Origin of the sequence: Vibrio sp. S234-5 (assembly GCF_000960595.1) — a bacterium.
In the GTDB taxonomy this organism is placed as follows: Bacteria; Pseudomonadota; Gammaproteobacteria; order Enterobacterales; family Vibrionaceae; genus Vibrio.
Map to the genome: position 1 here is coordinate 1 of NZ_JZAM01000195.1, position 57257 is coordinate 57257.

Consider the following 57257-nt stretch of genomic DNA (forward strand, 5'->3'; position numbering starts at 1 on the left):
CTGTCATTGCTGCTACGTTGGTATTTACATTCACTGCCATGATGAATTCTCCAATTGATTTTCCGATATTACGGTTTCCGACGTCTCGGAAAACCAAGTAGTTCTCTCAAAGTTACTTTTATTAACGGCTCAGTTGGAAAATCCTTTAGCAAAAAAAGACGATTTTTTTGAAAAAAGATTCTTTAGCGAGGAATACGTGATGGAAAGGGTAAAAGTGATAAAAAAGTTCAAAAAAGGGCTAAAGGTTTATTTTTTTCCGTCGATAAGAGCGGTTATTTTTCTTTAGCCGTGCTCTTACATGGTTATCCCAGCAAGGTGAGCGCTAAGTTGGGGCCGTTTTTAGCCTGTGCCAAAATAGAAGCGCTCACTTGCTGCAAGATCTGCTGCTTGACCATCTGTGTGGTCTCTTTGGCGTAATCCGTATCCTTGATTCGGCTATTGGATGCAGCCAAGTTCTCATTGATGTTGTCGAGATTGTTGATCGCGTGGCCAAAGCGGTTTTGGTAAGCACCAAGCTGAGCACGGCTACTGTCCACGTATTTTAGGGCCGTGTCGAGTGCCGCGACTGCGCTTTGCGCCCCGCCCACGGTAGTGATGTCCAACTCGTCAACCATTTGACTTCCCCCAGCCACCATTTGCAGGCTATCCGCCAGCCCTCCGGAGAATATCGGCTGACCATGAATGGGGTCAATCTGCGAGTAGGCCATGTAAAGCTGCAGTTGACCATGTTCATTGACCGAGGCAGAAACATGGTCCGTTTGGCCATTGATGTACGTAGCGATCTCTTCGATGTTATCGCCCACTTTGGCCTCAATATCGATGCTTTCCGTTTCCCCATAAGCGTTCACGTAGCTGATATTAAGATCGTTTTGCCCTGGAGCCACTTGCCAATCACCACCCGCTGCTAAGTTGGCGACATATTTAAAACCGCCCATCTGCGCCACGTCGCTGCGCATGTTGTTAAGCTGAACCTGAACCGCCTCGCCCGAATCCGCGCCAATCTGAAAGGATGAAGAACCAAAAGTACCATTGAGCAGCTTTCGTCCACCGAAAGAGGTGGTTTCGGCAATACGATTCAGCTCATCATTCAAAGCGGACATCTCTTCTTGCAAAGCAATGCGCTCAGCATGGCTGTTGGAACCGTTAGAGGATTGCAGTGAGAGATCACGCATGCGTTGCAAAATATTGGTGGTCTCATTCATCGCCCCTTCGGCAGTCTGCATAATAGAGATTCCATCGTTGGCATTACGCACCGCCATATCCAAGCCATTCATTTGCGCGCGCAAGCGATTAGAGATTTGTAAGCCAGCGGCATCATCCTTGGCACTATTAATGCGAGAGCCTGACGACAGTCGCTCCAAGGATTGATTGAGCATTTCGCTTGCGCTACTCAGGTGCCTTTGTGCCACCAGAGCAGAAACGTTGGTATTGACGGTAATGGCCATGAGTTCTCACAGACGGATTGAGGGATTAGCTTCCTATCGACCAATCCATCCACATCTTGAGCAAAAAATGGATAAAAAATGGGGAGCCGATGCTCCCCGCGATGCCGTTTGAGGTTTGCGCTTATTTTACTGACAGTTCACTTAACATCGAAAGCGAAGGGGCAAAGAAGTAAGCACCAGTGACCGCTTTGGTAAAGCGCAGCAACTGGTCAGTTTTTCCATCGCTCACACCATACATGCTCTCTAGCATCACTTTAAAGTTATGCAGCGTGTGGCAATAAGCAATAAACAGCAGACCATGGGCACCAGTCACGCTACCGTAAGGCAAGCTATGACGAACAATTTTCAAGCCTTTGCCTTCTTCTTTGATGTCCACACGGCCAACATGAGAAGCGGCGGGAACCTTATCTAGCTCTATCGAATCGGGCTTCGTCCGGCCAATCACTTTCTCCTGCGCCACAATATTGAGACGATCCCAAGCAGGCAGATTGTGTTCAAAACGTTGCACCATCACATAACTGCCACCAGCGAATTCGCCATCCGGCACAAGCGCGACTTGAGCACGTTGCTCGTCTTTCGGATTCTCGGTGCCGTCAATAAACATGGTCATATCCCGCGCGTCGAGGTAACGGTAAGCGTATGTTTCATCAACCACCGTCACATCGTCGGCCATTTCTGTCAGTAATGTTCTGAGTAAATAGAAGTGCAAGTCATGGCGCTGCGAATGAAAATGCAGCAGAACATCAACCTCGGTTGAAGGTGCCACAATGTCACCTTCGCCAAGCAGAGGAAAATCGATGAGCTCTTCGGGCATTGAGACGTCTAGCTGTTGCCAAAACGCTTTACTGAAGGCGATCGATACGGTGAGATTGGCGCCGGGTTGCGATTGATTGAGCGTTTCCACCTTTTGCGGTAAAGATTGCAGTTCAGCCAGCACCTTAGCGGCATTGCGCTTCACTTTGAGTAAGGTGTATAGGGCAAAGGGCCCAGCTTCTGGCAAGATCGCGGATTGAGCAAGTGACATATAAACTCCTCTTTTTCGCCCCAGTGTAGAGCTAAATGGCGATAGATATTTTGATGATTATCAGTGATTTTCGCCCTGGTTTGGCAGTTTGGGCACACTAAAGCAATCTTTGACCCATTTACTGTTCAAAAGATAAATGCCAAACCACAGCAGTAGTAGCAAAGTTAATGCATTGGCCCAATGAAACTGGCCATGCTCTAAATATACGTGATAGAGAGTTTGCAGCAGTTGCACGGCGATAAGCGCCAGCGTCGCCGCTCGTCCTTTCTGAGTAATTTTGTCTACCCAGTGGCGATCCGGTTTCCTCAACCCCATCATCCACATTAAACCGACACTGGGAATGCCGATCAGCAACCCAAGGTAGAGCGTGTGGTTATCCGGATACACCCACTGCAAAATACGTGAACCGCTCTCTCGGCTCACGCCAGCTACCGCAAACACCACCCAGGCACGGGCTAAAAAAAACCATCCCAACCAAAGCATTAGCGGTGCTTTCAGGTATCCGTGGCTATCGTAATGGTCGAATGAGTATCGCAAAGCAAAGTACTGAATCAATGAAACAGCAGACACTTTAACGCAAAAGATTCAATTAGTAACCCGAGAAGGTTAGACTGCCTTAAGGAATTGACATGATTTAGACAAAGATGAAAAGAAATACCCTAACGCCTTCACCCGAGTCGCAACAAGAAGCGCTCAAGATAGCCCGAGCCACGCAAAAGCCGGGGCAGACCAAAGAGCAAACCAAACTCATCGCCCAAGGCATCGAAAAAGGCATCGCTCTGTATAAAAAGCAGCAGAAAGAGCGCCATCGCCAAGCAGACAAAGCGAGAAAAAAGCAGCTCAGGCTCAAAAGTGACAATCACACCGATTCAGCGCCAGAAGACAACGTTGAGATGGTTGATACTCCTAAGCCAACAACGCAAAAGCTGCCTTGGGTACTGCTCGCTCTCAGTTGGCTTGGCTTTGCCGTTTATCACTGGATAGGAAATTAAGATGTTAAAACGTTCAGTAGTCCAGTAGTCGCCTTAGCCAGTTTGGGCCTAGTAAGCGCCTGTAGCACGCCACTCAATCAAGCAACGGCTGAGTCTCAAAGCTTAGAGATCCGCCTTGATGGGCAGTTCAATCCCGATAGCTGTCACTATCTTGGGACGGTGACTGGCAGTGAAGGTCATTGGTACAGCTACCTGTTTTTTGGTAATGACGTCTTGATCCAGGGCGCCGTCAATCAGCTAAAGAATAATGCTCACCGGCTCGGTGCCAACACCATTTATGTTATCACCACGCAAAATTTCATTACTTCTATGAGCCTGCTTGGCACAGCTTATTACTGCGACGCGCAAGAGAGTGGCAAAGATTAAAGCAAGATGAAGAACAAGAAAAAAGCCAGCAAACGCTGGCTTAAGCACGAAATCCAAGGCTAGTAGCGATGTCTTTCTCACGCTCCATCACCCACTGACTATCAAACGGCCCCCAATCTGAGAGTTGATAATAGCCATCATTGTGACGTCGCCCATCTTGAACAAACATCAGCTCAATGCCGATCCCCGGCAGTGCCTTCAGTACATCTTGAATCGTACGACGAGGCCAACCCGTTTGCTCGATCAACTTAGGCACATTTGGCCTTTCTAGGTTCTCCACCAACAAGGCGAGATATAATCGCCTTGCAAAAACAGGACTCAATTCCATTGACACCTCCTAAATTTGTGCTGATTCATTATTTCCTTTTTCCTCTGCCTTTTGTTGAGGCGGATCAATAACCTTCCATTCACACTCAATAAAGTGCGATTTTTTTTCAGCAACAAAATATTCTTGCGCAAGTTTTGAGTGTTCTACGGCTTCTTGATAGGATGCAGAATCAAAATAATAAATCAGCTCGAAGGAAGAACTCATGACCATCATCATGTATGGCATCTCCAATTGTGACACGATAAAGAAAGCAAAAAAGTGGCTGGACGAGGCAAACCTTAGCTATGAATTTCACGATTTTCGCAAGCAAGGCATTAGCTCAGAGATGGTCGCGGAATTTTGTCAGCAGCTCGATTGGGAACAAGTACTGAACAAACGCGGCACCACGTTCCGACAACTGACCGCTGAACAAAAAGAGAACCTATGTGAAGCAAGCGCGATTGCCCTGCTCGTCGAACAGCCAGCGATGATCAAACGTCCTATTCTTCGTGTTGACGACCAATTACATATCGGCTTTAAGGCCGAACAATATCAGCAAATTTTTCACTGATTAAGGATTATCAAGGATGACAGACAGTCCCGTACTGGCTTTAACCAAAGACCTCATTAGCCGCCAATCCGTTACGCCTGAAGACGCAGGCTGCCAAGACGTTATGATTAAGCGTTTGCAAGCGCTTGGCTTTGAAATCGAAAGAATGGTGTTTGAAGACACCACCAATTTCTGGGCACGTCGTGGCAGTGAAGCGCCTCTGTTTGCGTTTGCCGGCCACACCGACGTGGTTCCGGCAGGCAAGTTGGATCAATGGCACACTCCTCCCTTTGAGCCAACAGAAAAAGACGGCTACTTATACGGCCGTGGCGCGGCCGATATGAAAGGGTCTCTGGCCGCCATGGTGGTCGCGACCGAACGTTTTATTGCGCAGTACCCAGACCACAAGGGTTCGATCGGTTTTCTCATCACCTCTGATGAAGAAGGACCGTTTATCAACGGTACGGTGCGCGTGGTGGAAACCTTGATGGCACGCGATGAAAACATTGATATGAGTATTGTCGGTGAGCCCTCAAGCACCGCCATCGTCGGTGATGTGGTAAAAAACGGCCGTCGTGGTTCCATTACTGGCGATCTCACCGTTAAAGGCACACAAGGTCATGTCGCTTACCCGCACCTTGCTGACAACCCAGTCCACAAATCATTGCTGGCGATTCACGAGTTGGCCACCACCGAGTGGGATCAGGGTAATGAGTTCTTCCCACCGACCAGCTTCCAGATCCCTAACGTCCAAGCGGGCACCGGGGCATCTAACGTGATTCCGGGCGAGTTTCATGTCCAGTTCAACCTGCGTTTTAGCACCGAGCTGAATAATGACAGCATCATTGAGCGCGTCACCTCGACCCTCAACCGCTACGATCTAAACTATGACCTGAAATGGACATTCAATGGCGACCCGTTTTTAACCGACACTGGCGCGTTGCTAGACGCTGTGGTTGCCGCTGTGGATGAGGTTAACCAAACCCAGCCTGCACTATTGACCACAGGTGGCACCTCTGACGGACGCTTTATCGCACGCATGGGTGGACAAGTGGTGGAGCTTGGCCCAGTGAATGCCACCATTCATAAAGTCAATGAGTGCGTCAAGATCGAAGATCTGGAAAAACTGACCGACATGTACCAGAAAACGCTGGAGCATCTATTGGCATGATGACACCTGAGCAGCTCACCGGTTATGTGGACACTCACTTGATCGACGCACAAGTGGGCACCCAATCCATTTTGCTTCACCCTCAAGTCGAGCGCGATCTGCAAACCTTGGTGCAAGCGGCTCAGTGTGCTGGTTTCCAGATGGAAATTGCCAGTGGCTTTCGTGATTTTGCTCGGCAAAAATCCATTTGGAACGGTAAGTTTTCCGGTACAAAGGCCATCTTAGACCAAAATTCGCAGCCTTTGGACAAAGCGTCTTTGAGTGAGCAGGAGAAAATGCTGGCCATTTTGCGCTGGTCTGCTTTGCCTGGCGCCAGCCGTCATCACTGGGGCTGCGATTTTGATGTCTATGCCCGTGATCGGCGACCAAACGGCGTTTCATTACAGCTTGAACCTTGGGAGTATACTCGTGGCCACCAACGAGAGTTTTCGCACTGGCTCACCCACAACGTTTCTCAATATGGCTTTTTCCTGCCCTATCGGCGAGATCGCGGTGGCGTGGCCAGCGAGCCTTGGCACATCAGCCATATTGCAACGGCCGCAAGCTGTTTAGCCCAGTTCTCCATCAACGATTTGCAGCGGCAATTAAACGCGCATCCAATTGATGGAATGGAGTGTGTACTGGAAAACCTCACGCTCATCTACCATCAATTTATCGCCAATATTTGTCCGCCGGAGGCGACATGAAAGAGATTTTAACCAATCCTTGGGTCATCAGTTTTATTGTGCTAAGCGTTATCGTCGGCAATATTGCGGCGCTAAAGTACACGGCCAAAATGAAAATTGGTCAGTTCGATAAACAGCGCGATAAAAGCGACTTAGACAAACTCAACGAGCTGGACAAAAAAGCTCACCAGCTTAATGACGAGAAACGCAATCACTGACCTTAGCCGCTAAGGCCAGTGGCTGTGCTTTAACGGTGGTGAATCGTTAATCTGCGCTCACTGAGAGTTCTACCGCACTCTCTTCGCTGCGCAGTTGCGTTTTACTGTCAAGCAGAAAAACCCTTTCTGGCGCCAATTGAGCCTCATCCACCAAAAACGCTTTGACAGCTTTAGCGCGTGCTTCGGCCAGATTGCTCAATTGATTTTTGCCGATCTCAATGGAATTAAGCAGCTGATTATAAAGACCGATCATGAGTGTGGTTTCCACTTGTTCCGCTAACACCGCCTCCTCACCCTCTTTTTCTGCCAACTGTGCGGCGACTTTGCTGCGCTCTTGATTGATATCCAAGGATAACCAAGTTTCAGCCAGAGCAATTACCGCTTGATACAGGGGCTTAGATTCAGAGAGTCGACTGGCACTAAAATCACTCGGCAGCGTCTCTAAGCCACTTTTTTGCAATAACGTCTGCTGCAACTGCTGCTCGGCTAGCGCTTTACTGTCTTCGGCAAATGCCACTGAAGCGGCCACGCTAATTTTTAGTTTGGGACGCGATGACAAGGCTTGGGCGAGTGTACTGAGGCGCTCTTGCTCCTTCGCATTTAACGTCGATGAGCCAAAGTCAAAGGCAATGAGATTAAGCTCCTCATCGGCGCCAACTAAGTCCGCTAGCAGTGAAAAAGGCGCGCTGACGGCTTTGACAATCACATTGCTGATCGCTTGCAAAATAATACCGCCGACACTGAAGTCTGGATCGTTGACATCGCCAGACACTTGCAACCCCAGATCGATGACCCCGTCTTTGTCTTGCAACAAGGCAATCGCCAAACTGATCGGCAGACTGGTCGCAAGATCCGACTCGCTGGGTTTGCCCAGTTGCAGTTGATCAATCACCAAATGATTGCTCCCGAGCAACTGGTCCTCTTGCAATTGATAATTGAGTGCCAGCGTCAGTTGTCCCTTGTCGATGTAATAGCCCGCATAAGTGCCCGAATAGGGATTCACCGAGGTTAATTCAACGCTTTTGAACAGTAAATCAAGATCCAGATAAGGCTTTTCAATCAAGGGGTTGATTTCCCCCTTGAGTGTCACTGGCGCATATCTATCGATTTTTCCGCTAATATCGACCTGTGCTTTGGTGCCGGGCGTCGAAGAGAGATGGCGCACACTTCCTTGTAAGGCCTCAATGCCAGATGCAAAATTTGGCGTCAGCGATTCATCAGCAAAATAGGCGGCTCCATTGGCAATGGTGATGGCTTGAATGTCGATCGCCAGCGGCTTGGACGCCACAGAGGCTTCATCGCCCTGCACACTAATGGTCGTTCCTTCTTGCGTATCGCTCTGCTGGACCAGAAAATGACCAATGTTGGTCTGCTTATCTTGCGCAATCATCACTTTGGCGTAAGGCGCGTTAAAGTGGATGGTCTGAATGTCCAACACATGCTTTTGCGCATCGAAATGGAGCGAATCTATCGCCATCTTCTGCCATTTCACCAACGGCTGATGGTGCATGCCATCTTTAAGCAGCAGTTGATCAATCGCCAATGTGCCTTGATAACTGGCTTGTCCGTTTGCATCAGCCTGATAACGGCCTTGGCTGGAAAGTTTGCCTTGAGAGAAATCGATATTCACGTACGGCGTCAGATACGGCTGCAATTGAGTGAGATCGAGCCCTTCAACTGCCATCTCACCTAGCACGCTCCGCGCTTTCGCATCAAAACTTCCTCGGGTGGTTACCTCTCCGCGCGCCGTTTTTGGCGGCGCTGCCGTACTAGAACTCAACCCCAGTGACAACTCGTAATCAATCGCAGCACTGAGGTCGCTGCTTACTGGTCCAGTAACAAGCGACAGCGGATAAACACGCCAGAATACCCCTGAGCTTTGCACTTGTTCCTTGAGATTGAGGTCCGTTTCACTTAGTGAGAATTGCTCAAGTCGAACCAACCAAGCACTATCAGCGTCGCTGCTCTCATCGACAGCGACGGCTTCTGTCTTGGCGGAGGGCTGATTCTTTAAGCGAAACAAACGTTGCAGATCAAGCCCTTGCGCGGAGAACTCGGCGTCAACCCAAAGCCCTTGTAGATCAATCGCAGCAATATCAATATCCTTCGTTTGGCTACTGAGCCGGATATCCTGCACAGCCAAACGAGGCAACTTGATTTTGGCCTGCTGCTCGGCGCTGACCGTCAAGTCGCTCAACTGAAATTGCCCATCACTGACTGCAAACTGAAAATCTTCTCCTGCTTGTTGCGCTAGGTAGTGGGCAGAAAAGTTAACCACACCATCGGTGACCACCGCATCCATCTGATCTTTGGCAAATGGCCAAAATGGTGGCAACGTTAACCCTTGCAGCTTAACCGTCCCTTCGACGAACAAAGGTTGCAATTGAAAATGGCCACTGAGTTGCAACTCACTCTTATCTGCTCCCTGAATAGCAAAAGCGTACTGATTGGCCTGCGTTTGGCTTGTCGACACCGACGGATTTTCCGCTGGCACAAGATGCATCGATTGAGTGTCGAACTGCTGCAAACGCAAGTTGAGCCCTTGATAGTTCAATTGCGCCCCGGTTAACTGGTCTTGAAAATGGAACTGCCCACTGGCGATTTCTATTTTTTCAATACGTAACGCGGGAAGGGAGGATTCTGTGCTTTGCGGCGATGATGATTGAGTTGGCTGCGTTTGCTGAGCCAAAGTGTCCAAGATGTCACTGAAGTTAAAGCGCACTTGGTTATCTTGTGGCAGACGCTGTATGCGTACTTGAGGGCCCGAGAGCGTGACGTATTCTAGCGTCGGCGTCAGCGTGAACAGGCTGCGCCAAAAACTCAATTGCAGCTCTAAGCGTTCAAACTGACTGAACGCTTGCGCGCCATCGGCTTCTTGCAACGCAAAACCGTCAATACGAACCCGCAACAAAAATGGGTTGATAGCGACTTGGCTGAGTTTCACTTCACGACCTAGCTGCTCAGTCAGCGTCGGCGGCACTTTACTCTCTATCACCGCAGGTAAGATGACGCCCAAACTCAGCGCGTACAAGGCATAAGCTAAGAGCAGGTAAGTAGTATAACGGATAGGTTTTGCAACGCGGGTGAAGCGCTGAACTAACGGCGTGAGTTTGCTAGGCATGGCGAAGTCGGTGCTCTTGTGGCAATTCGGTCTGAACTTTAATTCTACACAAAATTGCTTTTATGAGCGGGATTGCAAACCGGGCTTCATCACACTTTTGTCTTTCATCACCGTATCGATCCTATTGCTAACAGACTGTGACAGCCATTTGTCAGCAATCGCAAAAAGTCAAAAGTAAAAAGTAAAAAGTAAAAAAGCCGAATGTCTTTCGACACTCGGCTTTTCAATCTTCACGTCAACAAAAGGTCTCGTTCGCTGACGGCTACTCTTGCTTAGCAACGGCGGCCAACACTGGTGCAAGAGATTTTAGTAACTCTTCCTCCACAGGTTTACCCGATGAGTTGGTCACGTTGATGGACGTTCGGTTACCCAAATCCCCAAACAAAAACGTGTAGGTTCCTGATTTGAGTTCCATCGGTTTCACGCCAATCTCATTCCAAAACTCATCATCAGGTGACGCATACTTGGCTTTTAACGTCCCTTGAGACTGGTTGCGCTCCTCGATATTAAAACCGATACGCGGCAAAATCGTCGGCAAACGCTGCCATAACACATTGTATGGCGTACGCGCGATAATTACAGGGAATCCGCTGCGGTCACTGCCCATAGTAATGGGAATCTGCTTAACCAACGCTTGCGCTTTGCGCTGTGCTTCGTCCCGCTTGTTTTGATCATATTGCGAGGTGACGAGGTTGGTCATAAAGACGTTATAGCGCTCTTTATTAGTTAAGGTGACCGGTTTTATTTGCGTACCTTCCCGCCAATCAATCAAACTGATGCGAAAACCGTAACGATTGTTGGCTTCAAAACGGTCAACTGAGTAACGGCTGCCGATATCGGTCTCTTCATCTTCTGATTTCCAAACCAGCCAACCCGTTTCAACATGCGTCTCTGAGCTGGTTTGGATGGGGATTTGACGCTCCGCCAGCATGTTCAGCACCGTCTGCCAAACCTCTTCCGCTTCTTCTTGCTTGATAAGCCATAGCGTGATCTCACCTTGATTGCGTTCATAGCGCGCGCCAGGAATCAACTCCAAAATCTGCTGTGGTGGACGAATGTCGACCTCTTGGCCTATCCCGCCGGTAAAATTCCCCTGTGGAATATCGAAATTGGGATAAAACTGCGCTGTCGCGTCATCGGGGAGATTCCACGTTTGTAAATCAGCGGTTTCCAGATAGGTAAAATCGTCTTTGGCTTGGCGACGTTGAGTTGGACTACTTGAACAAGCAGTGAGCACTAAAACAGCCAGCGAGCTAAGCACTAACTGACGAGAAAACTTCATTGAAACTCCTAAAGCGCCGGAGAATGCTCCGGCGTTACTACATCTATCTTAGAAAATACCAGCGTCGGTCATTGCTTTGGCAACAATGGGCTGCGCTTTTTCTGACAATTCAGTCAGTGGTAAACGAAGGTGACCACACTCAATTAAGCCAAGCTGTTGCGCGGCCCATTTGACTGGAATTGGGCTTGATTCGACAAACAGGTTCTTGTGCAGTGGCATTAAACGTTGGTTGATGATTTCCGCTTCTTCAAAGCGACCTTCTCTTGCTAAACGGAACATGTCTGCCATGTCTTTCGCCGCAATATTATTGGTTACAGAAATCACCCCTTGACCACCGAGCTTAACAAAATCCAGCCCAGTCGCGTCGTCACCACTGAGTAAGATAAAATCTTCGCCACAAAGTTCACGGTGAAGTGCAACTCGTTTTAAATCGCCAGTCGCATCTTTAAGCGCGATGATGTTATCGATCTCAGCCAAACGCGCCACGGTTTCTGGCAGTAGGTCAACTGCCGTGCGGCCCGGCACATTATACAGAATTTGTGGTACCGTGCTGACTTCAGCAATGGCTTTATAGTGCAGATACAAACCTTCTTGAGTCGGTTTGTTGTAATAAGGAGTAACACTTAGGCAGGCATCGATGCCTGAATCATTCAGCAAACGGCTAAAAGTGACCGATTCATGGGTTGCATTCGCGCCCGTACCGGCAATGACAGGGATTCGACCATTGACGAATTCGACCGTTTTGTTGACTACTTTAACGTGCTCTTCCACGGTCAAAGTAGAAGACTCGCCTGTGGTCCCAACAGCCACAATACCGTTTGTGCCAGCCGCAATATGATATTCAACTAACTTTTGTAGACCATCAAAATCTACTTCGCCATCTGGCTTGAACGGCGTGAGTAACGCAACGATACTTCCTGATAACATGTCTTTCTCCCTCATTTGATTCTTCATGCATGGTACTGTAAGGCGATTGAAAAAAACAAGAGCGCAAACTCGCTTCCTGAGTACAAGTGGATGAATATTTGAATTGATATGGCTTTCTGTGACTTTCCCTTCGGGGAGAGGGCTCTCGCGCTCGACTATAGTTACTTGAGATGAGCCTCTTGTCAGCGCTTGGTGAAGAGTGGTCGATGTTTCTGCTTTGCATAAAAAAACGAACTTACTCGACATTTTGTGCAAACGGATATGCTACCATCCTGCGAAAAATGAAAATGAACAAATAAGAGCAACGCTATGACTCAACATCTGGTAATTACTGCCATGGGTACCGACAGACCGGGGATTTGCAACCAAGTCGTGCATCTGGTCACTCAGGCAGGGTGCAATATTATTGACAGCCGCATTGCCATGTTTGGCAATGAGTTCACCTTGATCATGCTGCTCTCTGGCAGCAGTAACGGCATTGCCAGAGTCGAAACCACCCTGCCGTTACTCGGCCAGGAGCAAGACCTCATTACCATCATGAAACGCACCTCGCCGCACAACCCCTTGAGTAACTGCTACACGCTGGAGGTGTTTATTGAGTCGGATGATCGCGTCGGCCTCACCGAACAGTTCACCCAGTTTTTTGCTGACAAACAAATTGGGCTGTCGATGCTCAGTGCTCAAACCATTGATAAATCTCTGGTGCAGCTGGAGAAAGATCAGTTCCACATTGCGATTACTGCGTCGGTCAACAGCGAATGCAACTTAATGCAGCTACAAGAAGACTTTAATGATCTTTGTACCAAGCTCAGCGTACAAGGCTCACTCAACTTCATTAAAAACACACTATAAAAAGGAAGCCCGATAATGAATACGCTGACAGCAGGCGTGCCAGCTCCCGCCTTCTCTTTGCTCGATCAAAATGGAAATACTGTCTCTTTGGCCGATTTCAAAGGCAAGAAAGTCCTGTTTTACTTTTACCCCAAAGCCATGACACCAGGCTGCACAGTGCAGGCGCAGGGGCTGAGAGATGTAAAAGCCGAACTTGACGCGCACAACGTGGTGGTTTTAGGTGTCAGCACCGATCCAGTGAAACGTCTCGGTAAATTTATTGAGCGCGACAACCTCAACTTTACGCTCCTGTCGGACGAAGACCACCAGGTCGCTGAACAGTTTGGCGTGTGGGGATTGAAGAAATTCATGGGAAAAACCTACGATGGTTTGCACCGCATCAGTTTCTTGATCAACGAGCAAGGGGTTATCGAGCAGGTGTTTGATAAGTTCAAAACCAAGGATCACCACCAAGTGGTTCTCAACTACCTTAACGCGCAAGGCTAGCATCAAGGTATTGCAAACTAGAAAGAGTAAGCCCGGACATTAACCGGGCTTACTTTTATTCCATCGCTTCTTGTCCTTCTTGGCTTGGCAACGCTTTCCACACCGCTTTGACTAATGTCGCCAGCGGAATAGCGAAAAAGACACCCCAAAAACCCCAAAGCCCACCAAACACCAACACTGCGACGATAATCGCCACCGGATGCAGGTTCACCGCTTCAGAAAAGAGCACAGGCACCAACACGTTACCATCCAGTGCCTGAATAATAGCGTAGGCAATCAGTAAAGTATAAAACTCACTAGAGATCCCCCACTGAAACAGCGCCACAATCGCAACAGGCACAGTGACAGCCGCAGCGCCGATATAAGGGATGAGTACCGACAGGCCGACCGCGACAGCAAGCAGCGCCGAGTATCTCAGATTAAGTACTGCAAAAGTGACGTAACTGACACCACCAACAATCAAAATCTCCAGAACTTTGCCACGAATGTAGTTGGAGATCTGCTCGTTCATCTCATGCCACACTTTGTTGGCCAAACGGCGGTTCTTCGGCAGCAACCCGCTGGCCATGCTCATCATTTCATCTTTATCTTTGAGCAGGAAGAAAACCAGTAACGGCACCAAGATCAGATACACCGCAAGCGTCGCGATGCTGATCAAAGAGGCGAGCGAGCCTTTGACCACGCTTTCTCCCATACCCAACACTTTGTTTTTCGCGTTGGTAGCAATCGACTCCACAATCTGTAAATTGGCCAACTCCGGGTAACGCTCTGGCAAGGTAGCGATAAACTTTTGCAAGCCGGTGTACATGCTAGGAATGTCATTAATCAAGTTGCCGACCTGAGTCCAGATAGTTGGAATGAGGCCAAACAACGCCACCAGCATGATACCGACAAACAGCAAGATCACTGTCACGACCGCGATGGTACGAGGCACACCGAGACGACGCATTTGTGCCACTGGCCATTCAAGCAAATACGCAAGCACGATGGCGACCAACAGCGGAGCAATGAGATGCCCAAAAAAGTAGATGGTGATGAAACCGAACAGCAAAATGGCGACTAAGCTGGCAGCATGAGGATCTGAAAAACGTCGCTTATACCAGCGGCTTATCATTTCAAACATCTGACGACACATCCTTTTTGAAAATACGTAGGAGATAAAAGTCGTACTTTACCTGAGTTTCAACCTCAAAGCGCTGGGCTTGCAAATATCTGACAATATCTTGCAGGGAACTTTGATCTGATATCAGAATAACTGATTGACTTCCTTTAACTAACTCTGCACTGTGGCGCTTAGCCAACAACAAGGCCATTGGGCAACGATGCGCTCGGAGATCCAATTGTGTGGGTTCCATTATTTTGTCCGTTGCTTATCATAGGCGTGTTATTGTAAAGCGTTTTTTTGCCGGTGCCAGCTTTTCTCCAAGTTTACTCCGGCGTTTTGTCACTTCGTGTGTGCTTTCTTTACTGATTATTTACGAAACCAATTTTATGCCCACGGGTCTTAATGTTGCAGCCATATGGAGACTCAATGATTACTATGTTAAAACGCGCTCGCAGCTTGCTAAGCCTCTCTATCGCCATGAGTCTGGTGACCCCGGCACCGCTTTTTGCCAACACGTTAGACCTACCGGACATCGGCACTGCCGCAGGTGCCACGTTGTCGATTGACCAAGAACTCATTTATGGTGACGCTTATATGCGCATGCTGCGCAGCAGTCAGCCGATCATCAACGATCCGGTCCTCAATCAGTACATCGATACGCTCGGTCATCGCTTGGTTGCCAATGCCAATGACGTCAAAACTCCTTTCCGCTTTTTTATGATTCGCGATCGCAATATCAACGCATTCGCTTTCTTCGGCGGCTATGTGGCACTGCATTCTGGGCTGTTTTTACATGCTCGCACCGAAAGCGAACTCGCCTCCGTGATTGCCCATGAAATTGCCCACGTGACTCAGAGGCATCTTGCGCGAAGTATGGAGGAACAAGCTCGACGTTCCCCAGCAACATTAGCGGCCTTGGCTGGAGCTTTATTACTGGCGATCGCCGCACCAGAGGCAGGGATTGCAGCCATCACCGCCACCACGGCGGGAACGATGCAAAGCCAAATCAACTACACCCGCAGCAATGAGAAAGAGGCAGACCGTTTTGGCATCAACACGCTGGTCAAAGCGGGCTATAATGCCCAAGCAATGCCGCGATTTTTCTCTCGTCTTGCCGATGAGTATCGCTACGCCAGCACGCCTCCTCCCATGCTTCTGACGCACCCATTGCCAGAAGATCGCATCACCGACAGCCGAGCCAGAGCGCAAAGCTATCCTCCGCTGCGCGAGATGCCTTCGTTAGATTACCATTTAGCTCGAGCGCGCATCGTCGCGCGATACGCAGGCATCGATTCCGACGCGGCAATGGACTGGTTTGCACGCACAGAAAAGAAGGCCGATCCTGCGCTCAAAACCGCTTTTGAATATGGAAGAGCCTTGGTTCATCTCGACAAAAAGGAGCTCAAAGAAGCGCAAGAGATTTTGCTTAAGTTAAGCGCTGCCGAGCCCAACAACGTCTTTTATTCGGACGCGCTTGCAGACCTCTACATCGAGCAGAAACAAGCGCTGAAAGCGGCAACTATGCTTAAAAGTGCGCTCGAACGCATTCCCAACAACCCGGTCCTGACGATAAACTACGCCAACGCTTTGCTTGAGGCGGAAAAAACTGCCGACGCTGTCCGTCTACTTCAGCGCTACACCCATGATAATCCTGACGATACCAATGGATGGCATTTGCTTTCGCGCGCCAACATCAGCCAAGGTAACAGCGGTGAAGATTTGGCGGCGCGAGCAGAGATCTTGGCGCTGCAAGCCAACTGGAACAAAGCAATTCAGTACTACACCCAAGCCAGCCAACTGGCCACTTTGGGTAGCTTAGAACAAGCGAGGTATGATGCGCGCATTGATCAACTGATGGTGCAGCGCGATCGCTTCCTCGCCTTACAATAATGAAATGGAGAATGTCATGTCAGTCGTTATCTACCATAATCCTCGCTGCTCAAAGAGCCGCCAAACGCTGGAATTACTGGAGCAAAATGGGGTAACTCCCGAAGTGGTGAAATATCTGCAAACGCCTTTGGACATCGAGCAGTTACAAACCCTTTTCGCACAGCTTGGCCTCGATTCCGTGCGAGACATGATGCGCACCAAAGACGACCTCTACAAAGAGCTGCAATTGGCCGAAGCCAGTGATGAACAACTGTTTGCCGCCATGGCCGAGCACCCTGCGCTCTTCGAACGCCCAGTGGTGGTTGCAAATGGTCAAGCGCGCATCGGCCGCCCGCCTGAAGCGGTTCTGGAGATTCTATAACTGCCAATGAGTACGCATATTCTCATTCTCTATTATAGCCGCCACGGTAAAACCAAACTGTTGGCGCGACAAATCGCCCGTGGCGCCGGCTCCGTGAACGGATGTGAAGTGATTTTACGCACCGTGGCTGAACTGACCGCGAGCTCACAGCAGGCGAGCGATCCTGTTGTTACTCTGGACGAGTTGAAACAGTGTGACGGACTGGCGATGGGTAGCCCGGTGTGGTTTGGCAACATGGCGGCACCATTGAAACATTTTTGGGACCAAACCAGCCGCTTATGGCTCAATGGCGATCTGATTGACAAGCCTGCCTGCGTGTTTACCTCTTCCTCCACCATGCACGGTGGGCAGGAAACCACGTTACAGAGCATGATGACACCCCTTCTGCATCACGGCATGTTGATCTTGGGCATTCCCTACTCTGAACCACTGTTGCATCAAACTCGCTCTGGCGGAACACCTTACGGTGCGAGCAGTGTCGGCCACGAAGCCACCTTGACCACAGAAGAGAGCCAACTGGCACAGCAACTAGGAAAACGTCTGGCACAGATCGCCAGTAAGCAAAAGGAGTCGTAAATGTCCTCACTCTCTATGGGCGCCAAGACGCGTCGCTTTCGCTATTTGGCGCTGTTTGGCAATTTGGCGTTGCTGGCGTGGGTCGCCCTGTGGCAACTGGCTCTTTCTCCTCATCCACACTTGAGCAGCACGGCGTTAGCGATCGCTTGGTGTATTCCTTTACTGTTGCCGCTTCCCGGTATTATTGCGGGGAAACCTTACACGCACGCTTGGGCTAACTTTGTGTTAATGCTCTACTTTCTGCATGCGTTGACCATCTTGTATGTGGATGGCGGTGAAAGGTGGCTGGCTTTGGTTGAACTGCTGCTCACCGCCCTTGGCTTTGCGGGCAATATCCTGTATGCACGCACGCGCGGTCAAGAACTGGGATTGAAACTGCAAAAACTGTCGCAGATCGAAAAAGAAGAGAAAGCCAAGTTTGGCAACGAGAAAATGGGTAAGCAGTAATTTTTCTCACTGCTTAACTTAAATGCAAAAACGCCAACTAAGTTGGCGTTTTTTATTCCAAAATATCGCATTAGGATTCTAAGAGCGACCTTGCCACTCATACACCAAGGGATCGCCATTGGATAGAGGCTCAGCGACAGTTTCTGTAACGCTGATATCTTGTGCTGGCAGGGGGATTTGCGTTGACGGAGCCGCACCCTCTTCAGGAGAAAGGGCTGCCGGATCTGAATCCAATGTCTCCTCCTCTACCGGGCTCGATAGCGGGTCGTCAAACTTCACCACACGCGGCAACTGTTCCGCTTCTTTTTCAAATGCAGCTTGCGAGGCGAGCAAGTGAACACGCAGAGTCAGCTCATTACCTTTGATTTTAAGAATGTCGAGGCTTGCCACAGAATTGAGCGCAGTTAACGCTTTCTCTAAACTAAAGAAGTCGATGGCATTATTGATATTGAGAAATTTCACCACAACTGATTGCGAGGATTCACCGGATACCAGCACAGCGCTACGTTTGGCATAGAAGTCCGCAATGGTATTGATGAGAGTTGCACTCGCATCCTCACCGTTTGCTGAACCTGTCATCGGCACTTGGTTTGCCGTTTCCATCACTTCTGGCGGTTGATCGTATAAGCTCCAGCGTAACTGATTGCCTTGCGCGCGAATCACCAACACGCCATCAACCGGATAGCGTTGACTGGCGCGACTGATGGGTTGCACAAAGCCGCCCCACAGATCTGAAATGGCAATGCCAGTAATATCATCAAAATCACCGATCGGCATCGTGAGTGGTAAACCGCGCTCGCGAGCCGCAGACTTTAGCCCATCAACGACACTGCCGCCGGAATGCTCCCAGACGATCGCGCGGTCATAATTTTGCTCTTCCACCAACCAAACCAGCAAGTTATTGCGATTTTCCGACCAAAAAGGCAATTGCGCCTGAGTCAGTAAGGCTCGGATCTGCGCGCTATTAAAGAGCAGCTTCACTGACGTCTGCTCACCAAGTTTGCCGTAGCTAAGCTGGGAGATATAACGTGCGCTTGCTTGCAGCGCCTTGCTCACCACCGGGTTGTTTACCGAATCGACCGAACCCGACGCCCTAACAATCACTTGCTGCATCGCTTGCTGACGAGCCAGCTCTTCACCATTGCTTTTTTCAGCATCAATAGCCACTTCAGCACGATAAATATCAACCTGGGTCAACGCGTAGACCGGCAAAGCCAACCAGCCGATCATCAATAAAGCTAAATAGCGCATACTTTTCCTAACTTACTGCGTGGGAAGTAAGATGATAAGCAACTATCAAACCATGAGCAAGAAAACCGCAGAGATTGGCTCTATTTCTTTGTTTAATGAAAAATCGCCACACGGTTGCATAAGATCTCAGCAAACAGCACCATTATTGGAAAAAATTGATCAAAACTAGTTAGCAATCGTTTGCAAAGTGATAGAATCCCGCGAATTTATCTGCATATTTGTTAATAGGGAACCTTTATGAAAAACGCGATACAGGGCGCGCAAATGTTGTTTGTCGCCTTTGGTGCCTTGGTGCTTGTGCCTTTGCTGACCGGACTTGACCCAAACGTAGCTCTGTTTGGTGCTGGTGTCGGCACATTACTATTCCAACTGATCACCCGCCAAAGCGTGCCTATTTTCCTTGCCTCTTCTTTCGCTTTTATCGCTCCCATCATGTTCGGTATCCAAACTTGGGGTATCGGGGCAACCATGGGTGGCCTGATGGCAGCAGGGTTTGTTTACATCATTCTTGGCGCTTTCATCAAGATTCGTGGCGTGGCGTTCATTCACAAACTGCTGCCACCTGTGGTGGTGGGTCCGGTGATCATTGTTATCGGTCTCGGCCTAGCGCCTGTTGCCGTTAATATGGCACTCGGTAAAACCGGCGATGGTGCAGTACAACTGGTCGATGGCAATGCCGCGCTGTGGATCTCTTCCATTTCTCTGCTGGTGACCATCGCCATGAGCGTGTTTGCCAAAGGCTTCCTGAAACTTCTGCCTATTTGTGGTGGCATCGCCGCAGGCTACGCGGTCAGCCTAGGTTTTGGCGTGGTTGATTTCACTCCCGTCGCTCAAGCGGCGTGGCTCGCTATGCCAAACTTCACAGCGCCAGAGTTCAATATCAACGCGATTCTGTTCATGATCCCAGTGGCTATCGCTCCAGCCGTAGAACATGTCGGCGATATGTTGGCGATTTCCAACGTGACAGGCAAGAATTACCTGAAAAAACCCGGTCTACACCGCACGATTGCGGGTGATGGAATTGCGACCATCGCCGCTTCTATGGTCGGTGCGCCGCCAAATACCACCTACAGTGAAGTGACTGGCGCCGTTATGCTGACCAAAGCGTTCAATCCGGTCATCATGACTTGGGCTGCAATCACCGCCATCGTTCTCGCTCTGGTTGGTAAACTCGGTGCTCTCCTACTTACCATTCCAGTGCCGGTGATGGGCGGCATCATGATTTTGCTGTTTGGCTCAATTGCGACTGTCGGTCTCAATACGCTGATCAAAAACCACGTTGACCTGCACAAATCACGCAACCTAGTGATTGTTGCCGTCACACTGGTGTTCGGTATTGGTGGCATGGCCTTTGGTATTGGTGAGTTCAGCCTACAAGGCGTTAGCCTCTGCGGCATCGTTGCCATCGCACTCAACCTGATCCTGCCACAAGATTTGGGCGAGAATCACGTGGTGGATAACGCACAAATGGAAGAAGAGGTCGAAGTGAAAGGCTAAGCTTTTCTTTCATCTCAGATAATAAAAACGCCTGACATTGCTGCCAGGCGTTTTTATTTGCAATCGAGTTTTACTTTGGCTTACTTGGTACCAAAGATTTTGTCACCCGCATCACCCAGACCTGGGACAATGTAGCCTTTGTCATTCAGTTTTTCGTCGATTGCCGCACAATACAGTTCAACATCTGGATGCGCTTTTTCCAGCGCGGCGATCCCTTCAGGAGCCGCGACAAGAACCAGCACTTTAATTTGCTGACACCCTTTCTCTTTCAAAAGGTCGATGGTTGCGATCATCGAGCCGCCAGTCGCCAACATAGGATCGACCACCAACGCGATACGCTCTTCCATGTTAGAAGCAAGCTTGTTGAAATAGGGGATTGGCTCAAGTGTCTCTTCATCGCGGTAGATACCCACAACACTGATACGTGCGCTTGGCATGTGCTCCAAAACGCCATCCATCATTCCCAAACCCGCACGTAAAATTGGCACAACCGTGACTTTTTTACCCTTGATTTGATCGACAGCAACTGGGCCATTCCAACCTTCAATAGTCACTTTTTCCGTTTCAAAATCGGAAGTGGCTTCGTAGGTTAAAAGACTGCCAACTTCCGTTGCCAATTCGCGAAAACGCTTAGTGCTGATATCACCTTCTCTCATCAAACCAATCTTATGTTTTACAAGAGGATGTTTTACTTCAACAACTTTCATGTCTATCTCCGGCAATATAGATAAATTTTAAACAAACTGGCCGATTATAAACGATTTCGTCACGAATTTCTCGTCACAAAGCGCAAGAAAAAAACTCGCGCAAACGTTTGCTCTTTATATTCGAGCACTGGTAGAATAGCGCCGTTTTCATATCCAACTTAAAACGAGGACTTCCCCGTGAGTGGTAATAACTCTTCTCTGAGCTATAAAGATGCTGGTGTAGACATCGATGCAGGCAACGCCCTAGTCGAACGTATTAAAGGTGCGGTTAAGCGCACACGTCGTCCTGAAGTCATGGGCGGCCTTGGCGGATTCGGCGCACTGTGCGAACTGCCAACTAAATACAAGCAGCCAGTTTTGGTGTCGGGCACCGACGGTGTAGGAACCAAACTGCGTCTCGCTCTGGATATGAACAAACACGACACCATCGGCATCGACTTAGTGGCGATGTGCGTCAACGATCTGATTGTGCAAGGTGCTGAACCCTTGTTTTTCCTTGATTACTACGCGACAGGTAAGCTGGATGTTGATACCGCCGCTGCGGTGGTTTCTGGCATTGCGGATGGTTGCGTACAGGCTGGCTGCGCTTTGATCGGTGGTGAAACCGCGGAAATGCCAGGGATGTATGAAGGCGAAGACTATGATGTCGCCGGGTTCTGCGTTGGCGTGGTCGAAAAAGAAGAGATCATTGATGGCAGCAAAGTGGCGGTTGGCGATGCACTGATTGCCGTCGGTTCAAGCGGCCCACACTCAAACGGCTACTCTCTTATCCGCAAAATTCTTGAAGTGTCTGGCGCAGACAAGAATGAGGAGTTGGCTGGACGTACCATTGGCGAGCACCTACTAGAACCCACCAAGATCTATATTAAGTCAGGTCTAAAACTGATTGCTGAACACGACATTCATGCGATTTCACACATCACTGGCGGTGGTTTCTGGGAAAACATTCCGCGCGTATTGCCTGAAGGTACCAAAGCGGTGATTGATGGCAAGAGCTGGCAATGGCCCGTGATCTTCCAATGGCTGCAAGAGAAAGGCAACGTAGACACGCATGAAATGTACCGCACCTTCAACTGTGGCGTTGGTCTGATTATCGCTCTACCACAAGCGCAAGCAGAAGCCGCAGTGAAACTGCTGCAAGAGGAAGGCGAAAACGCTTGGGTTATCGGCGCGATCGCGAAAGCGGAGAGCGGCGAAGAACAGGTCGAGATTCACTGATCCTTCAGTCAACGACAAACAAACAGAATGAGGACTTATGTCCTCATTCTGCTATTTACGCCACTAAAAACCCTGAAAGAGTTAGGTATTCTGCCACTCTTTAGCGCAATAAACAGACTCACCAGGACATTGACACCCAGATGAAAAATATCGTGGTACTTATCTCCGGTAGCGGTAGCAACCTTCAGGCGATCCTTGAAGCCTGCCAATCTTCCATCACTAACGCCCAAGTTCGCGCGGTGTTTTCTAACAAAGCAGAGGCTTACGGCCTTGAACGCGCGCGGCAATTTGATGTGGCGACCCATTTTGTTGATCCGACACCTTTTGCTAATCGAGCGGATTTCGACCAAGTGTTGATGGAGAAAATCGACACTTATCAGCCAGATATCATCGTCCTTGCCGGCTACATGCGAATTCTTAGTGGCGAGTTTGTGCGCCACTATGTAGGTAAAATGATCAATATTCATCCGTCGTTATTACCGAAATACCCCGGATTACACACTCACCAACGCGCCATTGACGCGGGTGAGTGTGAACACGGAGCCAGCGTGCACTTTGTGACAGAAGAACTCGATGGCGGCCCCGTCATTTTACAAGCCAAAGTTCCGGTGTTTTCTGATGACGATGCCGCGACGCTCGCCGCACGCGTGCAAACTCAGGAACATAACATTTACCCTTTGGTAGTCAAATGGCTGGCTGACGAACGCTTGATCATGCAAGATGGGACGGCCTATCTCGATAGCGTGCAGCTTGGCGCATCGGGTTACGCAGCAGACGAATAGTGCAAGTGATTCATTAGCAAGAAAAAAGGTTGCTTTGTGCAACCTTTTTATCTTGATTATTCCAGTGGCTCTGTCGGCGCTTGGCAACTGGGCTTTGGCGCAGCAAACGGCACATCCTTAAGTTGTGGCGCATTGGTGATAATCCGTTCACCAAAGTGAAACAGACCATATTCACTGGGCTTCATCCGTTGCCATGCTTCATTGCACGTCAATGGCTGGGTGGCAATCACCGAAACGACATCGTTAGGAGTGGTCTCTTCTTGAAAGTTGATCTCCACGTCCTCATCCAGCAAAGCCGCTTTGCCAAACGGGGCGCGACGCGTGATCCAGTACAGATGATTGGTGCAATAGGTCATCACATATTCCCCATCGCTCATCAGCATGTTAAACACTCCTTTTTCCTTCAGCACTTCGCAGCATGAGGCCAAATAGGTGAAAACACTTTCCATATCTTGTGGAATTTCAGGATAACGTTGCTCTAACTGGTTGAGCAGCCAACAAAATGCTTTTTCACTGTCGGTTTGTCCAACAGGGCGATGCCGCCCTGAATCGAGCGTGTGGTAGTCACTCAACTGACCGTTGTGGGCAAATGTCCAGTAACGTCCCCAAAGCTCACGGGTAAATGGGTGGGTATTTTCCAGCGAAACACCGCCACGGTTAGCTTGACGAATATGGCTGATCACCGAACAGCTTTTGATAGGATAACTTTGCACCAGTTCGGCGATTTTGGACTCACAGCTCGGTTTGGGATCTTTAAAGGTGCGAAAGCCCTTTCCTTCATAAAAGGTAATCCCCCAGCCATCGCGATGTGGCCCAGTTTTCCCGCCCCGTTGCATCAACCCCGTAAAACTGAAACAGATGTCGGTGGGGACATTCGCGCTCATGCCGAGCAATTCGCACATGCTAAAACAACTCCCTGCAAAAAAGAGGCAAAGCCTCTGTTATTCCATCTCTTTTTCAATCAACTGAATGATGATGTGGATGATCTTGATATGCACTTCTTGAATACGATCGGCGTAACCAAAGTGTGGGACACGGATCTCAACGTCTGCCAGACCAGCCATTTTGCCGCCATCTTTGCCGGTTAGCGCGATGGTTTTCATCCCTTTCGCTTTAGCCGCTTCAATCGCTTTAAGAATGTTGCCAGAGTTGCCTGAAGTGGACAGACCAAACAACACGTCACCTTGGCGCCCGACCGCTTCAACGTAACGTGAGAAGACGTATTCGTAACCAAAATCGTTGCTGACACAAGACAAGTGGCTCGGATCAGAAATAGCAATGCCGGCATAACCCGGGCGGTTTTCACGGTAACGACCGGTTAACTCTTCGGCAAAATGCATCGCATCACAATGGGAACCACCATTACCACAAGAGAGGACCTTGCCATCTTGTTTGAATGAATCAGCAATCATTTTTGCTGCCGCTTCAATTTGGGCAAGATTATGCTCGTCGCTGAGGAACTTATTCAGAACTTCAGCCGCTTCCGTCAACTCATTTCTAATCAGATCTTGGTACATAAGATGTTCTCTTTTTTGTTGTCATGTCACGCAATGCGCTCACGTTTGCAAGGCTAAGTTGCCACCTTGCTTGTAGATAGGCTGAGTTTACCCAAAAACAGGAAATTGTGTCGACACCAGAGAGCGAGATTTCGGCGATTTGTAAAGCGGTTTGAGGCGTTCTGATGCCGAAATCACCATTGAAATCTCAAATTTATCACTTTAGCTCAACCAAGATCACTTTTTGCTCAGAATTTGGTTTTACATTTCTTTAATAATTTGGTTACACTTGATTCAACTGGTTAGACCTCTTACCAACACCCAGACGTACCATAAATCAAACAGTCTGATAAGGAACACACATATGGACATCTTGCTCTCTATACTGGCGATGACCGCGGTGCTAGGCTTTACACTCTATCACCGTATGTCACTGACCAAATCCGTCACTCTGCTGACCCTCACTATGCTGGCGCTCACCTTTGCTGACTACGCCAGTTCGGTTGGTTGGCTGTGCTATTTTCTGCTTTTGGCTGCACTTGCAGTGCCCTCACTGCGTCAATCGCTCATCAGTGCTAAGGCACTGAAGCTGTTCAAGCAGGTATTGCCTGCTATGTCGCAAACCGAAAAAGAAGCGCTCGATGCCGGTACAGTTTGGTGGGAAGCTGAGCTGTTCAAAGGCAAGCCAGAATGGGAAAAATTACACGCCATTCCTGCGCCGAAGCTGTCGGCTGAAGAACAAGCGTTTCTTGACGGCCCTGTCAACGAAGTATGTGCGATGGTCAGCGATTACCAAGTGACCCACGAGCTGGCAGATTTACCACCGGAAGTATGGCAATACCTGAAAGATCACAAATTCTTCGCCATGATCATCAAGAAGAAATACGGTGGTCTGGAGTTTTCCGCTTATGCGCAGTCATTGGTGTTACAAAAACTGACTGGCGTTTCCGGCGTTCTTTCTTCTACCGTCGGCGTACCAAACTCGCTTGGCCCGGGTGAACTGCTGCAACATTACGGGACAGAAGAGCAGAAAAACTACTACCTGCCGCGCTTGGCGGAAGGTAAAGAGATCCCTTGTTTTGCTCTGACAAGTCCAGAAGCGGGCTCAGACGCGGGCTCAATCCCAGATTATGGCGTGGTTTGCAAAGGCAAATGGGAAGGTAAAGAAGTCCTTGGTATGCGCCTGACTTGGAACAAACGCTACATTACCCTCGCACCAGTGGCGACGGTACTCGGTTTGGCGTTTAAGCTGCGCGACCCAGAGGGCCTGCTAGGCGACAAAGAAGATCTCGGTATTACCTGTGCCTTGATCCCAACACACATCAAAGGCGTGGAGATTGGCAATCGCCACTTCCCACTGAACGTGCCGTTCCAAAATGGCCCTACCCGCGGTAAAGACATTTTTGTGCCAATTGATTTCATCATTGGCGGACAAAAAATGGCTGGCCAAGGCTGGCGTATGCTGGTTGAGTGTCTGTCGGTTGGCCGTGGTATCACCTTGCCATCTAACTCAACGGGCGGTATCAAATCCGCGGCGCTGGCGACGGGGGCCTACTCTCGCATTCGCCGTCAGTTCAAACAGCCGATTGGCCAACTAGAAGGGGTTGAAGAAGCACTGGCACGTCTTGGCGGTAACGCCTACGTGATGGACGCGGCGAGCAACTTAACCGTGGCAGGTATTGATCTGGGTGAGAAACCATCGGTGATCTCGGCCATTGTCAAGTACCACTGTACCCATCGTGGTCAACGCAGCATTATTGATGCGATGGACATCGTCGGCGGTAAAGGCATCTGCTTAGGCCCATCAAACTTTTTGGCTCGTGGCTACCAAGGCGCGCCGATTGCAGTGACCGTGGAAGGGGCGAACATTCTGACTCGTTCGATGATCATTTATGGTCAAGGGGCGATTCGCTGCCATCCTTATGTTCTGCAAGAAATGGAAGCTGCCTATTCGGAGAAATCGGATGCGATTGAGCAGTTTGACGCAGCGCTGGCTGGTCACGTGAGCTTTACCATGAGTAACTTGGTTCGCAGTATTTGGTTTGGTTTAACCGACGGCTACGGCTCTAGCGCGCCAACCAAAGATGTGACCAAGCGTTACTACCAGCAGTTGAACCGTTACAGTGCCAACATGGCACTGCTCTCAGACATCTCGATGGCGGTTCTCGGTGGTTCACTGAAACGTCGTGAGCGCTTGTCTGCGCGTTTGGGCGATATCCTAAGCCAGCTTTACTTAAGCTCAGCAACGCTAAAACGCTTTGAGCAAGATGGTCGCCCAGCCGAAGATCTGGCGCTGGTTCATTGGGGTCTGCAAGACAGCTTAAAACAGGCCGAAGTGGCCATCGATGAGTTCTTGGCGAACTTCCCGAACAAGGTGATTGGCAAAGCATTACGCGTGTTGATCATGCCATTTGGCCGTGTGCGCAAAGCGCCAAGCGACAAAATTGACAGCCAAGTGGCGCGCATTCTGCAAACACCATGCGCAACGCGCAGCCGTATTGGCCGCAACCAGTACCTGCAACCGACTGAGCACAACGCGGCCGGTAAGATTGAGCTGGCACTCTCTGTGATTTTGCAAGCGGAGCCGGTATTTGACAAAGTGTGCAAAGAGATCGGTGAACGTCGTCCGTTCATGCGTTTGGATGAAGTGGCACAAATTGGTCTGGAACGTGAGATAATCAGTGTCGAAGATGCCGAGCTACTCAAAGAAGCCGAGCAACATCGCCTCTACACCATCAACGTGGATGACTTTGCTCCCGAGCATCTTGCCGCGAGCCAAGCGAGTAAAGTGATGGATAACGTCGCTTAATCTTCACTGCATAAAAACCAAGCGGGAGCCGATGGCTCCCGCTTTTTTTGTTAGCTCGTATGCTCAGTCCCTTCTCTGACAAGAGTGCCTTACAGCCCTTGTAGCAAGTTTCCAAACCACTGTTTCTTTGTTTCAAACCCACTATTTCTTCGGTACTTCCAACTGCATTTCCGGAATTGCTTGGCGCTTCGCGCGGATCTTGCTCCACACAAACCAGCCGATCAAACCGAGAATAATCACCACCAAGTTACCCACCGCGATCATAATTAAACCTTGTTTGCGATCTTCTGCGCGTTGCGCCAACAAGCGTTGCTCTTCTTCAATACGGCGCTGCTCGGCAAGTTCCGCCTCTTTGGCTTTACGCGCAGCTTCAATATCGACTTCCTTAACCACGCTGAAGGTTTGCTCTGCAATAGGAAAGACGAGCGGGCGCTGAGTAGCCGCATCGGTGGCGTACACTTCACCTTTCCAAGAGTAAATGCCGATTTGATGGGTGCTGTCTAAGCTCATCTCCGCTTTCAGCGCCTCTTTCTCCGCCTGACCTTGTACATAGTTAACAAAAGAATCCGGCGCAGTTTGCTCAATATGCACAGCAAGAGAGCCCGGCGCGACCATCCCCTGCTCACCCGAGACAACAAAACGGTGCGGCTGCCCTTCACGGCGAGATTGAATAAAGGTCGTCGCCACCGGGCTCGGATAAACCAGCACATTTTGCTCTTTGGCGCGCAAAAACACCCCATTGCCCGAGGTGATTCGCGCGCGGTATTTGCCCGGTTCCACTTCGATCGTCAACCTCACGGTAAAGACACCATCTCCCGGCCTTTCATCCAAACCTTGCCCATCATCGCTAAAATCGCCGAGTACCACTGGCAAAGGGCGCGCTTCTTTCACCAGTTCCTGCTCATTTTCAACGTATTTGGTCAAGGTGACACGCAAGTTCACCCGATCGAGAAAATCACGTAGCACCAGAGGTTGTCCATCCGATGCCAAACGGGCGGTAAATTTAATCACTTCACCACGATAGAGCCGATTGGGGAACGGATCGGTGCTTAAGGTGAGATGGGAAATTAAGCGGATATTGTTCTTCGGCGTTACTTTGCCCACCGCTTGCCACGGCCCGGGCATCGGATTCTCAATCGAAACGATATCCATCGCGGGTTCTTGATACCAACGCACGTTGTCGTAAGTTTTCCATGCGTAATATTTATGTCCGTCCGGGCGAACCAACACCACAGGTTGAGACGGGTTTTCACGATAGATAAGAAAAGTGATCTGGTCGATGGTCGGGTCAACACGAAAACGGTTATCCAATAAGGACATGGTTGATTCTGTCGCCGCTTGACTCACGCAACTGACCAATAACATGACAACGACTGATAATGTCCTCAACATAGATTCTCCTATTGACGCCAGAGGCAAGTTCCGCTTTTTTCTACGATATCTAATCGGCTTTGATGCGCATCTAGTTCATCGGCCGTTGCGCGTAAAACCTTAAGGGATTTTCGCCCTTCAATGCGGCGAATACCTTCAACGCCACCTTCTTGTTTATTGGCGTTAAATTCCAGACTGGTTTGCCCACCCGTCATCAACAGATAGACGTCAGCGAGGATCTCCGCATCGAGCAAAGCGCCGTGCAACGTACGGTGCGAGTTATCGATACCGTAGCGCTCACAAAGCACGTCGAGGTTGTTGCGCTTACCCGGGAAGATCTTCTTCGCCATCGCCAGCGTATCGGTCACTTGGCAGAAATCGGTGGTTTTGCCTATCGCCGCATTCAACAGGCCAAATTCATAATCCATGAAGCCAACGTCGAAGGGCGCGTTGTGGGCAACAAGTTCTGCGCCTTGGATAAACTGCAAAAACTCCTCATGCACCTGACGATATTCCGGTTTGTCGAGCAAAAACTCATCGGTAATACCATGCACTTCAATCGCTTCTGGCTGAATTTCTCGGTCCGGTTTTAGGTAGACATGGAAGTGCTTACCGGTCAGTTTGCGGTTGATGATCTCAACCGCTCCGATCTCGATAATCCGATGCCCGAGATAGTGCGGGCCACCTTCTCGGTTCATACCTGTGGTTTCCGTATCGAGCACAACGATACGATGGTGATCAGAATTGTTACTGGTATTCATAATGATATGTGTGTCAGACTATGCAGAATTCTGCTTTAAAAAATGCTTTCGCTAATAGTATCAAAACATGACTAAACAAGTTGAGATTTTCACAGATGGTTCTTGTCTCGGTAATCCGGGCCCAGGCGGTTATGGTGTGGTTTTACGTTACAAGCAGGTCGAAAAAACCTTAGCAAAGGGTTTTCACCTCACCACCAACAACCGCATGGAGATGATGGCATCGATTGTCGCTCTGCAAGCACTGAAAGAGTCTTGCCATGTGATTCTCACCACAGACAGCCAATATGTTCGCCAAGGCATTACCCAATGGATCCACAACTGGAAAAAACGCGGCTGGAAAACCGCTGACAAAAAGCCGGTCAAAAACGCCGATCTTTGGCAAGCGCTCGACAAAGAAACCCAACGCCATCAGGTTGAATGGCACTGGGTGAAAGGTCACGCTGGCCACCGAGAAAATGAAATGTGTGACGAGCTTGCCCGCAGCGCTGCTGAAAACCCCACCGAAGACGATACTGGCTATCAACCTTAAGACGAACTTGTCGGCGGATGGCGTTCACGTAAGGCGTCCTGTTCACGATTCATTACCCCAAGCGGCGACAGGCGACGTTTCAACTGCCAATGGGGTTTAATTGGCTTGAGTGGATAGGTGCGTTTTCTTGCCACAATAAAGTAGAGGCTGCCTGCGGGGTTGGCCCAATCACCTAAACCGTTTTCCAGCCAGGTCCACATCGTTTGGTATTTTCTCATCGGAAACAGTGCATAGCGATCGCAATGTATCACTTGGTAATTAAGCAACCCAAGCCAGTCTTTAATCCGGTTGGGGGTGAACATGCGTCCGCTCCAGGGCAGACTGCGGCGGCGCCATGGCATTAAACTGGCGATGCCAGTCAAGCTGAGCGGGTTAAAGCCGCTGATAATCAGATAGCCATCATCCATCATCACGCGGTCAACTTCTCGCAACAAACGGTGCGGATCATTGGCGTAATCCAGTTGATGGGCCAGTATCGCCGCATCAAAGCTCTTTTCTAAAAAGGGCAATTCGTAACCATCTGCAATCACATTATGCAATGGGTTCTGGATATCGAGATTAACTTGGTGTTGAATGTTACACACTGCGCTGGTTAATTCGCAGCTCAAGCCTCCCAATTTCAGTAAGTGGTAGCCGAACAGCTTCGGACACCACTCATCAAGCCGGGTCTGAATCGACTCACGGACCCATTGTCCGTTGTTCATTCCGTCCCAAGTGTATGGATGTGGGAGTTTTTTACTGCTTAATGCTGGCTTCATTAACCACCTGACCTATATGAGAGCGAGCGGAGAATCAATCATGTTAGAGATCAAAAGCATACCCGCATTTAACGACAATTACATCTGGCTGATTCACAATAGTGAGCTTGGGTGTGCTGTGGTCGATCCGGGTGACGCCACTCCGGTGCTTCACTACCTCAAGCAACACGGCTTCACGTTAGAGGCCATCCTTATTACCCACCATCACAATGATCACATTGGCGGTGTGCCCGACCTCGTCAGAGCGTATCCCAACGTGAATGTCGTCGGCCCGCAACATGAGCCGATTCCGACCTTGACCCACCCTGTGGATGAGGGAGATCAGATCGAATTGTTTGCTGAACGGTTCCACGTCGTCACTTTACCCGGTCATACTCTCGGTCATATTGGTTATATCGGCGATGGCAAACTGTTTTGCGGTGACGTGCTTTTCTCTGCTGGCTGCGGGCGCATTTTTGAAGGCACACCACAGCAAATGTTTGACTCTCTTAGCAAGCTACAAGCTCTGCCTGATGAGACGAAAATCTATTGCGCGCACGAATACACCGCCAGCAACTTGGCCTTTGCCTTGGCGGTGGAGCCAGATAACCTTGAATTGCAGCAGTATCGTGATGAGGTCAATCGTCTGCGCGCGCAAAATGCGCCGACCCTGCCCACGACGCTAAAACGCGAAAAAATGGTCAATCCATTTTTGCGCTATCAGCAGCCCAGCGTGATCAATTCTGTCGCGAGCCGGGCACAAAATAGCGATCCAGTTTCGATTTTTACTGCTTTGCGTGAGTGGAAGAACGAATTTTAACCTTTTGCTGCTTGTCTCCTGACTAAGGAGGCAAGTATTATCAGCAGCCCAAAAGTTAACAGGCTGGACCCATGCGTTTAAAGTACAGTTGGGTGTTGGCACTCTTATTGGCAGGCTGTCAGATCACGCAGCCAGATAGCAATATCAGTTCAACACCTGAAACCAATAGCCCGGATGCAGAGCAACACACTTCCGTGGCAACGGACAATCTTCCCGGCCAAAGCGGCAAGGTGAAAAATGACACTCAGGTCGAGCAACCGATTGTCACACCGCAAACCCAAGCAGATATCTGGCAGCGCATCGCCATGCAACTGACGCTGGAAGTACCGCAGCATAAAAAAGTCGATTACTATCGAACTTGGTATCTCAATCATCCAAATCACCTGAAAACCGTCTCAGAGCGTGCCAAACCGTTCCTTTATCTCATCACTGAGAAAATTGAGCAGCGTGGACTGCCGCTGGAGCTGGCCCTTCTGCCCGTGGTGGAAAGCTCGTTTGACGCTTTTGCCTATTCGCATGGCAGCGCGGCTGGTTTGTGGCAGTTTGTTCCAGGCACCGCAGAGATGTATGGCCTTGAGCAAAACTTCTGGTATGACGGCCGACGTGATGTCGCGGCGGCGACCGATGCCGCATTGGATTATCTCACCTACCTCAACAATCGTTTTGATGGCAACTGGAATCATGCTATCGCGGCTTACAACAGTGGTGGCGGTCGAGTCTCCAGCGCGATTCGTAAAAATCTTAAACTGGGCAAACCAACCGATTTTTTCTCGCTTGATCTGCCTAAAGAGACCAGTGGCTATGTGCCGAAACTGCTGGCATTAGCAGACATTGTCGCCAATAAAGAGAAATATGGTATAGAAATTCCGCCCATCGCTAATCAGCCAGTGCTGCAATTGGTCGATCCGGGGGAACAGCTCGATCTAGCGATTGCCGCGCAATACGCGGGCATGCCAGTCAAAGAGTTACAGAGTTACAACCCAGCCTACAATCAGTGGTCAACCGCCCCTGATGGTCCGTTTCAACTGCTGATTCCCATCGACAAAAGTGAACAATTTCTCGCCAAGGTGGAAGAAAATCGCGGTAAAGGGTTGAAATTGGTGCGTTATAAAGTGCGCGCAGGCGATACCCTGAGCGTGCTGGCAAGTAAATACAACACCACCAGCGACGTGATTCGTACCGCGAATACGTTAACTGGCAATACCATTCGCGTCGGTCAGTACTTGATGATCCCAACGTCAACCAAAGAAGTCAGCGCTTACACTCTCTCGGCGCAAAATCGCTTGGCAAAAACCCAAGCGACCGAAAGGGGCAAATATAAGCTGACCCATGTGGTACAAAATGGCGATAGTTTGTGGAGCATTGCCAAAGCAAACAAAGTCTCCCATCAAGCCTTGGCGAAATGGAATGGGATGGGGCCAAGAGACACACTACGCGTTGGGCAAGAACTGGTGATCTGGAAAGACAGCAGTGAAGGCGCGGTGATCCGCACGGTCTTTTATCAAGTGCGTGCCGGTGACACCATCAGTACGATCGCCAGCCGATTCAAAGTAAAGAGCACCGATATTGTTAAATGGAATGCTCTGCAAAATCAAAAATACCTGAAACCAGGTCAAAAACTTAAACTTTATGTTGATGTTACTAAGGTAAGTGTATGAATCCATCCAGTAACCCTTTTGTCATGCTCTTTGACATCTTCCGCTCGCCGACAGCGTGCTTTTTAGCACTCTATCAACGAGGCGCTTGGGGATGGCTGCCCTATGTTCTGCTGATTCTTAGCCCTTTTCTATTTTGGGGCGCCTATTTCTCTAACGTGGATTTTCAATGGCTGACTTCGGTACTCTCGCCACAATTTGAGCAGATCAATCCAGAACAATTAAAATTTCTCGACAATCCCAATACGTTGATGGCCAGTGAGATCATCAGTGACATTCTTAGCCGAACGTTGACGATTTTGTTCTTGGCTTTTTGGTTCACTTTAGCCACCAAACCGAGTCAACATCAGCATGGTTTTTGGAAGTGGTTTGCCGCCGCCTCTGTCATTACGTTTCCTGCCTTGATTGGCGATCTCGCCAGTTACGCCAGTTTGCTGCTCAAACATGGCCAAGTAGTCAGCTACGCGGCTGACTTAAACAGCTTAAATGGTTTGATCAAATTGCCACTTACCAACGAGTGGTCATCGTTTGCAGGCGGATTGCCTTTGCTTCTGCCTTGGTACATTGTGCTGGGTTATGCGGCCGTGCTGACCTGGACTGAATTTGAACGCGGGCAAGCTCTGGTGATTTCCGCCCTACCTTGGCTGGGTTATTACCTTATTTGGGCGCTGTCTCTGCTGATATTTTAAAGCTCACCAATAAAGGATTATGATCGGAAGCGTCCGTTGTGGGCGCTTTCGCTTTCTCTAGCGTGAGTCCTCGATAGAAAACATGGTCCAACACTCGGCCAGTGATAAAACGCGTACGTAAATCAGGCTGAAAGACCACTTCTTGCAGCGCTAATTTCTCAACGATATCCTGCAATGTGCTCCAGCGCTCCTCATTCCAGCTATTAAAATCGCCCGCCAGAATCACCGGGCCTTGATGCTTGGTGAGCGCATTAACTAAGGCATCAATTTGCTGCTGGTAGGCTTGCACGCCCAAGGTAAAATTCACTGCGTGTATATTCGCCAAAGCCAGCGTGCTGCCGTCGGAGAGTGGGTACTCGGAATAGAGTGCCGATTTGGGTAGACGTAACCAAGGTTCTAACTGGGTGTATCCGCACACTAAAACCGGTTTGTGCTTGGCTAAAGTCAAAACCCCCGCACTTTTGTTAAACGCCTTAAACGCATTCACTTGCTGTGCATGCCAACCTCCAGAGGCTACCCAACGTTTGAGGGGATCATCTAAACTCGCTTCCTGCAGCAGTACCAGTTGCGCCCCATCAGCGTACTCGCTCAATGCTGTACTCCAATTGCGGCGGTTTTGTTTGTAAATATTCCACACCAACAGTGTCAGTTCCCCCTGCTGGTCAATACTCTGCCTGCTGTGGCTATGCAGACAATCTAGTTGCAAATTAATTGCCCCATCAGCGATGGTGACCATCTCTGGCTGTTCGGGAATATTAAAGATAGTGTGAAAGGCAAAATAGCCCGCAACAACAAAAAAAGTAGGATACAGGAGTAGGGAACGTTTTTTCATTGCACTCACGCGGCTTAGTATTGGGCAAAAAGAAAAGGAGCCAGACGGCTCCTTATGTTGCTTTGAATCAGATTGCGTCTTCGTCTTCTTCGCCAGTACGGATACGCACTACCCGCTCGACGTTAGTGACGAAAATCTTACCATCACCGATCTTGCCCGTTTGCGCGGTTTCAATAATGGTCTCGACGCATTTATCCGCGACGTCTTCATTCACCACGATTTCCAGCTTCACCTTCGGCAAAAAGTCCACCATGTACTCAGCGCCGCGATAAAGCTCAGTGTGGCCTTTCTGACGACCAAAGCCTTTCACTTCAGACACCGTCATACCAGTAATGCCGACTTCCGCCAACGCTTCACGGACATCATCGAGCTTAAATGGCTTGATAATCGCTTCAATCTTTTTCATGTTCATCCCTTAAACTTTCATTGATTTGCTTATTATTCATGAGCAATCAGCAACATTCAATCAGAAAACCACGTTTCCTTTGGCTTAATAACAAAGCCAGAGCATAAGCTCTGGCGATGGGTATTGGTTTGTGCGATCACTACTTCAAGCTGGCGTAGTAAGCGGCAACGTTAGCAATATCGGCATCACTGAGCATCGCAGCCTGCGCCTGCATCACCACAGCCAAACCACCTGTACGCTCTTTGTTCTTGTACGCCTTAATCGATGACACTATGTATTGCTCATTCTGACCTTTCAGGTGCGGGTAACCTGGAATGACCGCCATACCATCCGCGCCGTGACACGCCGCGCAAATGGCCGATTTAGCTTGCCCTGCTGCGATATCACCTGCCATCACACTTCCACTGATTAGGCCCAATCCAAGAGCCAGACCGATTGCGACTTTCTTCATTGCTTTTCCTTTTTATCTGTATTGGTCAAGGTTTATGGGCAATACCACTGACGATCCAACGAGACGGCGCCCAAAACTTATATCCTTACGATTTTTACATGAATTTGGATTACTTGCGCCAAAAGAGCTCACAATCCTGACCAATAAATTCACGGTCAACAAACAATCCGGCAACCGAAACCACCCTATCTGCACACATAAGTATCGGGGTGCGGCGTCGTAGCCAACTCGGTACTTGGTATTCTTGAAACAGTTTCTTCATTTTGCGCCGATGTCCACGTTCTGCTGGATGGGCGCTTAATCCCTCAGGGTCAAAAGTCACATAGAGCTTTTCGCCAGCAGGAGGAAGAGCCAAGTGCCCTCTGCCTGGAGTATGTTCTAACGCTAAAACGCCAAGATGATCTGGCAAGGTCAAGGATTGGCTCAGTTTAATCTCAGCTCGCCACTGGCTGATATCGCCACTCTGCGCCACAAAATAAAGACGCTGATTGAATCGGCGCACCTGTCCTTGCCCGAGCTGTAAGATCGGATTGGCATCGGCCTTGGCAATGGCGACTTGTTGCCACAGTATCTGCAAGTTCTGACGGCTTGGCATCGGCTGGCCGAGCGATGCCAACCACATACGCAGCAGGCGAAGTCGCGCTTGCTCGCTTTGTTGACCAAGCACCGCTAACGCTAGGCTGTGATCCGCTTGTAAAGCGCGAGCCAAAACGGGCGATAAAAGCTCGTCTAACAAACTTTCTTGCTCAGCACACAGCTGCGCGCTGCGCTGAACTGCGCTAGCGAAACCGGACCAACGCTGCGTGATTTTCGGCAGCACCTCTTGGCGCAGAAAATTGCGATCGTAGCGCGTATCTAGGTTACTTTCGTCTTCAACCCATTCCAACCTGAGTTGTTGAACAGCCAATTCAATTTCCGAGCGTGCGACCGACAGCAAGGGGCGGAGCAAAAAACCGTGCGCAAACGGCGTGCATTGGGCCATCGCTGAAAGCCCTTTCGGACCGCTGCCGCGCTTGAGGGCAAGGAGAAAGGTTTCGACTTGATCATCTGCATGCTGACCCGTGAGAAGCAGGTCGCCCGGCTCAAGGTGCTTAGCGAGCGCCTGATAACGCGCCTGTCTGGCCCGCTCTTCTACGCTGTCGCCAGCCATCAGCTCAAGTTGCACTTTCTCCACCACACACGAGAGCTGTTTCTCCTGACACCATTCGACACAGCGCTGGCTCCACAGATCGGCATTGTCGCTTAAACCGTGGTGGACATGCACCACAACACATTGCCTTTGCTGCTCGAAAGCGAAACGTGCAGCGCACTCAAGCAAGATCCTTGAGTCGACACCGCCACTAAAAGCGACAACTAGGCGCGAGGCTGGCAGCAAATGCTCTTCAATGACTTTTGTGAAACGGTGATAGATAGACTCCATGCATTCTTCTCGTGGACAAAAATAAAAAGGGCTGAACGAGAATGTTCAGCCCTTGATTGTATAAGATAGCGGTTAAATTAGCAGTAACCGTAGTTCATCAGACGCGCGTAACGACGCTCTAGCAACACGTCTTTATCAAACTGCTCAAGTTCAGCCAACTGGCGAAGCAAAGTGGCCTTCATATTGGCGGCCATCTGCACGTGATCGCGATGCGCACCACCGAGTGGTTCCTCGATGATCTCATCAATCAGCTCAAGTTCTTTCAAACGTGGCGCCGTTAGCCCCATCGCTTCAGCGGCTTGTGGCGCTTTATCGGAATCGCGCCACAAAATCGACGCACAGCCTTCTGGTGAAATAACCGAATAAGTTGAGTATTGCAGCATGTTAACGTAATCACCGACACCAATCGCCAGCGCGCCGCCAGAGCCACCTTCACCCACCACGTTACAAATAACCGGAACCGTTAGGCCTGCCATCTCTTTGAGGTTGGTGGCAATCGCTTCCGATTGACCGCGCTCTTCGGCGCCAACACCAGGATAAGCCCCAGCGGTATCGATAAAGGTGATGATCGGCATATTGAAGCGTTCTGCCATTTTCATTAAACGCAGCGCTTTACGATAGCCTTCTGGTTTTGGCATACCAAAGTTACGTTTCACTTTCTCTTTGGTTTCACGACCCTTTTGATGGCCGATGATCATCACCGGGCGACCTTCTAGGCGTGCCATACCCGCCACGATCGCTTTGTCGTCAGCGTAAGCACGATCGCCAGCCAACTCGTCAAACTCTTCAAAAACGTGCTTAACGTAATCCAGCGTATAGGGACGCAGTGGATGACGTGCCAATTGTGCTGTTTCCCAAGCCCCTAAATCAGCAAAGGTTTTCTTTTTCAGCTCTAAGCTTTTCTTCTCAAGCTGCTCAATCTCTTTACCAAGGTCAATGGCTGAGTCGCCTCCGTGACGCGAGACATCACGCAGGGCTTGGATTTTTGCTTCTAGTTCAGCAATCGGCTTTTCAAATTCTAGAAAGTTGAGGCTCATCTATGAATCCTTGTTGATTCGGCATATTACGCCAAATTTAGTTAAATTCGAGTTCTACCTGGTCTTTACCAAGTAACATCTTTAAGTCATCAAGTAATGTATCACTAGGCGTTACTCGCCATTCCGTGCCCAATGTTAACCGCGCTCTGGCGTCGGCACGCTGGTAGTATACATTGACAGGAACCGTTCCGGCTTTATGTGGCTCTAAGATCCGACTAAAGCGCGCAAAAAACTGGTCATCAATCTGTGATGCAGTGACAGAAACGGACACGCCTCGGGCGTATTTTTCCCGCGCCGAACCGAGGTCCATGACTTCGCGAGCCGTCATTTTAAGGCCACCATTGAAGTCATCAAAGCTGACCTGTCCGGAAACCACCAGAATTCTATCTTTTTCCAGCAGTTCTGCATACCGTTCAAGTGCATCTGAGAACAACATCACTTCCATGCGGCCACTGCGATCATCTAAGGTCATTATGCCGATGCGCGTACCGCGCTTAGTGGTCATCACTCGCGCGGCGATCACCAGCCCGGCTAAAGTCAACGATTGATCGCGCCGAGTCGGCGTTGCATCTTTTAATCGACAACTGGTGTACTTATTAAGTTCCGACAGATAAGCATTCACCGGATGCCCAGTCAGATAAAGGCCTAACGTTTCACGTTCCCCCTCCAGCCACACTTTTTCCGGCCAAGGTTCAACCTGAATGTACTTGTGCTCTACCTCTTCCGGCGCATCGGTCAAGACACCAAACATATCCGCCTGACCAAACGCCTCCGCTTGGTGATACTGGCTCGCCGCTTTAACCGCGTCATCCAGCGAGGCCATCATCGCCGCGCGATGCGGGCCTAACCTGTCTAGCGCGCCGGCGTAAATCAGCTTTTCAATCACCCGCTTGTTAACTTTTTTAAGGTCAATGCGCGCGCAGAAATCAAATAGATCTTTAAAGTGACCACCTTTATTGCGCGCGGCTAAAATAGCGTCGATCGGTCCTTCACCCACCCCTTTGATGGCCCCGATGCCGTAAACAATCGCACCGTTTTCATCCACGTTGAAACGGTATAAACCAGAGTTGATGTCTGGCGGCAACACGGTGAGTTTCATGCGAAAACATTCGTCTACCAGACCTACTACTTTTTCGGTGTTATCCATATCGGCCGTCATTACCGCTGCCATGAATTCAGCTGGATAATGGGTTTTAAGCCACAAGGTTTGGTAAGAAACCAGTGCATACGCCGCGGAGTGCGATTTGTTAAAGCCGTAACCGGCGAACTTTTCTACCAAGTCGAAGATTTTCATCGCCAACTCGCCATCAACTCCGTTCTTCACCGCGCCTTCTTCGAAAGTTGCACGCTGCTTGGCCATCTCTTCCGGCTTTTTCTTACCCATCGCCCGGCGTAGCATGTCCGCTCCGCCTAGGGTATAACCCGATAAGACCTGAGCGATTTGCATGACCTGCTCTTGGTAGAGGATGATGCCGTAAGTTGGATCGAGTATTTCTTTTAGTGACTCGTGTTGCCACTTTTCATCTGGGTAAGAGATCGCTTCTCGGCCATGTTTACGGTCGATAAAATTATCCACCATGCCCGATTGCAGCGGCCCCGGACGGAACAAGGCCACCAGTGCGATGATGTCTTCAAAACAGTCCGGTTGAAGACGTTTGATAAGCTCTTTCATCCCGCGCGATTCGAGCTGAAATACCGCCGTGGTCTCTGAGTTTTGTAATAGGCGAAACGACGCCGGATCTTCTAGAGGGATGGATTCAATACGGACTGGCGGTTTGCCTTCTTTCTCCAAGCGCGGGTTAATCAACCCTAACGCCCAGTCAATAATGGTCAGAGTTCGCAGCCCCAAGAAGTCAAACTTAACCAGCCCCGCTGTTTCAACGTCGTTCTTATCAAACTGCGTGACGGGGAAATGCCCTTCCGCATCTGCATAAATTGGCGCAAAGTCGGTAATTGTGGTCGGTGAAATAACCACACCACCGGCGTGTTTACCGGCGTTACGCGTACAACCTTCCAAAATGCGACACATGTCGATGAGTTCTTTCACTTCCTCATCGGCTTCATACAGTTCAGGCAGCGCAGGTTCGGCTTTAAACGCTTTTTCTAGCGTCATGCCCGGATCGGGCGGCACCAGTTTTGAAATACGGTCAACGAAACCAAATGGATGACCAAGAACACGACCAACGTCACGGATAACCGCTTTTGCCGCCATAGTACCGAAGGTGATGATTTGTGACACCGCATCACGGCCATACATTTCAGCAACATGATCAATGACTTGGTCCCGCTTATCCATACAAAAGTCGACGTCGAAATCGGGCATGGATACGCGCTCTGGGTTGAGGAAACGTTCAAACAGCAGATCGTATTCAAGCGGGTCCAGATCGGTGATTTTCAGCGCATACGCGACCAGCGAACCGGCACCCGAGCCTCGTCCTGGCCCTACGGGAATCGCATTGTCTTTTGACCATTGGATGAACTCCATTACGATCAAGAAGTAGCCGGGAAAGCCCATTTGGTTGATCACGTCTAGCTCGATTTGCAGACGTTCGTCGTACTCAGGTCGGCGCTGGGCACGCACTTCGGGATCGGGGAAAAGGAACGCTAAACGCTCTTCTAATCCTTCGCGGGATTTCATCACTAAGTAGTCGGTTTCCGCCATGCCATCGGTTGGGAAAGCCGGGAGAAAATATTCACCGAGGCGAACGGTCACGTTGCAGCGTTTCGCGATTTCGACGCTGTTCTCCAACGCTTCTGGAATATCAGCAAACAGCTCGCACATCTCTTGTTCGCTGCGCAAGTATTGCTGCGGACTATAATTTTTCGGACGACGCGGATCCTCTAACGTGTAGCCGTCGTGAATGGCCACACGAATTTCGTGCGCATCAAACAGATCTTCGCTGATAAACACCACTTCGTTGGTCGCTACCACGGGCAGATCGGTTTGCTCTGCCAATTCAACCGCAAAATGCAGATACGTTTCTTCGTCGCTACGCCCAGTACGAACAAGTTCTAGATAAAAGCGATCTGGAAAATGCTGCTGATAAAACGCCACGCAACTATCAACTAAGGCACTGTTGCCTTTCAGCAGCGCTTTACCAATTTCGCCATTACGCGCACCAGAGAGCACAATCAATCCAGTTGAGAGCTCCGCTAGCCAAGCTTTGTCAATCACGGGTTGGTGCTGCACATGACCGCGCAAATAGGCCTTTGAGATCAATAAGGTAAGATTGTTGTAGCCTATGTTATCGGCGGCTAACACGGTGAGACTGGTCAACTCTTCGCCAAATTCTTCGGACTGCATTTTGAAATCTGCGCCGACGATCGGTTTGACGCCATTACCATGTGCGGATCCATAGAATTTCACCAAACCGCAGAGGTTGGTAAAGTCGGTGAGCGCCATGGCTGGCATGCCAAATTCCGCAACTTTCTTTACCAAAGGCGAGACTTTGTTAATACCGTCCACCATCGAAAAATCACTGTGAATGCGAAGATGGATAAATTTGGGATCTGACATCAATCGATACCGTTTGTGCTAATTTTCGGGTTAATTCTACTATCGGAGCGCGAGTTTACCACCCACCAACTCTCTTCACTGCTTCTTTTCGAGCGCTTTTCTCACTGGGGAAAAACTTTTTCGATGCTGCGCAATCACACCGTGCTGCTCGATGGCCGCAAAATGGGCAGCCGTTGGATAGCCCTTGTGCTGGGCGAAACCAAATTCAGGATGCAGCTTGTCGAGCGCTTCCATCTCTTGGTCGCGCACCACTTTAGCGATGATCGATGCAGCACTGATTTCAGCAACACGCAAATCGCCTTTGACGACGGCCTGACTATCCATAGAAAGGGAAGGACAACGGTTGCCGTCAATCAGCACCAAATCGGGCGTCACGGCTAAACCGGCAACCGCACGCTGCATCGCCACCATGGTGGCTTGCAAGATGTTGAGCTGGTCAATTTCTTCTGGCGTACAGCGGCCAACCGCCCAAGCGAGTGCTTTCTCCTTGATCTCAGGAAACAAGGCTAAGCGTTTTTTTTCACTCAGTTTTTTTGAATCGTTGAGCCCTGCAATCGGATTGTTCGGGTCTAAAATGACCGCCGCGGTGACGACATCTCCCACTAATGGACCGCGGCCCACTTCGTCCCCCCCCGCCACATACTGATAGCCTGCAGGGTATTCGAACGGTGGAAATTCTACTTTTGCCTTGGTGGCTTTCGCTTTAACCGCCATGTTTAATCTCTATTCTCAATCAGGTTCAACACCGCGTTGGCGGCTTGCTGATCCGCGTCTTTGCGAATCCAATGGTGCATTTCGGTAAACTTGTTCAGCATCGATTGATTGTTGCCTTCAAGTAAGCGCGAGACTTCCGCAAAGAGATTTTGCGGCGTACAGTCATCTTGCAAATATTCTTTGACTAGCGCTTCACCAGCTAAAATATTCGGCAGTGAGACATACTTCGTTTTAAGCAGACGTTTGGCTAAAAAGGCCGTCAATGCATTCACGCGGTAACCCACCACCATTGGCCGTTTGAGTAACATGCATTCGAGTGCAACGGTCCCCGAAGCCAACAGCACGGCATCCGCGGCGGTGATGACGTTGCGCGCGGTATCATCGACTAGCTTGAACTCCAGTTCCGGCGCATATTGCTGCCATGCTTGCTCAAACTGCTGGCGGCGTTTTTGGTTGACGAGCGCTACCACAAAACCGAGTTCAGGATATTGTTGATGCAGCAATTTACAGGTTTCGATAAAGGTCGGCGCCAACATTTTCAGCTCGCTGCCACGGCTGCCGGGAAGTACCGCCAACCATTTTTTCTCTTGCTCAAGACCAAGCAGTGCTCTGGCAGGCACTGGCTCAGACTCAAGGGGGATCGCATCCGCCAGCGTGTGGCCGATAAACTCACAAGGCACATCGAATTTGTCGTAAAACGCTTTTTCAAATGGTAGAAAAGCCAGCACCAGATGAGTGGCGGCGGCAATTTTGAAGATGCGTTTTTGCCGCCATGCCCAGACGGATGGGCTGACATAGTGCACGGTTTTGATGCCTGCATTCTTGAGATCAAGCTCTAGGCGCAGATTAAAATCAGGCGCGTCAATGCCAACAAACACATCCGGTGGATTTTGCGTGAAGTGGCGAACCAGTTCAGCTTTCACTTTGAGCAGACGTGGCAATCGACCCAGTACCTCGACCAACCCCATGACCGCCAGCTCTTCCATGTCGAACAGCGACTGACAGCCTTGCGCGATCATTTTTGGTCCACCGATGCCGACAAACTCGGCATTCGGGTAGCGCGCTTTCACTGCTTGAATAAAGCCTTCACCCAAGGTATCTCCGGACAGTTCGCCCGCAACGATACCAATTCGTAGTGGCTTGTTTAGCATGTTTGCTCACCTTCTTTTTATCGAACGCTAAAAACGCAAAAAGACCGCCATCTCAGACGGCGATCTTTTAATCATTATTGCAACAAGGCGTAATTAGCGAATAATGCCACGCTGCGACTTTTCCAAGAAATCAAGGAACAGAGCCACCGCTGGAAATTCCTCTACATCTTTGGCAATCTCTTCTTTGGCCGCTTCGAGCGTTAAACCACTGCGGTAAAGCGCTTTGTATGCACGACGAATCGCCAAGATCTCTTTCTTCTCGAAACCACGGCGCTTTAACCCTTCAACGTTAATGCCAAAAGGTGCACAGTGGTTGCCCTGCGCCATCACATAAGGCGGTACATCCTGTACGACGATAGAGCCACCGCCCAGCATACAGTGATCGCCAATATGGCAGAACTGGTGAATCGCTGACATACCGCCGATGATGGCTTGGTTGCCGATGTTCACGTGACCTGCCAGCGTCGCGTTGTTGGCGAAGATACAACGGTCGCCAATCACACAATCGTGCGCCACGTGGGCGTTAATCATAAACAGGTTGTCACTGCCGACAATGGTAATGCCTTTGTCCTGAACCGTTCCACGATGCATGGTCACACTTTCACGGATGGTGTTGCGATCGCCGATAATCAGTTGGGTGTCTTCACCAGCGTATTTCAGATCTTGGCAAGCTTCACCAATAGAAGCAAACTGGAAAATACGGTTGTCTTTACCAATCTTGGTTGGGCCTTTCACTACCACATGAGAAAGTAGTTCCGTGCCCTCACCAATTTCCACTTTACTGTCTACGTAGCAAAATGGACCAATTTTAACATTCGCGCCAATAACAGCGCCTGCTTCAATCACTGCGGTTGGGTGGATTTGTGCCGTTGCATCAATCATATTAAAACTCTCTACGCGCACACTTCAGTTCTGCGGAACAAACCACGTCTCCGTCGACTTTTGCAACACCCGTAAAGGCAGCAATGCCACGGCGCTCTTTTAAGAACTCCACTTCAATGATGAGTTGATCACCTGGAAGAACGGGTTTGCGGAACTTGGCGCCATCGACGCTGGCAAAGTAGTACAACTCATTTTCAGACGGAGCACCAAATGATTTAAAGGCCAGCAGGCCAGTTGCCTGAGCCATGGCCTCCAGAATCAACACGCCTGGAAAAACCGGAAGTTGAGGAAAATGACCTGTAAACTGAGGTTCGTTTACCGAAACGTTCTTGATAGCGTGAAGATATTTTTCTTCCTGGAAGTCGATAACACGGTCAATCATCAAGAATGGGTAGCGATGAGGTAAAAGCGCCTGAATTTCAGTGATATTCATCGTTCTCTTTTCAGTAGTCAAAGTCTTATTCCTATATCAATACTGTATATATAGCGCGCCATTATAGAAGAAAAAGACTCGCAGTTCGCGAGTCTTTACAGAGAAATCACTTAATTATTCTGCTTTCTCTTGCTCGCCAAGGCGCTTTTCAACCACTTTCAAACGCTTGTTCATCTCATCAATGCGATGAACACGAGCGGCGGTTTTTCGCCACTCTTTGTTGGTTTGAAGCGGGATGCCAGACGAGTACATGCCTTTTTCATCAATACTGCGCATCACCATGCCCATGCCAGTAATGGTGACACCATCGGCGATGGAAATATGTCCATTGATAACGGAAGCGCCACCAATAGCGCAGTACTTACCAATCTGAGTACTGCCAGCGACGACTGTACCACCCGGCATGACGGTACCATATCCGATGTGCACGTTGTGCGCGATTTGCAACTGGTTATCTAAGATGACGTTATCTTCAATCACCGTATCGTCGAGCGCGCCACGATCTATGGTAGTACAAGCGCCGATCTCTACCCGGTTACCAATGCGAACGGTGCCAAGCTGAGGAATTTTGATCCACTCACCCTTATCATTGGCATAGCCAAAACCATCCGAGCCAATCACCGACCCCGATTGAATCAGGCAGTCTGTACCGATTTGCACTTGATGATAAATAGTGACATTAGCCCAAAGCTTAGTATTGTTGCCTAACTTGGCGTTTTTGCCAATAAAACAGCCAGCACCAATAATGACGTTGTCGCCAAGTTCAACGCCGCTTTCGATCACAGCGTTGGCCCCCACGGCAACGTTTTGCCCGAGTTTAGCATCAGCCGCTATCACCGCTGATGGCGCGATACCCTCCGCGGGTTTTGGTGTGGTATCTAATGCTTGTGCCACTTTAGCAAAAGCGACATAAGGATCATTCACCACCAGCGCATTGCCACTGCAATGCATAAGTTGATCGGCTTTAACCATGACCAGCGTGGCACGGCAGTCAGCTAAGTGTTTGGCGTATTTCGGATTCGACAGAAAGGTCACATCCCCTTCTTGCGCCTTATCCATTGGAGTTACCTGCGATACGGTTGCCGTTGCATCGCCGTGTAACTCTCCCCCGGTTATTGTTGCTAATTCAGCTAATGTCAGTGTCTTCATAACGATTATTATTTGATTGCTTTAATCACTTTCTCTGAGATGTTGTACTCAGGGTTACCATATTGAAGCGCTGTGGTATCAATCACTAAATCATAGCCTTCTTTTTCAGACACGGCTTTCACCGCATCCTGAATCACTTTAAATAGCTTCTGCTTCTCTTCCGCTTCACGGCGAGCGCTTGCTTGCTCTAAAGCCTGCGCTTTAATTTTATATTTGCTGTCGAGCTGGCCAATTTCAATGCGCAGTTTTTCCACTTCGTCTTGGCCAAGCAGTTCACCGTCACGTTTCAATTTTTCAATTTTAATTTTTGCTTCCGCTTGGATCGCTTGTAGCTCTGCCGCTTTATCTTTGAACTCTTCCTGCAATTTCTGTAGCACCACTTCACGCTGCGGCAAAGCTTGGAATACCTGAGCGGTATTGATGTAAGCGATCTTTTGCGCTGCTTCTGCCGCATTGGCAAACATAGAAGAACTCAGAAGTAGAAGGCTAACTCCAGCCGCTTTGATCATGTTTTTCAAAATTATATCCTCTGTTTAGAAGGTTCTGCCGATTGTGAAAGTGAAGAATTCTTCGTCGTCACCTTCGTAAATTTTAACGGGTTTAGCTAAGGAGAAGACCAACGGTCCCATCGGTGACATCCACTGCAACGCAACACCATAGGCCGAACGATATTTCGTCGGATCTGAGTAGTCGTAGTAATATTGGTTACCGTAATCCGCGCCAGCACTGCGGTAATCAAACTCGGTATCCCAAACACTCGCCATATCAAAGAACAAACTCGTACGTACTTGATTACGTGCTTCGTCCGAAGCAAATGGCGTAGGGACAATCAGTTCCAGGCTTGCCAATGCGATAGCGTTACCACCAACTGAATCATTGGTTGCGGTGTCGGATCCGTTGTTTGAACCGCTGTAATCACGATAAACCGCCTTCGGACCGGCTGAGTTGGAACCAAAACCCCGCAACGTGGTAAAACCGCCGGCGTAGTAGTTCTCATAAAACGGGAACAGGTTGTCGTTGCCATTGGTTGTCCCATAGCCGTTACCATAACCTAAACGTCCGCGCAGCAGCAGGCTGAACTCGTGTTTTTTGGTCAATGGAATGTACTGTCTCACGTCGTACTGCATCTTAAAGTACTGCACGTCAGAGCCCGGAACGGTCATTTTGTAAAACGCGCGCTGATGGTTCCCCGCCGTTGGGAAGTAGGTACGGTTGAGGTTATTGCGCGTCCACGATAGTGTAATGTCAAAATCGTTGGTATTGAGTGCCCCACTTGAATCTATGTTCGACTCTTGCGCTTGCAGGAACTGCTCCACTTGCAAGTAAGGCGACAAGTTACCGATCTTGTTGTGGGTATAGCCCACACCAAGTTCGAAGCGGTTGAGTTCATCAAACGGGAAGCCCCAAGTTAAGTTGGCCCCGTAACTTTGGTTGGTGTAGTCAACGATACCCGCTTCAGACGCTTCAAATTCGTTGTAAAAAACTTTCCCCCCTAAGCTGACACCATCTAGGTTCCAGTAAGGGTCGCGATAATCCAAGCTGATGTTCTTCTGGTACTTGTTGGTCATCGCGCTGATGCCAACGCGGTTGCCGGAACCAAGGAAGTTGTCTTGCTGTAGACCAACTTGGAAACTGACGCCGGATTCCGTACCAAAGCCCACACCAAAGTTGACGCTTCCTGAGTTGGCCTCTTTGACGTTGTAAACCAAATCCACCTGATCGTCACTGCCAGGAACACGCACAGTTTGCACGTCCACGGTTTCAAAGAAACCAAGACGATTCAATCGGCTCTTACCCGTTTCAATCGCTTTGGAGTTGAGCCAACTGCCTTCCATCTGGCGCATCTCACGACGCAGCACTTCGTCACGTGTGGAGTTGTTACCCGTAAAACGAATGTCACGCACATAGATTCGATTACCCGCTTCAACATGGATGACCAGCGAGACTTGCTTGTTTTCGTCGTCAAACTCAGGGATGGTGCTGACTTTCGGGTAGGCGTAGCCCGCTTCACCCAACACACGTTTGATGTTTTCTTCCAACGTAGTGACCATAGAACCGTTGTAGGTTTCACCCGATTCAAATGGCACTAGCGCTTTGAACTCCTCTTCTTTACCAATCAGTTCACCACGAAAGTTCACCTCTTTCACTGAGTAAGGTTCACCTTCTTTCAGGCCCAACGTAATGTACACGCCTTTTTTATCGGGAGAGATAGAAACTTGGGTCGAATCCACAGCAAACTTGAGATAACCGCGATCCAAGTAATAAGTTCTCAGCGCTTCAATATCGCCTGCAAGCACCTGCTTTTGGTACTTCTCGTCAGCGAGGAAATTCCACCAAGGCACATCCACGTTCAAGTTAAAACGCGACAACAGGGTTTCATCAGAAAACACTTCGTTGCCGATAAAATTGATCTGCTGAATTTTGGCAGACACGCCTTCACTGAAGACAAACTTCAGGTCTGCGCGATTTCGAGGCAGGGGCGTGACGACCGCTTTAACCGAAGCGTTGTATTTACCGACGCTGTAGTAAAAATCTTCCAGCCCTTTTTCAATGTTACTTAACGTGGTGCGGTCAAGCGCTTCACCAGCACGAATGCCAGACGCATCAAGGTTTTGCTTAAGTTGCTCTTCTTTGATCGCTTTGTTGCCAGAAAAAGAGATGCTGGCAATGGTTGGGCGTTCTTTCACTTGCACAACCAGTACATTGCCATCACGCAGCACTTTCACATCTTCAAAGTTGCCGGAAGCGTAAAGCGCACGGATGATGCCGGCGACATCTTGCTGTTCTAGCGTGTCACCCACACGGACTGGCATTTTTAGTAGTGCTGCACCCAGTGCAACACGTTGTAAACCTTCAATTTTAATGTCTTGTACAACAAAGTTTTGGGCGCCGTTCGCGGATACGCTGGTGGCCAATAATGTTGCGAACAGAATTTGCTTGATCGCCATAATTGTTCTAATTGTTCCTTGCTACTGCTCTTTGTCTCTGAACCATCACAGACGTGTAAAATCGTTAAATAAGGCTAACGCCATGAGCGAAAAAATCACCGCCGCACCGATACGGTATCCTATTTCCTGCACTTTTTCAGGAACAGGGCGACGGATGACGGCTTCAATGGCGAAAAACAGCAGGTGCCCACCGTCCAACATCGGCAGAGGCACCAAGTTAATAATGCCCAAGTTGACACTGATCAGCGCCAAAAAGCCGAGGAAATAGACCAAACCGTAATCGGCTGTCGCCCCAGCGCCTTTAGCGATGGAAATCGGCCCGCTCAGATTATTCAGCCCCACATCACCCGTGATCAGCTTTTTCAACATACTGACCGTCAAGTCAATCACCTGGCTCGTTTTCTCTACGGCTTTGTCGAAAGACTCGAATACACCAAATTGCAAATCGAAGCGATAACTTTCTGGCCATTGTGCGACTTCAGGAGCAATCCCTGCAAAGCCGATCGATTCACCACTTTTGCTCTCTCGGCTATCCGGCGTCATGGTGAGACGTTGCGTGCCGCCATTGCGCTCCACGTCAACCTCAATGGCTTGGCCTGGATTACTACGCACCCAGTTCACCACTTGTTCCCAAGATGTGATCGCTTGACCATTTATCGCAATAAACTTATCACCAATTTGTAGCCCAGCTCGCTCACCCGCACTCCCCTGAGATACATTCGCCAGACGGGTCATTATCTCTGGGGTGTAAGGTTTAAAGCCAAGAGATTGCATCGCCGATTCGTTCTCTGGATCAAATTCCCAGTTTCGGATATCGACAACAAGGGTACGCTCAAAGCCAACTTCGTCGGCTGGCGATACCGTCAATGTCATACTGGAATCGCCAATATGAGAAATTAACTGCATGTTAACTGATTCCCAATCGGGTGTTTTGATACCGGAAACCGCTTTAAGTTCCATGCCTGACTCAATTCCTGCCTGAGCGACAATAGAACTGGCGGTTACCTGACCAACCACCGGCTTAACCGCAGGTACGCCAATCAAAAAAACCAGCCAATAGGCAAAAATAGCGAACAGAAAATTAAAGATTGGACCAGCAGAGACAATCGCCGTGCGTTTCCACAACGGCTTGCGATCAAAGGCAAACTGTTTCTCTGCATCCTCAATCTCATCAACTCGGCCATCAAGCATTTTGACATAACCACCGAGCGGAATAATAGCAATGCTATACTCGGTGCCATCTTGACCGGTTTTACTCCAAATTGACTTGCCAAAGCCAATGGAGAACTTCTCCACCTTCACGCCACAGCGACGTGCCACCCAAAAATGGCCAAATTCATGCACTGCCACCAAAATGCCCAGGGCAACAATAAAAGAGGCTAAATTCCATACAATATCCGTCATCGTATACACTCTCTAATGGCTTCAACGGCAAAGGTTCTGGCTATTTTATCCAGCTCAAGCAAGCTTTCCAAGTTATCCACATGATGCGCCGAACTCTGTTGGCAAATGCGGTTGAGTACTCGCTCGTTAATACGAGCAATGTCTGTAAACTTAAGCTGATGTTCTAAGAAGGCTTGCACGGTGACTTCGTTGGCGGCATTGAGCGCCGTGGTCGCCTGCTGGCCGAGATAGCACGCATCCATCGCCAATTCAAGACAAGGATAACGGGCAAAGTCGGGCTGAATGAACGTTAGCTCACCGACTTGACTAAAATCCAATGGTTTAACGTTAGTTGGAATACGCTCAGGATAGGATAGCGTCAACGCGATTGGGGTCACCATATCAGGTTCTCCCATCTGCGCCAGTACCGAACCATCGATGTACTGCACCATGGAGTGAATCACTGATTGGGGGTGAATGATCACTTTAAGCTGCTCTTTGCTGGCATTAAACAGCCACTTGGCCTCAATGTATTCCAACCCTTTGTTCATCATGGTGGCGGAATCGACCGAGATTTTTCGCCCCATAGACCAGTTAGGGTGAGCAATCGCCTGCTCTGGGGTCACGTTTTCTAAGGCGGCTACATCGGTATAACGAAATGGACCACCGGAACCCGTGAGTAGAATGTGGCGAATGCCGTGCATAGCGAGATCGCAGCGGCCCAAATTAGTTTGTACTGCCTGTGGCAAACACTGAAAAATCGCATTGTGTTCACTGTCGACTGGTAGCAATTGTGCGCCCGATTTGGCGACTTCATCGATAAAGAGTTGCCCGGACATCACCAGCGCTTCTTTGTTCGCCAGCAGAATGCGCTTACCCGCTTGAACGGCAGCCATCGTTGGCAACAAACCGGCAGCTCCGACAATCGCAGCCATCACGCAGTCGACTTCATCAAGCGATGCCACGTAACACATCGCTTCTTCCCCAACTAAAACCCGGGTCTGCGGCGACGAACTGACCAGTAAGCGCTGTAAACGCTGCGCCGCTTCCGCCGAAGCCATTACTGCATACTGCGGTTGCCATTTTTCGCAAAGCTGCTGCATTTTTTCCACATTGGAACCCGCAGCTAGAGCGACCACAGTAAAGTGTTCTGGGTTTTGTTCCACCACTTTTAGTGTGCTGGCTCCAATTGAGCCTGTTGCACCAAGAATCGTTAGCTTTTGCATAACTGTTGACCGAATAAAGAAGCAAAGGGGAAATGCCTCATCTCCCCCTTAAAAATCAGAACAAGAGATAAAGAAGGGCGAAGATAGGAAACGCTGCCGTTAGGCTGTCAATGCGATCCAAAATTCCACCATGACCTGGGATCATATTGCTGCTGTCTTTGATTCCAGACTCACGCTTAAACATACTTTCCACTAAATCACCCAATACGGAAATCACCACTGTGGCAAAGGTAATTAAAATCATGTGCATCGGGCTGGCAAAGTGGATGTCAAACAGTTTGGAAAATACCCAGCCGACCACGATCGCGGTCACAATGCCACCAATTAAACCCTCAATCGTTTTGTTGGGGCTCACATTGGGCGCCATTTTACGCTTACCCATACTTTTACCAGCAAAGTAGGCACCACTATCTGCTGCCCAGACCAACAAGCAGACGAACATCACTAGCTTCGCACCATGGTACGGAGAAGTATCTATCTCACTCGCGCGCAAAATAATCACACTCCATAAAAAGGGGATCAGAGTGAGAAAGCCAAATAAATGGCGCAGTGGCTTACTGCCTTGCCAAGTTTGTGTCGACTTGGGGTAAGTAATCGCAAGCACACTGGCATAGAGCCACCATGTTGTGCCCGCACTCAGTATCAGCAGATGCGGCCAACCAATATGGTTAAGACTGACCGATTCGGGAGAGATGAGAAAAAAACTTGCCACGGTGGCAATGACTGCTGGGATCATCGCTTTCACACGAGAGCCAGTATCGACAAATTGTGTCCACTCCCAAAAACCAGCGAGTAGCACTAAGGTTAGCGCGACGATAAATAACGGCAGAGATAACTGAAAAATCCCTAAAATGACCAAAGGTGCAAGAATGAGTGCGGTTATTATTCTTTGTTTCAAACTGAATGATCCTTATTGTGTACTCATCAGGGCTTTGATTTGTTCTCCCGTGCAACCGAAACGTCGCTCACGATTAACAAACCAAGTGATCGCCTCCACGAGGCTATCTTCACCGAAGTCCGGCCAATAGACCGGCGTAAAGTACATTTCTGCGTAGGCCATTTGCCAAAGCATAAAGTTGCTGATGCGACATTCACCGCTCGTGCGAATCAGAAGATCGACATCCGGTAAATCAGCCATCGTCAGATGCTGAGCAATTTTATCCTCATCAATATCGCTGGCTCCTAGCTTTCCTTGCTCGACCTGTTGCGCGAGTTTTTGCACCGCCTGAACGATATCCCACTTACCGCCATAATTCGCGGCAACATTAATCATCATCCCAGTGTTGCTTGCGGTGAGTGTCTCCGCCTCGGCAATTTTCTTTTGTAGTCGTTCACTAAAACGACTGGTATCGCCGATGATGCGTAAACGTAGGTTATTCTTATGTAACTTCTTTACTTCACTGGAGAGCACAGTGATAAAAAGCTCCATCAGTAAGCCGACTTCGTCTTCGGGACGACGCCAGTTCTCACTACTGAAAGCAAAAAGTGTAATAGCTTGAATATTGAGCTTAGAGGCCGCCGCGATGGTTTTGCGTACAGCACTGACGCCTTTTTTATGACCAAAAACGCGTGGTTGACCTTTGGACTTGGCCCAGCGACCATTACCGTCCATGATGATGGCAATATGCTTTGGAAGAGATTCCACGAAGAGTTGAGAATTTTGCATAGAGAATTAGTCGAGTTCCATCAGTTGGACAGGGTAACACAAAAAAACGCTGTGCTGCGAGCACAGCGTTTTCCAACAGTGATGTAAACGGAAGTATTAAACTTCCATTAACTCTTTTTCTTTGGCAGCAAGAACATCATCGATCTTCTTCACTGCGGCATCGGTCAGCTTTTGAATCTCGTCTTGTGCTTTACGCTCTTCATCTTCAGAGATTTCTTTATCTTTTAGTAGCGCTTTAAGATCGCCGTTCGCATCGCGACGAATATTACGTACCGCAACACGACCACCTTCCGCTTCACCGCGAACGATCTTAACCAAGTCACGACGGCGCTCTTCCGTTAGCGGTGGCAGTGGAACACGGATGATGGTGCCGGCTGACATTGGGTTTAGACCCAGATCAGACATCATGATCGCTTTTTCGACTTTCTGCGTCAGTTCTCTATCAAAAACCGTGATCGCCAGAGTACGAGCATCTTCAGCAACTACGTTAGCCACTTGGTTAAGTGGTGTCGGAGCACCGTAATAATCGACAGAGATGCCAGAAAGTAGGCTTGGATGCGCACGACCCGTACGAACTTTAGACAGAGTATTTTTCAGCGCTTCAACACTTTTTTCCATGCGCTCTTGCGCGTCTTTTTTGATTTCGTTAATCACGGTTTCACCTTAAAAAAATGTCATCTTTCCTGAAGAAAGCTTACAAGGGTTCAGTAAAGCGAAACGCCATCCGACACACGAATGACGCCAACTCAGGTTTACTAGCTAATCAGCGTACCTTCTGCTTCACCCATCACCACGCGACGTAGAGCGCCTGGCTTATTCATATTAAATACACGGATAGGCATTTTGTGATCGCGAGCCAGAGTAAATGCGGCTAAATCCATCACTTTTAGTTCTTTATCAAGAACATCAGCGTAAGCCAGTTTATCATACAGCTCTGCGTCTGGATTGGCTACCGGGTCTGCACTGAAGACGCCATCCACTTTCGTCGCTTTAAGCACCACATCAGCTTCAATTTCGATACCACGCAAACATGCTGCAGAATCGGTAGTAAAGAATGGGTTGCCCGTACCAGCAGAGAAAATCACCACGCGACCTTGACGCAGTTCGCGAATCGCGTCTGCCCAATTATAGTCATCACACACTCCTTTGAGTGGGATGGCAGACATCACGCGAGCGTTTACATAGGCGCGGTGCAGTGCATCACGCATCGCTAGACCATTCATTACCGTTGCCAGCATGCCCATGTGGTCGCCCACAACACGGTTCATGCCTGCTTCAGCAAGGCCAGCACCACGGAACAGGTTGCCGCCACCGATCACCACGCCGACTTGCACACCCAGTTCAACCAGTTCTTTGACTTCCTGCGCCATACGATCCAAAACTGCAGGATCAATACCGAAACCTTCAGAGCCTTGCAGAGCTTCACCACTCAGTTTTAACAGAATACGTTGATACGCTGGTTTTGGGTTCGTAGTCATGGAGTTTACCTTCCAAAAGAGAGTTGTCGATTAACAGTCATGGGTTGAGATTGAGTGTCTAGACACCAATTTCATTCTTCGCTTGACCACTCACTGTTACTTTACATCGTCAGTGAGCAATCCCAATTCATGACGGCTAATAAATGGGCCGTTTATTCGTAAAAAGACCGCAGCCATGGCCACGGTCTAATCTTTGCACAAATCTCTAAGGATTAACCTTTCTGAGCCAGTGCTACTTCTTCAGCGAAGCTTAGGCCTTCAGCTTTTTCGATGCCTTCACCCACTTCTAGACGAACGAAAGTAGAAACTGATGCGCCGCGCTCTTTTAGGATCTCAGCAACCGTTTTCTTAGGTTCCATAACGAAAGGCTGACCAGTTAGTGAAACTTCGCCAGTGAATTTCTTCATGCGACCTTCAACCATCTTCTCAGCGATTTCTTTAGGCTTGCCTTCGTTCATCGCGATTTCAACTTGAACTTCACGCTCTTTCGCTACTACGTCAGCTGGTACGTCTTCTGGATTTACGTACTCAGGACGAGATGCTGCTACGTGCATTGCGATGTGTTTCAGAGTTTCTGCGTCGCCTTCACCAGCAACAACAACACCGATTTTCTCGCCGTGACGGTAAGAAGCAATTGCAGTACCTTGAACGTACTGAACGCGACGGATGTTGATGTTTTCACCGATCTTAGCAACTAGAGCAACACGCTCTTCTTCGAATTTAGCTTGTAGCTCTTCGATAGACGCTTTAGATGCCAGCGCTTCAACTGCAACTTTGTCTGCGAATGCAGTGAAGTTACCATCTTTAGCAACGAAGTCAGTTTGACAGTTAACTTCAAGAAGTACTGCAACACCGTTTTCGTCTTTGATGAAAATTGCGCCTTCAGCTGCAACGTTGCCCGCTTTTTTAGCCGCTTTTGCAGCGCCAGATTTGCGCATGTTTTCAATCGCTAGTTCGATGTCGCCGTCAGTCTCAACAAGCGCCTTCTTACATTCCATCATACCTGCGCCAGTACGTTCGCGCAGTTCTTTTACTAGAGCAGCAGTAACAGCCATTCTCTATTCCTCAGTTAATTCTGGATACGGTAAAAATCAGGGGCCTACTTTTCGGCCCCCGATGCTAACTATAACTTAGCCTGTGCTACAAACAGGTTGCAAACAGGCCAAGTGTGACACAGAGCCGCTATTATTCAGCTTCTACAAAACCGTCTTTTTCAGCTACTGCTACAACGTCTTTGTTACGGCCTTCAGTAAGAGAAGTTGCCGCTGCGTTTAGGTATAGTTGAACTGCACGGATTGCGTCGTCGTTGCCTGGGATGATGTAGTCAACGCCGTCTGGGCTAGAGTTAGTATCTACTACTGCGTATACTGGAATACCCAGGTTGTTCGCTTCTTTGATTGCGATGTGCTCGTGATCAGCGTCGATTACGAATAGAGCGTCTGGTAGACCGCCCATGTCTTTGATACCACCAAGAGATTTCTCAAGCTTCTCCATTTCGCGAGTACGCATTAGAGCTTCTTTCTTAGTTAGTTTGTCGAAAGTACCGTCAGTTGATTGAACTTCTAGCTCTTTCAGACGCTTGATTGACTGACGTACAGTTTTGTAGTTAGTCAGCATACCACCCAACCAACGGTTGTTTACGTAGTACTGGTTGCTAGCGATAGCAGCTTCTTTAACAGCTTCAGATGCAGCGCGTTTAGTACCTACGAAAAGAACTTTACCTTTTTTCTCGCCAACTTTTACTAGCTCAGCTAGTGCTTCGTTGAACATAGGTACGGTTTTTTCTAGGTTGATGATGTGAACGCGGTTACGTGCGCCGAAAATGAATGGCTTCATTTTTGGGTTCCAGTAACGAGTTTGGTGACCGAAGTGAACACCAGCTTTCAGCATATCGCGCATTGATACAGTTGCCATTATATAATCCTCTATGGGGTTAGGCCTCCACATCCCCCATGCATCCGACCCTAACTTGGAGGGCACCCCGGAACATGTGTCGGAATGTGTGTGATTTAACAAAAAAAGTTTAGTGGAAAAACCCCGCTTCGCCGAACGCAAATCGCAGATTCGAAGAGAACGTACTTCATTTCCGGCGCGCTTTATACCATATTTTGCCTATCTATGGCAAAAAAAAATTGGCTAGCCCCGAGAGTCGAACTCCATACTGCAAATCCTGTTGCGCTTTATCAACGCCCCATGCGCCAGTTCAACAAATACACATTCTCATTTGTTCCTGATAGAATACGCCATCGGCACATAACCGTGCTTGCGAATTTAAGTAGAGAAAGCCAATGTCAATTAAAATCAAAACCGCACAACAGATTGAGCGCATGCGACTTGCAGGTGCGCTGGCCGCTGAAATTTTGGAAATGATCGAACCTTATATTAAAGAAGGCGTGACCACCGACGAACTCAATCAGATTTGCCACGACTATGCGACAGAAAAAGGCGCGTATTCAG

The 57257-nt window shown here is 49.3% G+C and carries 59 protein-coding genes (1 of these 59 running past the window's edge); 21 read left to right on the forward strand and 38 right to left on the reverse strand.

From position 1 onward, the window contains the following. Positions 1–302 precede the first annotated feature (302 nt). The 3 genes from UF06_RS09200 to UF06_RS09210 form a co-directional block, all read right to left on the reverse strand. Positions 303–1445, reverse strand: coding sequence for a flagellin (locus UF06_RS09200; protein WP_045570187.1), 1143 nt, complete (start codon positions 1443–1445; stop codon positions 303–305). A 121-nt stretch (positions 1446–1566) separates the two neighbouring features. Continuing rightward, entirely contained in the window at positions 1567–2469 is a 903-nt protein-coding gene (locus tag UF06_RS09205; RefSeq protein ID WP_045570188.1) for a Dyp-type peroxidase, read from the reverse strand. Positions 2470–2529: 60 nt separating this feature from the next. Then, positions 2530–3006: a DUF2919 domain-containing protein gene (locus UF06_RS09210; RefSeq protein WP_045570287.1), complete on the reverse strand. Its 477-nt coding sequence runs from the start codon at positions 3004–3006 to the stop codon at positions 2530–2532. Positions 3007–3113: 107 nt separating this feature from the next. On the opposite strand from UF06_RS09210, the gene UF06_RS09215 reads away from it, so the two are divergent. Beyond that, the gene (locus UF06_RS09215; RefSeq protein ID WP_045570189.1) at positions 3114–3461 is read left to right on the forward strand and encodes a DUF2956 domain-containing protein; all 348 of its coding nucleotides are present in this window, start codon (positions 3114–3116) and stop codon (positions 3459–3461) included. Between the two features lie 42 nt (positions 3462–3503). Then, positions 3504–3827 carry a DUF4156 domain-containing protein gene (locus UF06_RS09220; RefSeq protein ID WP_045570190.1) on the forward strand — a complete coding sequence of 108 codons (324 nt, stop codon included), beginning with the start codon at positions 3504–3506 and terminating at the stop codon, positions 3825–3827. Between the two features lie 40 nt (positions 3828–3867). On the opposite strand, the gene UF06_RS09225 is transcribed toward UF06_RS09220, so the two are convergent. Together UF06_RS09225 and UF06_RS09230 are read right to left on the reverse strand one after the other, a co-directional pair. Beyond that, positions 3868–4155, reverse strand: coding sequence for a helix-turn-helix domain-containing protein (locus tag UF06_RS09225; protein ID WP_039430217.1), 288 nt, complete (start codon positions 4153–4155; stop codon positions 3868–3870). A 9-nt stretch (positions 4156–4164) separates the two neighbouring features. Then, positions 4165–4371: a hypothetical protein gene (locus tag UF06_RS09230; protein WP_139046315.1), complete on the reverse strand. Its 207-nt coding sequence runs from the start codon at positions 4369–4371 to the stop codon at positions 4165–4167. On the opposite strand from UF06_RS09230, the gene UF06_RS09235 reads away from it, so the two are divergent. From UF06_RS09235 to UF06_RS09250, 4 genes are read left to right on the forward strand one after another with little or no spacing between them, the layout of a single operon-like run. Beyond that, positions 4358–4705 carry an ArsC family reductase gene (locus UF06_RS09235; RefSeq protein WP_045570192.1) on the forward strand — a complete coding sequence of 116 codons (348 nt, stop codon included), beginning with the start codon at positions 4358–4360 and terminating at the stop codon, positions 4703–4705. The genes UF06_RS09230 and UF06_RS09235 overlap by 14 nt on opposite strands. A gap of 16 nt (positions 4706–4721) precedes the next feature. Continuing rightward, positions 4722–5855, forward strand: coding sequence for a succinyl-diaminopimelate desuccinylase (gene dapE, locus UF06_RS09240; protein ID WP_045570193.1), 1134 nt, complete (start codon positions 4722–4724; stop codon positions 5853–5855). Then, on the forward strand, positions 5855–6541 hold the full coding sequence (locus UF06_RS09245; RefSeq protein ID WP_045570288.1) for a M15 family metallopeptidase: 687 nt from the start codon (positions 5855–5857) through the stop codon (positions 6539–6541). The genes dapE and UF06_RS09245 overlap by 1 nt, the downstream gene beginning before the upstream one ends. Continuing rightward, complete coding sequence (locus UF06_RS09250; protein WP_045570194.1) at positions 6538–6738, forward strand: DUF2897 family protein; 201 nt, start codon at positions 6538–6540, stop codon at positions 6736–6738. Before UF06_RS09245 ends, UF06_RS09250 begins: the two co-directional genes overlap by 4 nt. Positions 6739–6784: 46 nt before the next feature. Here UF06_RS09250 and UF06_RS09255 read toward each other — a convergent pair whose 3' ends face one another. The 3 genes from UF06_RS09255 to dapA form a co-directional block, all read right to left on the reverse strand. Further along, on the reverse strand, positions 6785–9859 hold the full coding sequence (locus tag UF06_RS09255) for a DUF748 domain-containing protein (RefSeq protein ID WP_045570195.1): 3075 nt from the start codon (positions 9857–9859) through the stop codon (positions 6785–6787). 262 nt (positions 9860–10121) lie between these two features. Then, a complete protein-coding gene (gene bamC, locus UF06_RS09260) occupies positions 10122–11141 on the reverse strand; it encodes an outer membrane protein assembly factor BamC (protein ID WP_045570196.1) in 1020 nt (339 codons plus the stop codon). Between the two features lie 48 nt (positions 11142–11189). Continuing rightward, on the reverse strand, positions 11190–12068 hold the full coding sequence (dapA, locus tag UF06_RS09265; protein ID WP_039430229.1) for a 4-hydroxy-tetrahydrodipicolinate synthase: 879 nt from the start codon (positions 12066–12068) through the stop codon (positions 11190–11192). A gap of 309 nt (positions 12069–12377) precedes the next feature. On the opposite strand from dapA, the gene UF06_RS09270 reads away from it, so the two are divergent. Beyond that, positions 12378–12920: a glycine cleavage system protein R gene (locus UF06_RS09270; protein ID WP_039430231.1), complete on the forward strand. Its 543-nt coding sequence runs from the start codon at positions 12378–12380 to the stop codon at positions 12918–12920. Between the two features lie 15 nt (positions 12921–12935). After that, positions 12936–13406 carry a thioredoxin-dependent thiol peroxidase gene (gene bcp, locus UF06_RS09275; RefSeq protein WP_045570197.1) on the forward strand — a complete coding sequence of 157 codons (471 nt, stop codon included), beginning with the start codon at positions 12936–12938 and terminating at the stop codon, positions 13404–13406. A 55-nt stretch (positions 13407–13461) separates the two neighbouring features. Here bcp and UF06_RS09280 read toward each other — a convergent pair whose 3' ends face one another. Both UF06_RS09280 and UF06_RS09285 read right to left on the reverse strand, forming a co-directional pair. Continuing rightward, entirely contained in the window at positions 13462–14529 is a 1068-nt protein-coding gene (locus tag UF06_RS09280; RefSeq protein WP_045570198.1) for an AI-2E family transporter, read from the reverse strand. After that, the gene (locus UF06_RS09285; RefSeq protein ID WP_045570199.1) at positions 14522–14761 is read right to left on the reverse strand and encodes a sulfurtransferase TusA family protein; all 240 of its coding nucleotides are present in this window, start codon (positions 14759–14761) and stop codon (positions 14522–14524) included. The genes UF06_RS09280 and UF06_RS09285 overlap by 8 nt, the downstream gene beginning before the upstream one ends. Before the next feature lie 185 nt (positions 14762–14946). Between UF06_RS09285 and UF06_RS09290 the strand changes: the two genes are divergently transcribed. From UF06_RS09290 to UF06_RS09305, 4 genes are read left to right on the forward strand one after another with little or no spacing between them, the layout of a single operon-like run. After that, positions 14947–16401 carry a M48 family metallopeptidase gene (locus UF06_RS09290; protein WP_045570289.1) on the forward strand — a complete coding sequence of 485 codons (1455 nt, stop codon included), beginning with the start codon at positions 14947–14949 and terminating at the stop codon, positions 16399–16401. Positions 16402–16417: 16 nt separating this feature from the next. Then, positions 16418–16762 (forward strand): arsenate reductase (glutaredoxin), encoded by a 345-nt coding sequence (gene arsC / locus UF06_RS09295; RefSeq protein ID WP_045570200.1) that lies wholly within the window; start codon positions 16418–16420, stop codon positions 16760–16762. A 6-nt stretch (positions 16763–16768) separates the two neighbouring features. After that, complete coding sequence (gene wrbA / locus UF06_RS09300) at positions 16769–17338, forward strand: NAD(P)H:quinone oxidoreductase (protein ID WP_045570201.1); 570 nt, start codon at positions 16769–16771, stop codon at positions 17336–17338. Further along, positions 17339–17785, forward strand: a complete 447-nt coding sequence (locus UF06_RS09305; RefSeq protein WP_039439877.1) for a DUF2069 domain-containing protein — start codon at positions 17339–17341, stop codon at positions 17783–17785. Between the two features lie 78 nt (positions 17786–17863). Here UF06_RS09305 and UF06_RS09310 read toward each other — a convergent pair whose 3' ends face one another. Continuing rightward, on the reverse strand, positions 17864–19036 hold the full coding sequence (locus UF06_RS09310) for a DUF2066 domain-containing protein (RefSeq protein ID WP_045570202.1): 1173 nt from the start codon (positions 19034–19036) through the stop codon (positions 17864–17866). A 237-nt stretch (positions 19037–19273) separates the two neighbouring features. On the opposite strand from UF06_RS09310, the gene UF06_RS09315 reads away from it, so the two are divergent. Continuing rightward, complete coding sequence (locus UF06_RS09315; RefSeq protein ID WP_045570203.1) at positions 19274–20533, forward strand: uracil-xanthine permease family protein; 1260 nt, start codon at positions 19274–19276, stop codon at positions 20531–20533. A gap of 80 nt (positions 20534–20613) precedes the next feature. Here the strand turns inward: UF06_RS09315 and upp are convergent, their stop codons facing one another. After that, entirely contained in the window at positions 20614–21240 is a 627-nt protein-coding gene (upp, locus tag UF06_RS09320; protein WP_045570204.1) for a uracil phosphoribosyltransferase, read from the reverse strand. Between the two features lie 177 nt (positions 21241–21417). Here upp and purM point away from each other — a divergent pair, with 177 nt between their 5' ends. Next, positions 21418–22458: a phosphoribosylformylglycinamidine cyclo-ligase gene (purM, locus tag UF06_RS09325; RefSeq protein ID WP_045570205.1), complete on the forward strand. Its 1041-nt coding sequence runs from the start codon at positions 21418–21420 to the stop codon at positions 22456–22458. A 140-nt stretch (positions 22459–22598) separates the two neighbouring features. Further along, positions 22599–23240, forward strand: a complete 642-nt coding sequence (gene purN, locus UF06_RS09330) for a phosphoribosylglycinamide formyltransferase (protein ID WP_045570206.1) — start codon at positions 22599–22601, stop codon at positions 23238–23240. A gap of 56 nt (positions 23241–23296) precedes the next feature. On the opposite strand, the gene UF06_RS09335 is transcribed toward purN, so the two are convergent. Both UF06_RS09335 and lpcA read right to left on the reverse strand, forming a co-directional pair. Continuing rightward, positions 23297–24142 carry a class II glutamine amidotransferase gene (locus tag UF06_RS09335; RefSeq protein WP_045570207.1) on the reverse strand — a complete coding sequence of 282 codons (846 nt, stop codon included), beginning with the start codon at positions 24140–24142 and terminating at the stop codon, positions 23297–23299. Positions 24143–24181: 39 nt separating this feature from the next. Further along, a complete protein-coding gene (gene lpcA, locus UF06_RS09340) occupies positions 24182–24757 on the reverse strand; it encodes a D-sedoheptulose 7-phosphate isomerase (RefSeq protein WP_039433482.1) in 576 nt (191 codons plus the stop codon). A gap of 343 nt (positions 24758–25100) precedes the next feature. On the opposite strand from lpcA, the gene fadE reads away from it, so the two are divergent. Next, on the forward strand, positions 25101–27545 hold the full coding sequence (gene fadE, locus UF06_RS09345) for an acyl-CoA dehydrogenase FadE (RefSeq protein ID WP_045570208.1): 2445 nt from the start codon (positions 25101–25103) through the stop codon (positions 27543–27545). A gap of 141 nt (positions 27546–27686) precedes the next feature. Here fadE and UF06_RS09350 read toward each other — a convergent pair whose 3' ends face one another. Both UF06_RS09350 and dnaQ read right to left on the reverse strand, forming a co-directional pair. Beyond that, positions 27687–28937: a TIGR03503 family protein gene (locus UF06_RS09350; protein ID WP_045570209.1), complete on the reverse strand. Its 1251-nt coding sequence runs from the start codon at positions 28935–28937 to the stop codon at positions 27687–27689. 8 nt (positions 28938–28945) lie between these two features. Next, positions 28946–29677: a DNA polymerase III subunit epsilon gene (gene dnaQ / locus UF06_RS09355; protein ID WP_039430256.1), complete on the reverse strand. Its 732-nt coding sequence runs from the start codon at positions 29675–29677 to the stop codon at positions 28946–28948. A gap of 67 nt (positions 29678–29744) precedes the next feature. Here dnaQ and rnhA point away from each other — a divergent pair, with 67 nt between their 5' ends. Then, a complete protein-coding gene (gene rnhA / locus UF06_RS09360) occupies positions 29745–30206 on the forward strand; it encodes a ribonuclease HI (RefSeq protein WP_045570210.1) in 462 nt (153 codons plus the stop codon). Here the strand turns inward: rnhA and UF06_RS09365 are convergent. Beyond that, positions 30203–30964 (reverse strand): class I SAM-dependent methyltransferase, encoded by a 762-nt coding sequence (locus UF06_RS09365; RefSeq protein WP_045570211.1) that lies wholly within the window; start codon positions 30962–30964, stop codon positions 30203–30205. The two genes, rnhA and UF06_RS09365, sit on opposite strands and share 4 nt — an antisense overlap. A gap of 40 nt (positions 30965–31004) precedes the next feature. Between UF06_RS09365 and gloB the strand changes: the two genes are divergently transcribed. The 3 genes from gloB (at position 31005) to UF06_RS09380 (ending at position 34107) form a co-directional block, all read left to right on the forward strand. Next, positions 31005–31763 (forward strand): hydroxyacylglutathione hydrolase, encoded by a 759-nt coding sequence (gene gloB, locus UF06_RS09370; protein ID WP_045570212.1) that lies wholly within the window; start codon positions 31005–31007, stop codon positions 31761–31763. A 71-nt stretch (positions 31764–31834) separates the two neighbouring features. Then, the gene (locus UF06_RS09375; RefSeq protein WP_045570213.1) at positions 31835–33421 is read left to right on the forward strand and encodes a LysM peptidoglycan-binding domain-containing protein; all 1587 of its coding nucleotides are present in this window, start codon (positions 31835–31837) and stop codon (positions 33419–33421) included. Continuing rightward, positions 33418–34107: a YIP1 family protein gene (locus UF06_RS09380; protein WP_045570214.1), complete on the forward strand. Its 690-nt coding sequence runs from the start codon at positions 33418–33420 to the stop codon at positions 34105–34107. The genes UF06_RS09375 and UF06_RS09380 overlap by 4 nt, the downstream gene beginning before the upstream one ends. Here UF06_RS09380 and UF06_RS09385 read toward each other — a convergent pair. From UF06_RS09385 to rpsB, 21 genes are all read right to left on the reverse strand, one after another. Next, the gene (locus tag UF06_RS09385) at positions 34076–34939 is read right to left on the reverse strand and encodes an endonuclease/exonuclease/phosphatase family protein (protein ID WP_045570215.1); all 864 of its coding nucleotides are present in this window, start codon (positions 34937–34939) and stop codon (positions 34076–34078) included. The genes UF06_RS09380 and UF06_RS09385 overlap by 32 nt on opposite strands. Positions 34940–35006: 67 nt before the next feature. After that, on the reverse strand, positions 35007–35345 hold the full coding sequence (gene glnB / locus UF06_RS09390) for a nitrogen regulatory protein P-II (RefSeq protein WP_039431618.1): 339 nt from the start codon (positions 35343–35345) through the stop codon (positions 35007–35009). A 139-nt stretch (positions 35346–35484) separates the two neighbouring features. Next, on the reverse strand, positions 35485–35796 hold the full coding sequence (locus UF06_RS09395) for a cytochrome c (RefSeq protein WP_045570216.1): 312 nt from the start codon (positions 35794–35796) through the stop codon (positions 35485–35487). Between the two features lie 109 nt (positions 35797–35905). After that, entirely contained in the window at positions 35906–37216 is a 1311-nt protein-coding gene (gene tilS, locus UF06_RS09400) for a tRNA lysidine(34) synthetase TilS (protein WP_045570217.1), read from the reverse strand. 77 nt (positions 37217–37293) lie between these two features. After that, positions 37294–38253: an acetyl-CoA carboxylase carboxyl transferase subunit alpha gene (gene accA / locus UF06_RS09405; RefSeq protein WP_039430271.1), complete on the reverse strand. Its 960-nt coding sequence runs from the start codon at positions 38251–38253 to the stop codon at positions 37294–37296. 37 nt (positions 38254–38290) lie between these two features. After that, positions 38291–41770, reverse strand: a complete 3480-nt coding sequence (dnaE, locus tag UF06_RS09410; protein ID WP_045570218.1) for a DNA polymerase III subunit alpha — start codon at positions 41768–41770, stop codon at positions 38291–38293. A gap of 75 nt (positions 41771–41845) precedes the next feature. Then, positions 41846–42484 carry a ribonuclease HII gene (rnhB, locus tag UF06_RS09415; RefSeq protein WP_045570219.1) on the reverse strand — a complete coding sequence of 213 codons (639 nt, stop codon included), beginning with the start codon at positions 42482–42484 and terminating at the stop codon, positions 41846–41848. A 2-nt stretch (positions 42485–42486) separates the two neighbouring features. After that, positions 42487–43635: a lipid-A-disaccharide synthase gene (lpxB, locus tag UF06_RS09420; RefSeq protein WP_045570220.1), complete on the reverse strand. Its 1149-nt coding sequence runs from the start codon at positions 43633–43635 to the stop codon at positions 42487–42489. 93 nt (positions 43636–43728) lie between these two features. Beyond that, positions 43729–44517, reverse strand: coding sequence for an acyl-ACP--UDP-N-acetylglucosamine O-acyltransferase (lpxA, locus tag UF06_RS09425; protein WP_045570221.1), 789 nt, complete (start codon positions 44515–44517; stop codon positions 43729–43731). 1 nt (position 44518) lies between these two features. Next, entirely contained in the window at positions 44519–44971 is a 453-nt protein-coding gene (gene fabZ, locus UF06_RS09430) for a 3-hydroxyacyl-ACP dehydratase FabZ (protein WP_082069656.1), read from the reverse strand. A 93-nt stretch (positions 44972–45064) separates the two neighbouring features. Then, entirely contained in the window at positions 45065–46099 is a 1035-nt protein-coding gene (gene lpxD, locus UF06_RS09435; RefSeq protein WP_045570223.1) for a UDP-3-O-(3-hydroxymyristoyl)glucosamine N-acyltransferase, read from the reverse strand. An 8-nt stretch (positions 46100–46107) separates the two neighbouring features. Next, the gene (locus UF06_RS09440; protein WP_045570224.1) at positions 46108–46617 is read right to left on the reverse strand and encodes an OmpH family outer membrane protein; all 510 of its coding nucleotides are present in this window, start codon (positions 46615–46617) and stop codon (positions 46108–46110) included. A 15-nt stretch (positions 46618–46632) separates the two neighbouring features. Continuing rightward, positions 46633–49047, reverse strand: a complete 2415-nt coding sequence (bamA, locus tag UF06_RS09445; protein WP_045570225.1) for an outer membrane protein assembly factor BamA — start codon at positions 49045–49047, stop codon at positions 46633–46635. Positions 49048–49092: 45 nt separating this feature from the next. Next, positions 49093–50451 (reverse strand): sigma E protease regulator RseP, encoded by a 1359-nt coding sequence (rseP, locus tag UF06_RS09450; RefSeq protein WP_045570226.1) that lies wholly within the window; start codon positions 50449–50451, stop codon positions 49093–49095. Continuing rightward, entirely contained in the window at positions 50448–51656 is a 1209-nt protein-coding gene (ispC, locus tag UF06_RS09455) for a 1-deoxy-D-xylulose-5-phosphate reductoisomerase (RefSeq protein ID WP_045570227.1), read from the reverse strand. The genes rseP and ispC overlap by 4 nt, the downstream gene beginning before the upstream one ends. Positions 51657–51711: 55 nt before the next feature. Continuing rightward, positions 51712–52554, reverse strand: coding sequence for a phosphatidate cytidylyltransferase (locus UF06_RS09460; RefSeq protein WP_045570228.1), 843 nt, complete (start codon positions 52552–52554; stop codon positions 51712–51714). A gap of 12 nt (positions 52555–52566) precedes the next feature. Beyond that, positions 52567–53322, reverse strand: a complete 756-nt coding sequence (locus UF06_RS09465) for an isoprenyl transferase (RefSeq protein ID WP_045570229.1) — start codon at positions 53320–53322, stop codon at positions 52567–52569. A 96-nt stretch (positions 53323–53418) separates the two neighbouring features. Next, positions 53419–53976, reverse strand: a complete 558-nt coding sequence (frr, locus tag UF06_RS09470; protein WP_039430291.1) for a ribosome recycling factor — start codon at positions 53974–53976, stop codon at positions 53419–53421. Between the two features lie 101 nt (positions 53977–54077). Then, complete coding sequence (gene pyrH, locus UF06_RS09475; RefSeq protein ID WP_039430292.1) at positions 54078–54800, reverse strand: UMP kinase; 723 nt, start codon at positions 54798–54800, stop codon at positions 54078–54080. A 212-nt stretch (positions 54801–55012) separates the two neighbouring features. Further along, positions 55013–55855, reverse strand: coding sequence for a translation elongation factor Ts (gene tsf, locus UF06_RS09480; protein ID WP_039433451.1), 843 nt, complete (start codon positions 55853–55855; stop codon positions 55013–55015). A gap of 130 nt (positions 55856–55985) precedes the next feature. Further along, positions 55986–56714 (reverse strand): 30S ribosomal protein S2, encoded by a 729-nt coding sequence (gene rpsB / locus UF06_RS09485; RefSeq protein WP_045570230.1) that lies wholly within the window; start codon positions 56712–56714, stop codon positions 55986–55988. Between the two features lie 374 nt (positions 56715–57088). Between rpsB and map the strand changes: the two genes are divergently transcribed. Beyond that, a protein-coding gene (gene map, locus UF06_RS09490) for a type I methionyl aminopeptidase (RefSeq protein WP_045570231.1) crosses the window boundary here: on the forward strand, positions 57089–57257 show its 5' end (the start). It continues 710 nt past the right edge of the window; 169 of the gene's 879 nt are visible here — the first part of the coding sequence; the start codon lies at positions 57089–57091; its stop codon lies off the right edge, out of view.

What these genes read in the sequence shown, in the direction of transcription:
- UF06_RS09380 (WP_045570214.1), top strand. Translation starts at nt 33,418, where the DNA reads ATGAATCCATCCAGTAACCCTTTTGTCATGCTCTTTGACATCTTCCGC.
- UF06_RS09215 (WP_045570189.1), top strand. Translation starts at nt 3,114, where the DNA reads ATGAAAAGAAATACCCTAACGCCTTCACCCGAGTCGCAACAAGAAGCG.
- UF06_RS09365 (WP_045570211.1), bottom strand. Translation starts at nt 30,964, where the DNA reads ATGAAGCCAGCATTAAGCAGTAAAAAACTCCCACATCCATACACTTGG.
- UF06_RS09200 (WP_045570187.1), bottom strand. Translation starts at nt 1,445, where the DNA reads ATGGCCATTACCGTCAATACCAACGTTTCTGCTCTGGTGGCACAAAGG.
- tilS (WP_045570217.1), bottom strand. Translation starts at nt 37,216, where the DNA reads ATGGAGTCTATCTATCACCGTTTCACAAAAGTCATTGAAGAGCATTTG.
- UF06_RS09230 (WP_139046315.1), bottom strand. Translation starts at nt 4,371, where the DNA reads ATGATGATGGTCATGAGTTCTTCCTTCGAGCTGATTTATTATTTTGAT.
- bcp (WP_045570197.1), top strand. Translation starts at nt 12,936, where the DNA reads ATGAATACGCTGACAGCAGGCGTGCCAGCTCCCGCCTTCTCTTTGCTC.
- ispC (WP_045570227.1), bottom strand. Translation starts at nt 51,656, where the DNA reads ATGCAAAAGCTAACGATTCTTGGTGCAACAGGCTCAATTGGAGCCAGC.
- UF06_RS09465 (WP_045570229.1), bottom strand. Translation starts at nt 53,322, where the DNA reads ATGCAAAATTCTCAACTCTTCGTGGAATCTCTTCCAAAGCATATTGCC.
- UF06_RS09235 (WP_045570192.1), top strand. Translation starts at nt 4,358, where the DNA reads ATGACCATCATCATGTATGGCATCTCCAATTGTGACACGATAAAGAAA.
- UF06_RS09285 (WP_045570199.1), bottom strand. Translation starts at nt 14,761, where the DNA reads ATGGAACCCACACAATTGGATCTCCGAGCGCATCGTTGCCCAATGGCC.
- UF06_RS09305 (WP_039439877.1), top strand. Translation starts at nt 17,339, where the DNA reads ATGTCCTCACTCTCTATGGGCGCCAAGACGCGTCGCTTTCGCTATTTG.
- arsC (WP_045570200.1), top strand. Translation starts at nt 16,418, where the DNA reads ATGTCAGTCGTTATCTACCATAATCCTCGCTGCTCAAAGAGCCGCCAA.
- UF06_RS09315 (WP_045570203.1), top strand. Translation starts at nt 19,274, where the DNA reads ATGAAAAACGCGATACAGGGCGCGCAAATGTTGTTTGTCGCCTTTGGT.
- accA (WP_039430271.1), bottom strand. Translation starts at nt 38,253, where the DNA reads ATGAGCCTCAACTTTCTAGAATTTGAAAAGCCGATTGCTGAACTAGAA.
- rnhA (WP_045570210.1), top strand. Translation starts at nt 29,745, where the DNA reads ATGACTAAACAAGTTGAGATTTTCACAGATGGTTCTTGTCTCGGTAAT.
- UF06_RS09270 (WP_039430231.1), top strand. Translation starts at nt 12,378, where the DNA reads ATGACTCAACATCTGGTAATTACTGCCATGGGTACCGACAGACCGGGG.
- dnaQ (WP_039430256.1), bottom strand. Translation starts at nt 29,677, where the DNA reads ATGAATACCAGTAACAATTCTGATCACCATCGTATCGTTGTGCTCGAT.
- UF06_RS09310 (WP_045570202.1), bottom strand. Translation starts at nt 19,036, where the DNA reads ATGCGCTATTTAGCTTTATTGATGATCGGCTGGTTGGCTTTGCCGGTC.
- bamA (WP_045570225.1), bottom strand. Translation starts at nt 49,047, where the DNA reads ATGGCGATCAAGCAAATTCTGTTCGCAACATTATTGGCCACCAGCGTA.
- pyrH (WP_039430292.1), bottom strand. Translation starts at nt 54,800, where the DNA reads ATGACTACGAACCCAAAACCAGCGTATCAACGTATTCTGTTAAAACTG.
- bamC (WP_045570196.1), bottom strand. Translation starts at nt 11,141, where the DNA reads ATGAAGTTTTCTCGTCAGTTAGTGCTTAGCTCGCTGGCTGTTTTAGTG.
- rseP (WP_045570226.1), bottom strand. Translation starts at nt 50,451, where the DNA reads ATGACGGATATTGTATGGAATTTAGCCTCTTTTATTGTTGCCCTGGGC.
- UF06_RS09245 (WP_045570288.1), top strand. Translation starts at nt 5,855, where the DNA reads ATGACACCTGAGCAGCTCACCGGTTATGTGGACACTCACTTGATCGAC.
- UF06_RS09375 (WP_045570213.1), top strand. Translation starts at nt 31,835, where the DNA reads ATGCGTTTAAAGTACAGTTGGGTGTTGGCACTCTTATTGGCAGGCTGT.
- UF06_RS09280 (WP_045570198.1), bottom strand. Translation starts at nt 14,529, where the DNA reads ATGTTTGAAATGATAAGCCGCTGGTATAAGCGACGTTTTTCAGATCCT.
- UF06_RS09205 (WP_045570188.1), bottom strand. Translation starts at nt 2,469, where the DNA reads ATGTCACTTGCTCAATCCGCGATCTTGCCAGAAGCTGGGCCCTTTGCC.
- rpsB (WP_045570230.1), bottom strand. Translation starts at nt 56,714, where the DNA reads ATGGCAACTGTATCAATGCGCGATATGCTGAAAGCTGGTGTTCACTTC.
- tsf (WP_039433451.1), bottom strand. Translation starts at nt 55,855, where the DNA reads ATGGCTGTTACTGCTGCTCTAGTAAAAGAACTGCGCGAACGTACTGGC.
- upp (WP_045570204.1), bottom strand. Translation starts at nt 21,240, where the DNA reads ATGAAAGTTGTTGAAGTAAAACATCCTCTTGTAAAACATAAGATTGGT.
- lpxA (WP_045570221.1), bottom strand. Translation starts at nt 44,517, where the DNA reads ATGATTGATGCAACGGCACAAATCCACCCAACCGCAGTGATTGAAGCA.
- UF06_RS09335 (WP_045570207.1), bottom strand. Translation starts at nt 24,142, where the DNA reads ATGTGCGAATTGCTCGGCATGAGCGCGAATGTCCCCACCGACATCTGT.
- UF06_RS09290 (WP_045570289.1), top strand. Translation starts at nt 14,947, where the DNA reads ATGTTAAAACGCGCTCGCAGCTTGCTAAGCCTCTCTATCGCCATGAGT.
- dapE (WP_045570193.1), top strand. Translation starts at nt 4,722, where the DNA reads ATGACAGACAGTCCCGTACTGGCTTTAACCAAAGACCTCATTAGCCGC.
- UF06_RS09255 (WP_045570195.1), bottom strand. Translation starts at nt 9,859, where the DNA reads ATGCCTAGCAAACTCACGCCGTTAGTTCAGCGCTTCACCCGCGTTGCA.
- purN (WP_045570206.1), top strand. Translation starts at nt 22,599, where the DNA reads ATGAAAAATATCGTGGTACTTATCTCCGGTAGCGGTAGCAACCTTCAG.
- UF06_RS09350 (WP_045570209.1), bottom strand. Translation starts at nt 28,937, where the DNA reads ATGTTGAGGACATTATCAGTCGTTGTCATGTTATTGGTCAGTTGCGTG.
- glnB (WP_039431618.1), bottom strand. Translation starts at nt 35,345, where the DNA reads ATGAAAAAGATTGAAGCGATTATCAAGCCATTTAAGCTCGATGATGTC.
- UF06_RS09250 (WP_045570194.1), top strand. Translation starts at nt 6,538, where the DNA reads ATGAAAGAGATTTTAACCAATCCTTGGGTCATCAGTTTTATTGTGCTA.
- lpcA (WP_039433482.1), bottom strand. Translation starts at nt 24,757, where the DNA reads ATGTACCAAGATCTGATTAGAAATGAGTTGACGGAAGCGGCTGAAGTT.
- lpxD (WP_045570223.1), bottom strand. Translation starts at nt 46,099, where the DNA reads ATGAAGACACTGACATTAGCTGAATTAGCAACAATAACCGGGGGAGAG.
- rnhB (WP_045570219.1), bottom strand. Translation starts at nt 42,484, where the DNA reads ATGGCGGTTAAAGCGAAAGCCACCAAGGCAAAAGTAGAATTTCCACCG.
- wrbA (WP_045570201.1), top strand. Translation starts at nt 16,769, where the DNA reads ATGAGTACGCATATTCTCATTCTCTATTATAGCCGCCACGGTAAAACC.
- dnaE (WP_045570218.1), bottom strand. Translation starts at nt 41,770, where the DNA reads ATGTCAGATCCCAAATTTATCCATCTTCGCATTCACAGTGATTTTTCG.
- gloB (WP_045570212.1), top strand. Translation starts at nt 31,005, where the DNA reads ATGTTAGAGATCAAAAGCATACCCGCATTTAACGACAATTACATCTGG.
- fadE (WP_045570208.1), top strand. Translation starts at nt 25,101, where the DNA reads ATGGACATCTTGCTCTCTATACTGGCGATGACCGCGGTGCTAGGCTTT.
- UF06_RS09385 (WP_045570215.1), bottom strand. Translation starts at nt 34,939, where the DNA reads ATGAAAAAACGTTCCCTACTCCTGTATCCTACTTTTTTTGTTGTTGCG.
- dapA (WP_039430229.1), bottom strand. Translation starts at nt 12,068, where the DNA reads ATGTTATCAGGAAGTATCGTTGCGTTACTCACGCCGTTCAAGCCAGAT.
- UF06_RS09395 (WP_045570216.1), bottom strand. Translation starts at nt 35,796, where the DNA reads ATGAAGAAAGTCGCAATCGGTCTGGCTCTTGGATTGGGCCTAATCAGT.
- UF06_RS09225 (WP_039430217.1), bottom strand. Translation starts at nt 4,155, where the DNA reads ATGGAATTGAGTCCTGTTTTTGCAAGGCGATTATATCTCGCCTTGTTG.
- lpxB (WP_045570220.1), bottom strand. Translation starts at nt 43,635, where the DNA reads ATGCTAAACAAGCCACTACGAATTGGTATCGTTGCGGGCGAACTGTCC.